The following is a 57,671-nucleotide window of genomic DNA, read 5'->3' on the forward strand; positions in this document are numbered from 1 at the left end:
AAGTCGAACTGGAAGCAGATTCTGGTCGATAGCGGTTACTACAAGGAAGACCAGATTCAGTAACCTGTGGTTCCAATTTATGGTTCCGGGCGTATCGGAGGATATGCCCGGAACATTTCCGCAAAACCGGTGCCCGCGCGCCATGAAGCGGCGCGTATAGGGGGCATTGTCCCGCCTACGGCCGGCGGGCGCTTTGCGGAAACCGCAATGGGAGTGAGCAATGAATCTAGCCAATCCTGTCTCGCTGGATGAGCACGGGGCGCAGCCGGAAATCGCCGGCAAGCCGCTTCTGGAAATGCGCGGGATCAACAAGTCCTTCGGCGTCGTCAAGGCGCTGAGCGATGTCAATTTCACGGTCATGCCGGGTGAGATTCACGCCTTTGTCGGCGAGAACGGCGCGGGCAAATCCACGCTGATGAAGGTGCTTTCCGGCGTCTACCCGCATGGAAGCTATGAGGGCGCGATCGTCTTCGACGGCGAGGAAAGGCAGTTTCGCGACATCAACGATTCCGAGGCACTCGGCATCGTCATCATTCATCAGGAGCTGGCGCTCATTCCGCTGATGTCGATTGCCGAGAATATTTTTCTCGTCAATCCGCCATCCAGTTACGGCGTCATCGACCGCAGCACGGTGCACATGCGCACCCGCGAGCTTTTGCAGAAAGTCGGCCTGTCGGAGCAACCCGATACGCTCGTCACCGATATCGGCATCGGCAAGCAGCAGCTGGTCGAAATCGCCAAGGCATTGTCGAAACGCGTGCGGCTTCTGATCCTCGACGAGCCGACCGCGAGCCTCAACGAAAACGATAGCGCAGCGCTTCTGGCGCTCCTGAAAGAGTTTCGCGCGCAGGGCATCACCTCGATCCTCATTTCGCACAAGCTCAATGAAATCCGCGAGGTGGCCGACAAGATCACCGTGCTGCGCGACGGCAAGACGGTGGCGACGCTCGACTGCCATGCAGGCGAGGTCGAGGAAGACGACATCATCCGCAAGATGGTCGACCGCGATCTGGAGAGCCGCTATCCGAAGCGCGATCCCAGGATCGGCGATGTCATCTTCGAGGTCGATAACTGGTCGGTCTACCATCCGCTGCACCCGGAGCGGCATTCGGTCAAGGATGTGTCGTTCAAGGTCAGGGCGGGCGAGATCGTCGGCATTGCCGGGCTGATGGGCGCGGGGCGCACGGAATTCGCCATGAGCCTGTTCGGGCGCTCATGGGGCACGAATATCACCGGCGCGGCGCGCATCAACGGCAAGGCCGTCGATATTTCCACCGTGGCGCGGGCGATCAAGGCCGGGCTTGCCTATGTGACCGAGGACCGCAAGAAGCTCGGCCTGGTTCTCGGCCAGAACATTTCGCGCAATATCTCGCTGGCGCACTTACGCGGCGTGAGCCCGAAAGGCATCATCGACGATATCCGGGAAATGAAGGTCGCGAATTCCTATCGCGAGCAGATGAGCATTCGCTGCCACAATGTCTATCAGGAAACCGGCACGCTTTCCGGCGGCAACCAGCAGAAGGTGGTGCTGTCCAAGTGGCTCTTCACCGGCCCGGACGTGCTGATCCTCGACGAACCCACGCGCGGCATCGATGTCGGCGCGAAATACGACATCTACACAATCATCAATTCACTGGCGGAGAGCGGCAAGGGCGTGGTGGTCATTTCTTCGGAAATGCCGGAGCTCATCGGCATCTGCGACCGCATCGTCGTCATGCATGAAGGCGCCTTCGTCGGCGAAGTGGCGGGCGAGGAAGCAACGCAGGAAAACATCATGCGCGCCATCATGCGGAACAAGGGAAAACGGCAATGAGCGAGAATATTATCGCAAGCGGCGAAACGAAAGATCCGGCTCGCAGCGTGGGGCGCTATCTCAAGAACAATCTGCGCGAATCCGGCATGCTGCTCTCGCTGGTCGCGATCATGATCTTTTTCCAGATCGTGACCGGCGGCGTTCTGATGAAGCCGCTGAACCTCACCAATCTCGTTCTGCAGAACAGCTATATCGTCATCATGGCGCTTGGCATGCTGCTCATCATCGTCACGGGTCATATCGATCTTTCGGTCGGCTCGGTCTGCGGCTTCATCGGCGCGCTTGCCGCCGTCATGATGGTGAAGCTCGGCATCCCTTTTCCCATCGCGGCCATTCTCTGCCTGCTGGCGGGCGGCCTCATCGGCGCGATCCAGGGGTTCTGGGTCGCCTATTTCAATATTCCATCCTTCATCGTCACGCTGGCGGGCATGCTGGTCTTCAAGGGTCTCATGCTTGCCGTGCTTGGCGGGCAGTCGGTCGGGCCGTTTCCGGTCGTGTTCCAGAAACTCTCGTCGGGCTTCATTCCGGAAATCATCGGAACCTTTGACGGGGTCTATCTCACATCGCTCATCATCGGCGTGCTTCTGGCGGCGTTTCTGGTGTGGCAGAACACCAAATCCCGCGCGCGCCACATCGCCCATCACGTGGAGACGGAACCGTTCGGCTTCTTCGTCATCAAGAATATTCTGTTTTTCGCGGCGATTGCCTATCTGTCGCTGTTGATCTCCATGCATCGCGGCTTGCCGAACGTGCTCATCATCATGGCGGTTCTGATTGCGGCCTATGCGTTTCTCACCAATCGCACCGTCCTTGGACGGCAGATCTATGCGGTGGGCGGCAACCGCCACGCCGCCAAGCTTTCGGGCGTGAAGACCGAGCGGCTGACATTTCTGGCTTTCGTCAATATGGGTGTGCTGGCCGCGCTCGCCGGTCTGGTCTTTGCGGCGCGCCTCAACACCGCAACGCCGAAAGCCGGTATCGGCTTCGAGCTTGACGTGATCGCGGCCTGCTTCATCGGCGGCGCATCGGCCTATGGCGGCGTTGGCCGCGTGACGGGCGCGGTGATCGGCGCGCTCATCATGGGCGTGATGAACAACGGCATGTCGATCCTCGGCATCGGCATCGACTATCAGCAGGTCATCAAAGGCATCGTGCTGCTGGGGGCGGTTTGTATCGACGTCTATAACCAGAAACGCTGAGGCGAAGATATTTCGGCTCTGGCGGCCTGCAAAGAGCGCTTTTCTCGCTTCCGGTGCTCACGTACCTTTAGTACGCTGCGCTCCGGTTCTCGAAAGAGCACTCTTTTCGGCACGCCATAACCAAAATCTCCTTCGCCTCAGGAACGAAGGTTGGTCAGATCGCCGTGCGGCGTGCGTGGTCGAGGTAGATTTCACGCAGGCGCCGGGCGATCGGACCGGGCTTTCCATCGCCGATGGTCTTGTCATCGATGACAGTGATCGGCGTGACGAAGGTTCCCGCACTGGTGAGTAAGGCTTCTTTCGCCGCATAGGCCTCATCAATGGTGAAAAGGCGTTCTTCCAGCTTCATGCCGGTTTCGGCAATCAGTTGCAGAAGTGAAAGCCGCGTGCAGCCGGGCAAAATCGAATTGCTGTTGGGCCGGGTGACGACGACATCATCCTTCGTCACGATATAGGCGGTGGAAGACGCGCCTTCGGTCACATAGCCGTCCTCGATCATCCATGCTTCATCGCAACCGGCATTGCGGGCGATTTCCTTGGCGAGCGCCTGCGGCAGCAGGCAGACCGTCTTGATGTCGCGGCGCTTCCAGCGCAGATCGTCCAGCGAAAGCACGCGCGCGCCGGTCTTCAGCACAGGCTTGTCGAGCAGGCTGGCTTCCTGCGTGAACAGGATTACCGAGGGCTTCATGCCCCTGGCGGGCACGAAATCGCGGTCGCGCCCGTCGCCGCGCGTCACCTGCAAGTAAACCAGACCTTCGGTCAGCTTGTTGCGGCGGATCAGTTCGCGCTCGATGGCCACGATCTCCTCTTCGCTCATCGGCATCGGAATGCCGATCTCGCCGGTCGAGCGGCGCAGGCGCGTCATATGCGGTCCGCTGTCGACCAGCTTGCCTTCCAGAACGGCGGTGACTTCGTAAATGCCGTCGCCGAAGAGAAAGCCCCGGTCGAAAATGGAGATGCGGGCATCGCGTGCGGTCACATATTCGCCGTTGACATAGACGATGCGGTTTTCAAGTTCTGCTGCTGAAGCGGCCATGATGGGATGTGTCCTGAAACAAAAAGACTGCGAACAAGTCGCAGTCTTTCATAGTCCACCCGATCTCCTCAAGAAACCGTTATTTTCAGGCCGCCTGCCGGGCGGCTGCAATGGCCTCGCTGCGGATTTCTTCCGTCAGCTTGAGACGCAGCTCGGAAAATTCCGGGCTTGCCTTGACCTGATAGGAGCGCGGATGCGCGATATCGACCGGCGTGATCGATTTGATCTTGCCGGGGCGGGCGGTCATTGTCACCACGCGGGTCGCCATGAAAATGGCTTCCTCTATGTCGTGGGTGACGAAGATCACGGTCTTCTGCTCGCGCTCCCAGATGCCGAGCAGAAGCTCCTGCATCAGCCCGCGCGTCTGGTTGTCGAGCGCGCCGAATGGCTCGTCCAGAAGCAGGATTTTCGGATCGTTGGCCAGCGCGCGGGCTATCGCCGTGCGCTGCTGCATGCCGCCCGAAAGCTGTTTGGGCCAGTGGTTTTCAAACCCGCGCAGGCCGACCTTGTCGATATAGCTGTCGACGATTTCGCGCGCTTCTCTTTCCGGCATGCCCTTTTCACGCAGGCCGAAGCCGACATTCTGGCGGATGGTGAGCCATGGAAACAGCGTGTAGGACTGGAACACCATGCCGCGGTCGGCGCCCGGTCCTGTCACGGGTTTTCCCTCCAGCGTCACGGTTCCGGTGGTCGGCCTGTCAAGACCGGCGATGATGCGCAACAACGTCGATTTCCCGCAGCCGGAAGGGCCGAGGATCGTGACGAAATCGTTCTTCGGGATGGTGAGATCGGTCGGCTGCAAGGCAAGCGTCGGCTTGCCGCCATGGACACCGGGAAATGTGCGGCTCACGCCCTGTATCAGAAGTTCCTGTTCGGCTTTCGTAACCATTATGCGAACCTCCAGGCAAAGAGCCAGCGGTTGAAATATTTGAAGGCGAGATCGGAAATGAGGCCGATGACGCCGATCACGATGATGCCGAAAATGATCTGGCCCGTGGCCATCAGCGCCTGACTGTTGATAATCATATAACCGATGCCGGACGATGCGCCGATGAGTTCGGCCACGATCACATAGGTCCATGCCCAGCCGAGCACGAGGCGCAGCGTTTCGGCAATGTCGGGTGCGCTGGCAGGCATGAGCACGCGGCGGATGATGCCGCTGTTCGATGCGCCGAGCGTGTAGGCGGCTTCAACGAGATCGCGGCGCGTATTGGCCACGGTGACGGCGATCATCAGGATGATCTGGAACACCGCGCCGATGAAGATGACGAGCAGCTTCTGCGTCTCGCCGATGCCGGACCACAGGATGAGGAGCGGCACGAAGGCGGAGGCGGGCAGATAGCGGGCGAAGGAAACGAAGGGCTCCAGCAGCGCCTCGATGGGCTTGTAGGCGCCCATGGCGATCCCGAGCGGGATGGCAACGACGCTTGCCAGCACGAAACCGCCCAGCACGCGCCACACCGTCATGCCGATATCGGTCATAAAGCCCTGATGGGCGATGAGGTCCCAGCCGTCCTTCACCATGGTGATCGGATCGGCAAGGAAGGTGGGGGAAACGAAACCGCCCAGAGTGGCGATGCCCCAGAACACGAAGAAGAGAATGAAGAACAAGATGCCCAGTAAAATCCGGGTCTGGTTGCCGATTGGCTGCATGGGCTGCATGGGGCGCTATCCGTTTGGTCGCAGGCTCTCATCCGGGAGGCGGGACAGAGCGGGGGAGATATCCGGGCGTTGCCGCCCGGACATTGCTGCTGCAATTACTTGATGAAGCTCGTATCCACAATATCGTCGAGATTGGGCTTCGACTTGATAACGCCCGCCTGCAGCAGAAGATCGGCGGCTTCGGTCGAGAATTCCTTGAATTCCTTCTCGAAGAACTTCTGGTTCGCCGCCTTGTCCTGCCAGCGCAGATAGTCGGCCGACTTGCCGAAATCCTCACCCGATTGCTTCACGTCCTTGCCCATGATCTCATAGGCCTTGGCCTTGTCGCTGGCGATCATTTCCAGCGCCTCGAAATAGCTGTCGGCAAGCGCCTTGGCGGCTTGCGGGTTCTTTTCAAGGAAATCGGGCGTGCAGCCCACCGTGTCCATGATCGCCGGATAATCCAGCGTGGTGGCGAGAATCTTGCCCTTGTCGGGTGCGGCGCGCACGGTGGACAAATATGGCTCGTAGGTCATGGCGGCATCGTTCTGGCCGGCCACGAAAGCCTGCGCCGCCGGTCCCGGCTCCATGTTGACGACCTTCACGTCCTTCATGGTCATGCCATTCTTGGCAAGCATGAAGGCGAGAAGGAAATAGGGCGAGGTGCCGGGCGCGGATGCGGCAACCGTCTTGCCCTTCAGGTCGGCGAAGCTATTGACGTCCGAGCGCACGGCGATGCCGTCAGCGCCATAGGACTTGTCCATCTGGAAAATCTGCCTGGATTTCACGCCCGCCGCATTCCACACGATCCATGTTTCGACAGTCGTTGCCGCGCATTGAATGTCACCGGAAGCCAGCGCCAGATGGCGGCTTGCCTGCGGTATCTTGTTCAACGTGACGTCGAGGCCGTTCTTCTTGAAAATTCCGGCTTCCTTGGCCAGCGTCAGCGGGCCGAAGCCGGTCCAGCCGGACAGGCCGATGGAAACGGCAGTTTCCGCATGCGCGGCAGGCATGAACGTGAAAGCTGCTAGTGCCGCCCCGACAAATAATGATTTCTTCATGTGCAGTACCCCTTTTATAGTGAGACTTGCCTGTCTCTTAACTCCTGCCAAATTAACAGGACCGTATCGTCTGTCCAGAGCGTTCATGGTAGATATTTGAACCCTCCCATCGCTTCAGGACAGTCATAAATTACTGATCAGGCTGGATTAATCGCGATCAGGTAAATGGTTCCCTTTCCCTTGAGTTCGAGAGGCCGGGTGTCGCAGCCGGTCATGACCGCACAGTCATGTGTCTCAACTTGCGCCGTTTTTCCAGCGGATATCAGATCGATCTGACCTTCGGCACAGAAAAGATGCACGGGATTGCCGGATATCAGCGTCAGCGTGGTGCCGTTGACGGGCAGGCGCTGGACCATATGGGTAAAACGGCCGCGTCTCGTCATGACATTGAGGTCGGTGATGGCTTTGTCGATCAGCCGTGCGCTGACACGGGCATCGGCGGCAAAGGCAAGCGGCGCGCTTTCGCGGGTGAGTGGGGTTGCCTGCCCCTCGATATCGAGTACGATGCCCTCGCCCTCCAGCACCGACAAGGTGCGGTCTATGCCGGGAAAGACGGAAAACGGGCCATCGCCTGCGACCGTCGCCATGGACAGGCGCCAGTCGAAATCCTCGACTGACGCGGCTTGCGGGTGAATGGCGATTTCAACCGTGATGCCGCCGCCGTTTTTCCACGGCATGCGGCGATGATTTTCAGCCTTGAGGATCGTGAGAACCATTCGACCTCAATTTCCAAGGATGGCCGGAAGGCGCAGGCCCTGCTGCCTGGCCCAGTCGAGCGCCTCTTCATAGCCCGCATCGGCATGGCGCATGACGCCGGTTGCCGGGTCGTTCCACAAGACGCGCTCAAGCCTGCGATCCGCATCCTCGGTGCCGTCGCAGCAGATCACCATGCCCGCATGCTGCGAGAAGCCCATGCCGACCCCGCCGCCGTGATGCAGCGAAACCCATGTTGCCCCGGAAGCGGTGTTGAGAAGCGCGTTCAAGAGCGGCCAGTCGGATACGGCGTCCGAGCCGTCCTTCATGGCTTCGGTTTCGCGGTTCGGCGAGGCGACCGAGCCGCTGTCGAGATGGTCGCGGCCGATGACGATTGGCGCTTTCAGCTCGCCATTGCGCACCATTTCGTTGAAGGCAAGGCCGAGGCGATGGCGGTCGCCCAGGCCCACCCAGCAGATGCGCGCAGGCAGGCCCTGAAAGGCGATGCGGTCGCGCGCCATGTCGAGCCAGTTGTGCAGGTGCTTGTTGTCGGGCAGCAGTTCCTTCACCTTGGCATCGGTTTTGTAGATATCCTCCGGGTCTCCGGAAAGGGCGGCCCAGCGGAACGGGCCGACGCCGCGGCAAAACAGCGGACGGATATAGGCAGGCACAAAGCCGGGGAAGGCAAAGGCGTTTTCAAGGCCTTCTTCCAGCGCCATCTGGCGGATATTGTTACCGTAATCGAGGGTCGGAATGCCCATGTTCCAGAAATCGACCATGGCCTGCACATGGAGCTTCATCGAAGCGCGGGCGGCCTTTTCGACGGCTTTCGGGTCGCTCTCCTGCTTGGCGCGCCATTCGGCGACGCTCCAGCCAATCGGCAGATAGCCATGCACCGGATCATGCGCCGAGGTCTGGTCGGTGACGATATCCGGCTTCACGCCGCGCCGGACGAGTTCCGGGAAGATTTCCGCCGCATTGCCGATGAGCGCGATGGATTTTGCCTCGCCTGCCTTGGTCCAGGCGTCGATCTTGGCCAGCGCGTCATCAAGGCTGCGGGTCTTCTCATCGACATAGCGGGTGCGCAGGCGGAAGTCGGCGCGGGTTTCGTCGCACTCTACCGCAAGGCAGCAGGCGCCGGCCATGACGGCTGCGAGTGGCTGTGCGCCACCCATGCCGCCAAGACCGCCGGTCAAGATCCACTTGCCCTTGAGATTGCCGCCATAATGCTGGCGACCGGCCTCGACAAAGGTTTCATAGGTGCCCTGAACGATGCCCTGCGCGCCGATATAAATCCACGAACCGGCGGTCATCTGGCCATACATGGCAAGACCCTTCTTATCCAGTTCGTTGAAGTGATCCCAGTTGGCCCAATGCGGCACGAGGTTGGAATTGGCAATCAGGACGCGGGGCGCATCCTTGTGGGTGCGGAAGACACCGACCGGCTTGCCCGACTGCACCAGCAGGGTTTCGTCGTCATTCAGCGTCTTGAGGGTGGCGACGATGCGGTCGAAATCGTCCCATGTGCGGGCAGCGCGGCCGATGCCGCCATAGACCACCAGCTCATGCGGACGCTCGGCCACATCGGGATCGAGATTGTTCATCAGCATGCGCAGCGGCGCCTCGGTCAGCCAGCTTTTGGCGTTCAGTTCGTCTCCGCGCGGCGCCCGGACTTCGCGCTCGTTATGGCGTGGGTTGGACATGGTTTCCTCCTCAGGATTTCAGGTCGGCGGCAATCGCTTCCAGCCGCTGCAACAGGGTCTTGAGATGAACGCGAAGCTTGCTCGCCCTCGCTTCGTCATAGGCAAAGGGCACGGCTTCGGTCGCAAGATGGGTCGATTGGGCAAGCTCCATCTGGATGGCGTGAACGCCGGTTTCCGGCTTGCCGTAATGGCGTGTCGTCCAGCCGCCCTTGAAACGGCCATTGAGGATCGAGGTGTAGCCTTCGGCCTTTGCCGTGACGTCCACGGCGGCGGCTTCGATCCTTGGATCGCAGGTCCTGCCCATATCCGTGCCGATGTTGAAATCGGGCAATTTGCCTTCGAACAGGAACGGAATATGCGAGCGGATCGAATGGCAGTCATAAAGAATGGCGACGCCATGGATTGCCCTCACGCGCTCGATCTCGGCGGCGAGCGCATCGTGATAGGGCTTGTGGAAGCGAGCGATGCGGTCGGCAATATCGGCTTCGGTCGGCGCTTCCCCATCCTTCCAGATCGACAGGCCGTCGAAGTCTGTCTCCGGGATCAGCGTCGTGGTGTTCTGGCCGGGATAGAGGCTCACACCTGCCGGATCGCGATTGGCATCGATGCAATAGCGGTGGAAGGTGGCGCGCACAAAAGTCGCGCCTTCGATCAGGCCGTCATAGAGCGTGTGAATATGCCAGTCGGTGTCGGCAAGGATTTTGCCGTTGTCGTTGAGCCGCGACCAGATGTCGTCCGGCACGTCCGTGCCCGTATGCGGCAGGCCGAGAATGACGGGCGACGTGCCCTGACGGATTTCGAAAGGCGCCATGTCACGCCTCCAGACCGGGCAGGATGCCCGCCGAAACGACGCCTGAAAGCGTGCCATCGGCGACCAGTTCGGCTGCGGCCTTGAGGTCGTCGGCCATGTAGCGGTCTTCTTCCAGTGTCGGCACATGATTGCGCAGCGCGGCAATCACCCTGGCAAGTTCGGCGCTGGTGGCGAGCGGTTCGCGCAGTTCCACGCCGAGCGCGCCGGTCAGCGCCTCGATGCCGATGATGGCGTTGAGATTGGCCGTCATCTGGAGAAGGCGGCGCGCGCCATGGCAGGCCATGGACACATGGTCTTCCTGATTGGCGGAGGTCGGTGTGGAATCGACCGAAGCTGGATGCGCCATCTGCTTGTTTTCGCTCATCAACGCGGCGGAGGTGACTTCCGCGATCATCAGGCCGGAATTGAGCCCCGGCTTGCGGGCAAGAAAGGCGGGCAGGCCGAAGGAGAGCGCAGGGTCAACCAGAAGCGCGATGCGGCGCTGGGCGATGGCGCCGATTTCGCAGACGGCCAGCGCGATCTGGTCGGCGGCGAAGGCCACAGGTTCGGCATGGAAATTGCCGCCCGAAACGGCGCGTCCGTCCGAGAGAACGAGCGGATTGTCGGTGACCGCATTGGCTTCGATTTCCAATGTGCGGGCGGCCTGGCGCAGAATGTCGAGGCAAGCACCGTCAACCTGCGGCTGGCAGCGGATGCAATAGGGGTCCTGCACGCGCTGGTCGCCCTCAAGATGGCTCTGGCGGATGACGGACCCTTCGAGGAGGGCGCGCAATGCCCGGCCAGCATCGATCTGGCCCTTATGGCCGCGGAGTGTGTGGATTTCCTCATGGAACGGTGCATCCGATCCCATGGCGGCATCGGTGGACAATGCGCCGGTGATGAGCGCCGTCTGCGCGGCGCGGTGCGCGCGGAAAAGACCGGCCAGCGCAAGCGCCGTCGATGTCTGCGTGCCGTTGATCAGCGCCAGCCCTTCCTTGGCGGCAAGCACGACCGGCTTCAGGCCGGCCTTTGCCAGTGCCTTTGCGCCCGACAGACGCTCGCCCTGATAAAAGGCTTCGCCTTCGCCGATCATGGCGGCAGTCATGTGGGCGAGCGGCGCAAGATCGCCGGACGCGCCGACAGAGCCCTTTTCCGGGATCATCGGGATTACGCCTTTTGCCAGCATGTCTTCGATGAGCGTCACGATTTCAAGCCGCACGCCGGACGCGCCGCGCCCGAGCGAAATCAGCTTCAGCGCCATGATGAGGCGCACGATGTTTTCCGGCAGTGGCTCACCGACGCCGCAGCAATGCGACAGGATCAGATTGCGCTGGAGCGTGGCGACATCGCCCGGCGCAATGCGGATCGAGGCGAGTTTTCCAAAGCCCGTATTGATGCCGTAAACCGGCTCGTCGCCCGCCGCGATTTCCGCAATGCGCGCGGCCGCCTTTTCGACGCCGGCATGAAAGGCGGGGTCGATGCGGACGGGGAGGCCATCGCGGTAGATGGTTTCCAGCGTTTCAAGCGGGACAGAACCGGGCTTGAGGATGATGGTCATGACAGGCTCCATAAGAGCGCATCCCGAAAAGTGTGAAGCGGTTTTCGGGATGCGCGGTTCGAAACAACAATTAGATGCGGCCCTTGAACACCCGCTTCCACAGCGGGTTGAAGCCGATGCGGTAGACGAGTTCAGCCGGGCGCTCGACATTCCATATGGCGAGATCGGCATCCTTGCCGACTGCAAGCGTGCCGGTCTGGTCGAGAATGCCGAGCGCGCGTGCGGCCTCGCGGGTGACGCCGGCGATGCATTCATCGACCGTCATGCGGAAGAGCGTTGCACCCATATTCATGGTCAGCAGCAGCGAGGTCAGCGGCGATGTGCCGGGATTGTTGTCGGTCGCAAGCGCCATCTTCGTGCCTGCGGCGCGGAAGGCTTCGACCGGCGGCTTTTGTGTTTCGCGGATGAAATAATAGGCACCGGGCAGCAGCACGGCCACTGTTCCGGCGCTCGCCATGGCGGCGGCACCATCCGCATCGGTATATTCCAGATGATCGGCGGAAAGCGCCCCATAGGAGGCGGCAAGGGCTGCGCCATGCAGGTTGGATAACTGGTCGGCATGAAGCTTGACCGGAATGTCATGCGCCCTGGCCGCATCGAAGACGCGGGCGATTTCATCCGGCAGGAAGGCGATGCCTTCGCAAAACCCGTCCACCGCATCGGCCAGCCCCTCAGCGGCGATAGCCGGAAGCATGTCGTTGATGACGCGGTCGATATAGGCGGCTTTGTCGCCATTCATTTCGGGGGGCAGGGCATGTGCGCCGAGGAAGCTGGTGCGGATCGCGACGTCGCGTTCCTGGCCAAGACGGCGGGCGGCTTTGAGCGACTTGATTTCGCTCTCGCGGTCAAGACCGTAGCCGGATTTGACCTCGACGGTGGTGACGCCTTCGGCAATCAGCGCATCGAGACGCGGCAGGGTTTCGCGCACCAGATCGTCCTCGCTCGCCGCGCGCAGGTTTTTCACCGAGGAAACAATGCCGCCGCCGGCATGGGCGACTTCCTCATAGGACGCGCCGTTGAGCCGCAGCTCGAACTCATGCGCGCGATTGCCCGCATGGACAAGGTGGGTGTGGCAATCGATCAATCCCGGCGTGATGAGCCGGTTGCCGCAATCTATCCTCTCGAAGGAAAGATATTCGCCCGGAAGCCCGTTTTCAGGGCCGATATAGACGATCCTGCCATCCTCGACGGCCAGCGCCGCCTCTTCGATCAACCCTAGATTTGCGGCATTTTCTTCCAGCGTCGCAATGCGCGCATGGGTGAAAACGGTGCTTGAATTGTTGAGCATGAGCGTTTTCTCGCTTCCCCTGTTTTCCGATAATGTATATACATATTAGAGAGGCAGCCAAGAGAAAAATGCGCGGGAACATTCGAGGAGATGAATTTCATGTCAGCAGCCACGCCTGAATTGCGATTTATCCATGCCGGCCAGGCGCTTCTCGGCAATGGCTGGGCCGAGAATGTCCGCATTGGCATTGCCGGGGGAAAGATCGCCTCGATGGAGGTGGGCAAGGCTGCCGGGGCAGGGGATGAACGTCACGCGGCGATTGTCGCAGGCGTGCCCAATCTGCACAGCCACGCCTTCCAGTACGGGATGGCGGGGCTTGCCGAAAAGCGGGGGCCGTCCGCCGATTCATTCTGGAGCTGGCGCGAGATCATGTACAAATTCGCGCTCGCCATGACGCCGGAACAGGCCGAAGCCGTGGCGCTGCGGCTCTATGTCGATATGCTGGAAGCAGGCTTTACCCGCGTTGGCGAGTTTCATTATCTGCATCATGATCGCGACGGCATGCCCTATGCCAATCTCGCGGAAATGGCGGATCGTATCGCTGCCGCTGCCCGAATGGCTGGCATCGGCCTGACGCTGCTTCCGGTCTTTTATGCGCATTCCGGTTTTGGCGGGGCCGCGCCCAATGAAGGCCAGCGGCGGTTCGTCAATGATCCCGAACGTTTCGCGCGGCTGATCGAAGGTTGCAGCCGAGCACTGGCGGGCTTCGAGGGCGCTGTTCTGGGTGTCGCGCCGCACAGCCTGCGCGCCGTGACGCCGGATGAACTCGATATTGTCACGCAGCTTCTGCCCGGTGCGCCGGTTCATATGCATGTGGCCGAACAGGTGAAGGAGGTGGAAGACTGCCTCGCCTGGTCCGGCAAGCGCCCGGTCGAATGGCTTCTCGACCGTCAGGATTTGTCGTCGCGCTGGTGCCTGATCCATGCAACCCACATGACCGACGATGAGACGAAACGCATGGCCGCAGCCGGTGCGATTGCCGGTCTTTGCCCGGTGACGGAAGCCAATCTCGGCGACGGCACTTTCAACGCAACCGTGTTTGCCGCCGCTGGCGGCACGTTCGGCATCGGGTCGGATTCGAATGTGCTGATCGGCATTGGCGATGAATTGCGCCAGCTTGAATATTCGCAGCGTCTTCATCGTCGCGCCCGCAATGTGCTGGCCGAAAATGAGGGATCGACGGGCCGCGCCCTGTTCGAGGGTGCGGTTGCGGGCGGCAATGTCGCGATGGGACGGCCGGAGGATGGCCTGAAAACGGGGGCGTCCGCCGATTTTGTCTCGCTGGATGTCGAGCGCCTGCCTCTGGCGAAAGGCGATGCGGTGCTGGACGGCTGGATTTTCGCCGGTCGCGCCCGTGTGAATGACGTGTGGGTGCGGGGTGTCAAACAGGTGGAAGGCGGACGTCACCGCTTGCGCGACGAAGCGGAGCGTGCTTTCCAGAAGGCCCTGGGCGAATTACTCGCCTGAAAGGAGACAGCATGGCTGGCGAAGATTCGATCGCAAAGGATGTGCCGGTGCTTTCGCTGCATCAGCGTATTCTGGACGATATTGAATCGCGCATCCTGTCGGGAGAATGGGCGCCCGGCCATCGCATCCCGTTCGAACATGAATTGACGGAGCAATATGGCTGTTCACGCATGACCGTGAACAAGGCTCTGACCCAGCTTGCCAAGGCGGGGCTGATCGAGCGCAAGCGCCGGTCCGGAAGCTTCGTGTCGTTTCCGCAATCGCAGTCGGCCATCCTCGAAATCCACGATATAGGCGATGAAGTGGCGGCGCTTGGCGTTGCCTATCGCTTCGAGCTGACGAGCCGGCGCGAGCGATTGAGCGGCCCCGCCGATGCGAGACATATCGACATGCCGCGCCACACGCCGCTGGTCGAGCTTGTCTGCCGTCACCATGCGGGCAAGCGCGTCTTTGCGCTGGAAGAGCGCATCATCAGTCTCGATGCTGTTCCGGCAGCGGCGCAAACGGATTTTTCTAAAAATTCGCCGGGGCCGTGGCTGGTTGCCTGCGTGCCGTGGAGCAGCGCAAAGCACGCCATACGTGCGATTGCCGCGACGCCGGAAGCGGCCAAAATGCTCGACATCGCACCCGGTTCGCCTTGTCTCGTGATCGAACGCCAGACGTGGAATGCCGACCAGCCGGTAACGCATGTGCGTTTTACCTATCCCGGCGACAGCCATGCGCTGGTGGCAAATTTCACGCCGTCGCAACAAGGATAAATGGATTGGAAAAAAGCCGCCGCAGGGGAACAGCGGCGGCCAAGTTGCGGCTCAATCCGGGTGGCGATCAGGCCGGGTGGCGATCAGGCCGCTTGTTTGATGGCGTCGCCGAGAATGGAGACGATCGTGTCGATCTGCTCCTTTTCCACGATCAGCGGCGGTGACAGTGCAATCACATCGCCGGTCACGCGGATAAGCAGGCCCTTCTTGAAGCACTCGACGAAAATGTCGTAGGCGCGGGCGCCCGGCGCATCCTTGCGCGATGCAAGTTCGACCGCGCCGACGAGGCCGAGATTGCGGATATCGATGACATTCGGCGCGTCTTTCAGCGAATGAAGCGCTTCCTGCCAGTGATCGGCAAGGCCCGCGCCGCGGGTCAAAAGCCCTTCCTCGGCATAGACTTCCAGCGTTGCAAGGCCGGCGGCGGCGGCAACCGGATGGCCGGAATAGGTGTAGCCATGGAACAGTTCAATGGCGTTTTCCGGGCCGGTCATCAGGCCGTCATAGACCTTGCGGGCGGCAAAGACGGCGCCCATCGGGATCGCGCCGTTGGTCAGGCCCTTGGCGGTGGTCACGAGGTCGGGGACGACGCCGAAATAATCAACCGCAAACGGCGTGCCGAGACGGCCGAAACCGGTGATGACTTCGTCGAAGATCAGGAGGATGCCGTATTTGTCTGCCGTGGCGCGGATGCGCTCCAGATAGCCCTTCGGCGGCAGGATGACGCCAGCCGAGCCGGACATGGGCTCCACGATGACGGCGGCGATCTTTTCAGCGCCGTGCAGCTGCACGAGACGTTCCAGATCGTCGGCCAGTTCGATGCCGTTGGCGGGCAGCCCCCTGGAGAAGGCGTTCTTTTCGATGTCGAGCGTGTGGCGCAGGTGATCGGCCGGAATCTGCGGGAAGACGCGGCGGTTATTGACGAGGCCGCCGACGGAAATGCCGCCGAAGCCGACGCCGTGATAGCCCTTCTCGCGGCCCAGAACCATGGTGCGGGTGCCCTGGCCGATGGCGCGCTGATAGGCGATGGCGATCTTCAGCGCCGTATCGACCGATTCCGACCCGGAATTGGTGAAGAATACGCGGTCGAGCTTCGCATCCGGTCCGCCTGGCGCAATGGCGGCGAGCTTTTCGGCGAAGTCGAAGGCAACATTGTGGCCCATCTGGAAGGTCGGCGCGAAATCCATGGTCGAAATCTGGCGCTCGACCGCTTCGGTGATGCGCTTGCGGCCATGGCCGGCGTTGCAGCACCACAGACCAGCCGTGCCATCGAGAACCTGATTGCCGTCGACATCGGTGTAATACATGCCCGAAGCGCTTGCGAGCAGGCGGGGAGCCGCCTTGAACTGCCGGTTTGCCGTGAACGGCATCCAGAAGTTCTCAAGGCTTGGCGTGTTGGTTTTGGTGAGCATCGTTACCTCCTGTTTGCAGGCAGCAGGCCACGCTTTGCGAAAGGCAACAAGTCCTTTTCTTCAGCATATCAAGTTATTGTTTTTATGTGCAAGAAATATCAAGTTTGTGCTATATCGAACATCATAAACATGAGGGGGAAGCTGCGATGAGCATCGATATCGGCGGGAGGCTGCGTTATGTGCGCATGCGGCAGAATCTGTCGCAGCGCGAGCTTGCCAAAAGGGCCGGCGTGACCAACTCCACCATCTCGCTGATCGAGGCCAATCAGTCCAATCCCTCGGTCGGCGCATTGAAGCGCATTCTCGACGGAATTCCCATCGGCATGGCGGAGTTCTTCGCGCTCGAACCGGATGCGCCGCACAAGGTATTCTATCAGGCGGATGAACTGGTGGAAATCGGCAAAGGCCCGATTTCCTATCGCCAGGTGGGCGACCACCTGTTTTCGCGCTCGCTGCAAATCCTGAAAGAACGCTATGAGCCCGGTTCCGACACGGGCAAGGTGCTGCTGATGCATGAGGGCGAGGAGGGCGGCATCGTCATTTCGGGCCGTATCGAAGTGACGGTCGGAGCCGAGCGCCGCATTCTGGGACCGGGCGATGCCTATTATTTTTCGTCGAAGCTGCCGCACCGGTTCCGCTGCGTCGGGCCGATGCCATGCGAAGTCGTCAGCGCGTGCACGCCGCCGAGCTTTTGAATCGCCTTGGGGAAGGCGATTCAATTGCGTGCAGATATTCTCAGCTGTAGCGCGAAATGCCGAGATCGTCGGCGCGGATATCCGTCTTGTTGCCGGAAATGAGGTCGGCGAGAAGCTTGCCCGAACCGCACGACATGGTCCAGCCAAGCGTTCCGTGACCGGCATTGATGAACACGTTGTCATGGCGCGTTGCACCGATGATCGGCGTGGAATCCGGCGTCATCGGGCGCAGGCCCGACCAGAAGGTCGCGGCTTTCAGGTCGCCGCCAGGGAAGAGATCCGTGACCGACAGGTCGAGCGTGGCGCGGCGCGCGGCTGGCAGGTCCTTGGTGAAGCCCGACACTTCCGCCATGCCGCCGACGCGGATGCGGTCGCCAAGACGGGTGATGGCGATCTTGTAGCTTTCATCGAGAACGGTTGAAACCGGCGCGCGGCTTTCATCGACGATCGGCGCGGTGATGGAATAGCCCTTTACCGGGTAGATCGGTGCGTTGAGGCCGAGCGATTTGACGAGCGCGGGCGTGTAGCTGCCGAGCGCAACCACATAGCGGTCTGCCGTCAGAACGCCCTGCGACGTCTCGACGCCCGAAACCTTGCCGCCGGACATCAGAAGCGACTTGATGTTGACGCCAAAGCGGAATTTCACGCCGAGCCCTTCGGCAATCTTCGCCAGTGCATTGGTGAACTTGAAGCAGTCGCCGGTTTCGTCGTTCGGCAGGCGCAGGCCGCCGACGAACTTGTCCTTGGCATGGGCAAGCGCCGGTTCCACGTTCACGCAGCCGTCGCGGTCGAGCACCTCGAACGGCACGCCATCCTGGCGCAGCACTTCGATATCCTTGCCGATACCGTCGAGCTGGTACTGTTCGCGGAAAAGCTGGAGCGTGCCCTGCATGCGCTGGTCATATTCGATGCCGGTTTCCTTGCGCAGGTCGATCAGGCAATCGCGCGCATATTCGGCCACACGCACCATGCGGGTCTTGTTGACCTTGTAGCGGCTGTCGGTGCAGTTGGCGAGCATCTGCATGAGCCAGCTATACTGGGCCGGGTCGCAGGTCGGGCGCAGGATGAGCGGCGCGTGCTTCTGGAACAGCCATTTCGCGGCCTTCAACGGAATGCCGGGCGCTGCCCACGGCGATGCATAGCCCGGCGAGACCTGTCCCGCATTGGCGAAGCTTGTTTCCAGCGCCGGACCTTCCTCACGGTCGACAACCGTTACCTCGTGACCGAGCTTGGCGAGGTAATATGCGGTCGTAACGCCGATGACGCCGCTGCCGAGGATGGTGATCTGCATGTTCGCCTCTTGTCTTACGCTTCTATGTCGCCCGCGCCGCTCTCCACGTAGACACGTGCATAACGGTTGCCGAGCGCAGTCAGGATTTCATAGGGAATAGTGTCGCAGTCGCGCGCTACGTCTTCAAGACGCTGGTGCGGGCCGATCAGTTCCACAAGGCTGCCGAGTTTCAGCGCGCCTTCCGGCAATGCGCTGACGTCGAGTGTAATGGAGTCCATCGAGACGCGCCCGATTATGGGCAGGCGCGTATCGCCGAAGAAGGCCGCGCCCCGGTTGCCGAGGGAGCGGAACCAGCCATCGGCATAGCCGACGGCAATCGTCGCAACCCGCATCGGGCCTTCGGCGATATAGGCGCCGCCGTAGCCGACCGCCGCGCCCTTGTCGATGTCGCGCACCTGGATGACCCGCGCCGAAAGGGTGAGGACGGGAACGACCGCATTGTCAGGGCCAACGCCATAAAGCGCGACACCGGGGCGGGCGAGGTCGAAATGATAGGTCTTGTCGAGGAAGGCGCCGCCGGAATTGGCAAAGGCAACAGGCAGTTTCGGCAGCCGCGCGAGCAGGGCCGTCATCGTGGCAAGCTGGCGGGCATTGGCCGCATTTTCCGGCTCGTCGCCGCTGGCCAGATGGCTGATGACGAACCTGATGTCGATGGCATCCAGAAGGCTGGGGTTCTCAAGCAGGCGCTCGAACTCCTTCGGCGGCAGGCCGAGGCGCGACATGCCCGTGTCGAGCTGGAGCAGGGCAGGCAGCTTCTTGCCCAGTCCGGCGGCGAGTGCCGCCCAGTTTTCAATCTGTTCCAGCGAATTGAGCACCGGCAGGATGTTTTCGCGGGCGCAGGCTGCTTCGGTTCCGGGCTGAAGGCCGTTCAGGACGTAAAGCGCCGCATCGGGCTGGAGAAACGGTTTCAGCGCAATGGCTTCGCCAAGATGGGCCACGAAGAAATCACGGCAACCGGCATCGTAGAATGCAGGCGCGACACGGCTGGCGCCGAGCCCGTAGGCATCCGCCTTCACAACGGCGGCAGCACGGGTGGGGGCGATGTGGCGGGCAATGGCCGAATAATTGTGACGCAGGGCCGAAAGGTCGATGGTCAGGATGCCACCGGCAGCAAGGTCGCACTCGTCCTGGGAAAAATGCATCGACATATCAACCATTGACACGGTTCTTTCCAAACTGCTCATGACGCGACGGGAATGCCTGGAAGGTCATATCGATACAGATCGTCCGCCGTCCGGGCTTACCCGCATCATAGTCGAAGACTATTCGAATGTTTTTGCTATTTATCGCATATTATGCGAATTTTCGCACATCTTGCGCATATATTAGCTTTCAGGTTAAAGATTATTCATGCCAACGCTCGACAGTATCGACCGCAATATCATCCGCTGCCTGCGCCGGGACGGGCGCATGACCAACAGCCATCTCGCCAGCGAGGTGGGGCTTTCGCAGTCGGCCTGCCTGCGGCGGGTGCAGATATTGGAGGAAAGCGGCGTTATCCGTGGCTATACGGCCATTGTCGGCTCGTCCGATGGCGATGAGCGGCTGGTCGCCATTGTGCGCATCACGCTCGACCGGCAGACCGAGGAGTTTCTGAACCGTTTCGAGGAAGCGGTGCGGCGCCATCCGGAAATTCAGGAATGCTATCTCATGACGGGTGACGCGGATTACATCCTGCGTGCCGAAGCCGAAAATGCGGCGGCCTATGAAATCATTCACAAGGAAATCCTGTCGCGCCTGCCGGGCGTGGCGCGCATTCATTCCAGCTTCGCCATCCGAACGGTGCTGCTGTCAAAAGCGCCGGCATCCCGTAGCTGAACGAACAAAGCCCGGCAATAATGACCGGGCTTGTTTTGTCCGAATGATCGGCGTGTTTAACGGAATTCGTAGCGGAGACCGGCGCGGATCGTGTGCATGTTGAAGCCGTTGTCCCTGGCCTGCGTTCCGGTGGCGCCCGGTCCTTCGGCACTGCCGTAGGGGTTCGTATTGCGGTCGTCCGCATCGAAGCCATAGGCCTTGCCGCCGTTGATGCGCATATAACGATAACCGACATCGAGCTTGAGCTGCTCGGTCAGGTCATAGCTGACACCGGCCATGAGAGCCATTGCAAAGCGCCAGCTGTCCAGCCCGCCCTTTTCGCTGGAATAGGTGCAGCCTGCGCAGACTTCATGGGATTTCCAGTCGTCATATTTGACATAGGCGGCACCAAGACCGGCGCCGAGATAGGGCGTGACCGGGCCGACACGCGGCAGGTCGACATAGGCATTGGCCATGGCCGTCCAGATATTGGCCGTGGACGAATCCTCATAGTTGCAATTGTCCTCGACCGGGTTGAAACCCTTCGCGGATTTCACATAGCTCGGGCAGGGGGTGCGGCCATTGATGCCCGCGCGGAAGAAATCGAGCGTGGCGTCGGCGCGGAACATGTCGGTGAAGCGATAGCCGACACCCACGCCATAAGTCGCGCCCGCCTTGAGGTTGAAATCATCATAGCGCAGCGTGTCGTCAATGCCGCGATAGGGCGGATTCTCCTGGTTCCAGAAGCTCCAGTCGCCATCCGTGCTCGACTTGAAATTATAGCCGAGGTCGCCACGAATATACCAGCCGGAGGCATTGACCGGCTCCGGCATGGGTTCGATGACAGGGTCTGCAATGATGTCGGCGGCGTTAGCTGCGCCTGAACCCGCCATCAGGCTGATCGCCACGATGGCAATGGCGGAAGTGCACTTCATCGGTTCCCACTCCAAATCCGAACAGAAAAACGGCTGACAAGCCATCTTGCCGGATATGGTAAAGAGATATGTTTAACACTTGGTTATTTTTAAGTAACCTTGCGGTGCATTATCTGTCGCCGCACGCGTATAAGGCGGTATTATTCAAGTAATTGCTAAAGTAAAGGAGCCGACACGCAGCCGGCTCCGAATGTCGTCAAAAGTCTATGGAATGGATGATCGATTTGTCGATATCGTTGATATCGCGCTTGCCGCAAAGCGCCATCGTGATATCCAGTTCCTTGCGGATGATTTCAAGCGCCAGCGTCACGCCGTCCTTGCCCATCGCGCCGAGGCCATAGAGGAAGGGGCGGCCGATGAACACGCCCTGCGCACCGAGCGCACGCGCTTTGAGCACATCCTGACCGGAGCGAATGCCGCCGTCGACATGCACTTCGATCTTGTCGCCGACCGCATCGACGATCGGCTGAAGCATGGAAATGGAGGACGGTGCGCCATCGAGCTGACGCCCGCCATGGTTCGACACGATGATCGCATCGGCACCCGACTTGGCCGCCATCTTCGCGTCCTCGACATCGAGAATGCCCTTGAGGATGAGCTTGCCGCCCCATTGTTCCTTGATCCAGGCGACGTCGCTCCAGTTGAGCTGCGGGTCGAACTGTTCCGCCGTCCAGGACGAGAGCGAGGAAAGGTCGGTGACGTTCTTGGCGTGACCGGCGATGTTGCGGAATGTGCGGCGCTGCGTGCCCATCATGCCGAGGCACCAGCCGGGGCGCGTCGCCATCTGCCAGATATGTTTCGGGGTGAATTTCGGCGGGGCGGAAAGGCCGTTGCGGATATCCTTGTGGCGCTGGCCGAGAATCTGGAGATCGAGCGTCAGCACGAGGGCCGAACAGCCTGCGGCTCTGGCGCGGCCGATCAGGTTCTTCACGAAATCGCGGTCCTTCATCACGTAAAGCTGGAACCAGAACGGTTTCTTCGTGACGGAAGCGACATCTTCGATGGAACAGATGCTCATGGTCGAAAGGGTGAAGGGCACGCCGAAGGCTTCGGCTGCCTGTGCCGCCAGCATTTCGCCGTCGGCATGCTGCATGCCCGTCAGGCCGGTCGGGGCGAGCGCCACGGGCATCGCCACTTTTTCGCCGATCATCGTTGTTTCCAGCGACCGGTTCGTCATGTCCACGAGAACGCGCTGGCGCAATTTGATCTTCTTGAAATCGTCTTCATTGGCGCGATAGGTCGACTCGGTCCAGGCGCCGGAATCCGCATAATCAAAGAACATCTTGGGGACGCGGCGCTGGGCAAGCCGCTTCAGATCGGCGATTTCAACGATGTTGGTCATCCATTCCACCCCTTGTGGTAATTTTTCTTGACCAATCGCATGACGGATCGCGCGGCTGAAATCAAGTACGAACAGATATCGAATAACAATTGCCTCGCGGTTAATTGAAGGACCAGACAATTCCTCTTATGCTATTGGCACCCGCCCAAGGCATAGTTTGCCGACGAGAAGGTGGGTAGGCTGTAGTGACGAATTAACTTATGGTTTGGCGCGAGGGTATTTTGTTGCTGAACAGGAGAAACGACCGCCGTGGAGTTGATCTCCACAAGGGCGTTTCGACGCATTCAGAAGCAAAATACACCGCGTCCCTTCGGGATATGGCAAAAAAACTCCATCTTGGCGTCGCAAAACCTCGCCAAGGGATTGGGGGGAGGAACCACCCCACCTTCGGTTTCGCTCCTAAAGCTGAAGATTTTTTGCCTATACCAAACCATGAAGTTAATACGTCACTACAGCCTAGCAACTGGTTAGAGGGTAACGGATGAGCAAGGCCACCAGAACCGGTTTCATCGGCAAGCGATCGTCTGCGGCAGGCGGATGGGGCGCATTGAAAAGCTGCGGCAGGCAATTGCTGGCCAGCGGCGCTCCGCTTTCCGGTGCGCGCACGCTTCTCAAGGCGAACCAGCCTGACGGGTTCGATTGCCCCGGCTGCGCCTGGGGTGACCCGGAACACGGCTCTTCCTTCGAATTTTGCGAGAACGGCGTGAAGGCTGTGGCCTGGGAGGCGACCGACCGGCGCACGACACCGGCATTTTTCCGCGACCATACGGTTTCCGAGTTGCGCGAATGGACGGATTACGATCTGGAAAATACCGGCCGCCTGACCCATCCGATGCGCTACAATGCCTCGACCGATCAGTATGAAGCCGTCGAATGGGATGAAGCGTTCAAAACCATCGGCGCCATTCTCAACAGTTTCGACAGCCCCAACCGCGCCGAGTTCTATACGTCGGGCCGCGCCTCGAACGAGGCTGCGTTTCTGTACCAGTTGTTCGTGCGCGCCTATGGGACCAACAATTTCCCCGACTGCTCCAATATGTGCCACGAGGCAAGCGGCGTTGCGCTGAAACAATCGGTCGGCGTCGGCAAGGGAACGGTGCTGCTGGAAGATTTCGAAATGGCCGATGCCATTTTCGTGGTCGGCCAGAATCCGGGCACCAACCACCCGCGCATGCTGGGTGATCTGCGCCGTGCCGCCGAGCGCGGCGCGCGCATCGTCGTTTTCAACCCGATCCGCGAACGCGGGCTGGAGCGGTTTGCCGATCCGCAGAACAAGCTTGAAATGCTGCATGGCGGCAGTGAAGCCATCGCAAGCGATTATTTCCAGCCGCGTCTTGGCGGTGATCTTGCCGCTTTCCGCGGCATGGCCAAGGCGGTTTTTGCGGCGGATGACGCGGCAATCGCAGCTGGCCAGCCGTCGATCCTCGACCGGGATTTCCTGAGCCGCCATACCGCGGAACTGGAGGCCTATCGCGCGGCTGTCGATGCGACCTCATGGGCGCAGATCGAGGACCAGTCGGGGCTTCTGCGGCAGTCTCTCGAACGTGCGGCGCGGATTTATATGCAGTCGGAACGGGTCATCTGCACCTGGGCCATGGGGATCACCCAGCATCGCCATTCCGTTGTCACGATCCGCGAGATCACCAATTTCATGCTGCTGCGCGGCAATATCGGCAGGCCGGGCGCGGGGCTCTGTCCGGTGCGCGGCCATTCCAACGTGCAGGGCGACCGCACCGTCGGCATCAATGAACGGCCCCCGGCTGCATTCCTCGATGCGCTGGAAAGGGAATTCGGTTTCGAGGTCCCGCGGGAGCCGGGACACAATGTCCTTGGCGCCATTGGCGCCATGCTCGACGGGTCGGCCCAGGCTTTCATCGGTCTTGGCGGCAACTTCGCGCGTGCGACCCCGGATAGCCCGCTTATCGCAAAAGCGCTTTCCGGCCAGCGCCTGACGGTTCATATCGCAACCAAGCTCAACCATTCGCATCTGGTGCCGGGGCAGGATTCCTTTATCCTGCCATGCCTTGGGCGCACGGAAATCGACCTCAACTCCAAAGCGATGGCGCAGATCGTGACGGTCGAGGATTCCATGAGCATGGTGCATGGTTCGGGCGGCATCAACACGCCGGCTTCGCCGCATCTGCGTTCGGAAGTGGCGATCGTTGCCGGCATGGCGCAGGCGACGCTTGGGCCGCAGCCGGTCGACTGGCTGGCGCTTGCCGACGATTATGATCTGATCCGCGACCGCATCGCCCGTGTATTGCCGGATTTCGACGACTTCAATGTCCGCGTGCGGGTTCCGCGCGGTTTCCACCTGCGCAACGCTGCCCGCGAGCGCGAATGGAACACGACAACGGGCAAGGCGACCTTCTGGTCCGGGCCTTTGCCGGACGCGGTGGAGCATCAGCAGGCGCGCGGCAAGCCGGGACGCTATGTGTTGCAGACCTTCCGCAGCCACGACCAGTACAACACCACCATTTACGGGATGGATGATCGCTATCGCGGCGTTTACGGCGAGCGCCATGTCGTCTTCATGAATGCGGCCGACATGGCTGATCTTGGCGTCGAGGCCGGGGACAGGGCCGATATTGTCGGTGAGTTTGACGATGGCGTGGAGCGGATTGCGCGGGATTTTCGCTTTGTGCCCTATGACATCCCCCGCGGCTGCATCGCAGGCTACTATCCGGAGATGAACGTGCTGGTGCCGCTCGCCAGTTCCGGCGATGAAAGCTACACGCCGACATCGAAATCGGTGATCGTTTCGTTTCGCCCGCTGAAGGTGGAAGCGGCATGATGGAGGAGGCGGAATATATGGCGTTTGTCGAAGCGCTCATGACCGCGTCCAGCAGCCTTTCCGGGCTCGGTGCCGGAATTGTCGCAGCGCTTGCCCTCGACATTGCGGCGGACAGCCGAACCTTCGCACGGCTGCTGGGTGTCGCCCATGCGCTGGTGCTGCGGGAGGTTTCAGGGCTTGGGCAGGATGGCGGGTATCTCCGGGTCCGGCAGCGCGATCCGCGCACGCAGCGCATCCGTTATGAATTGAGCACTGCCGGTCACAGGCTTGTCGAGGAGGCGACGGGTTAGGGGGCTGTTGCGGCGACCGATATTCCTGAAATATTTCTGAAATTCAATATAGTTATATATTTCTATTTTCTAATATTCCGATCGGGCGCAAGGTCCGGTCATGTATCTTGAAAAAGCATTCCTGAAAAGATTTCAACAGCGATAACTATGATTCATCATCTTTCACAACGCCGCTTTTCTCTGCATGGCTTTAGTTGCATTCTCCACGGAACCAAATCAGCGAGAATCGTGTAAATGGCAGTAAAATCATTCTTTTACGGCTTACGGGCTGGATGGGGGCATGGTGTGGCCCGAAAGGCTCTCCCTTTCAAGGCGCCCTCCATGCTCCTAGTCTGCCTCGGGCTGCTTGCGCCTGGCATTCCGCTTCAGGCGCGCGCAGACCAGCTCAATGTCGTGCCGGTGGCTGCGGTCAAGGCTGTCATCAGTGATTATCAGCCGAAACTCACCTTGTCCGGGGCGATCGCGGCGCGCTCTCTCGTCAATGTATCGTTCCGCCTGAACGGTCAGGTTGTCGAGCGTATGGGCGAAATCGGCCAGCACGTGGAAAAAGGCCAGCCTCTCGCCCGCATCGACGATGTCGAACAGCAGGCCAATCTGCGTGTGGCGCAAGCCTCCAAGGATGCGGCCGAGGCGCAGCTTGTTCAGGCGAAGGCCAATTTCGAGCGGCAGAAGGCGCTTCTGGCGCAGGGCTTCACGACGCGCAGCACCTACGACCAGGCGAACCAGAACCTGCAGACGGCGCAAAGCGCCCTTGCCAGCGCCGAAAGCCAGCTCAACGATGCCCGCGACCAGCTGTCCTACACGCAATTGCAGGCGCCGGTTTCCGGCGTGATCACGGCGCGCAATGTCGAGGCCGGTCAGGTCGTGCAGGCCGCGCAGACGGCATTCTCGATTGCCGAGGATGGGCCACGGGACGCGGTTTTCGATGTGCAGGAAACGCTGGTCAATCATGCCAAGATCGGAATGGGCGTAACGATTGCTTTGCTGTCCGATCCTTCGGTCAGCGCGGAAGGCAAGATCCGCGAAATTTCGCCGGTGGTCGATGCGCAGACCGGCACCGTGCGGGTCAAGGTTGGGATAGCGCAAACCCCGCCCGCAATGGCGCTTGGAGCCACGGTGACGGGCACGGTTCATATGGACGCCGTGAAAGTTGTCGTCCTGCCGTGGAGCGCAATGACCTCGGATGCCGGGCGCACGGCGGTCTGGCGGCTTTCGAAGGATTCCAGGGTGGCGACGCTCGTTCCGATAAAGGTCCTTGCCTATGAAAAGGGGCGCTTGCTCGTGGAAGGCGGCTTGCAGGAAGGCGAGCTGATCGTCACGAAGGGCGCGCAGATGTTGCGTTCCGGCGAACCGGCGGATGTCGTGCAGGAACAGGAAGGGCTCGTTGCACAATGAAAACGGCAATCCAGTTTCCCAACATCCGGGCCATGACCAAGCTTGGCATTGTCGCCGCCGTGCTGGCGCTTGCTGCCTGCGGAAAAGGCGAGGAGAACAAGGCCGAAGCCGAGCCCGTTCGCCCGGTCCTCTTCATGGTGGTCGAACCCAAACCCGTCACGCAGACAGGCTTTGCAGGTACGATCGAGCCGCGCTACTCCACCGATCTGGCTTTCCGTGTCCTCGGTCGTATCGTCAACCGGCCCGTGCAGGTGGGCGATCTCGTGAAGAAGGACGAGATGGTTGCGATGCTCGATCCTTCCAATCTGGACCTTGCCGTTCAGTCCGCGAGGGCGGATCTGGCCAGCGCAGAAGCCCAATATGCCAATGCTTCGGCAAGCGAAGAGCGCCAGCGCATCCTGCTCAAGGGCAACAATGTCTCCCAGGCCGATTACGATGCCGCCAAACAGGCGCGCGACAGTGCCGAGGCGGGGCTTGAAAAGGCGCAGGCCGGCCTGAAAATGGCGCAGGACCAGCGCAGCTATGCCGTGCTGCGCCCGGATTACGATGGGGTTATTTCCGCAATGAATGCCGAAGTCGGGCAGGTGGTTGCCGCCGGACAGACCGTGATGACGGTCGCACGCCCGGATATTCGCGAAGCCGTCCTCGATATTCCCGACAGCATGACGCAATATTTCGAGCTGGGCACGCCCTTCAACGTGCAGCTTCAGGCCGACCCCGCCGTCACCGGGAAGGGAACCGTGCGCGAGGTCGCGCCGCAGGCCGACGCGCAGACACGCACGCGGCGCGTGCGCATCGCCCTCGACAATCCGCCCGAAGGCTTTCGTCTGGGGGCCACGATCCGGGCCGCCATGGCCGCGGCTGAACAGAATCTCGTGACATTGCCGATCGAGGCGCTTCGCGAGGATAAAGGCAAGACCGGCATATGGGTCATCGACCCGCACAAGCAGACGGTTTCCCTTCATGACGTGCAGGTTATCGAACGGCGCGGCGCAAGCTTTGTCGCCGGGGGCGTCGATATCGGCAGTTATGTGGCGATTGCCGGTGTGAACGAGTTGAAGGAAGGACAGAAAGTCCGCCTGGACGCGAAAGGAACGGGCCTGTGAAAAAGGGATTCAATCTGTCTGACTGGGCTCTGAATCACCGGTCCCTGGTCTGGTATTTCATGCTCGTCTTTCTGGTGGCGGGCCTGATCTCCTATATCGATCTCGGTCGCGAGGAAGACCCGGAATTCACCGTCAAGACAATGGTCGTGCAGGCCAACTGGCCGGGTGCTTCCGTTGAGGAAACGCTGAACCAGGTGACAGACCGGCTGGAAAAGAAGCTCGAGGAACTGGATACGCTCGACTATACGCGCAGCATAACCACGGCTGGCAAGTCGGTCGTGTTCGTATTCCTGAAGGATACGACGCGGGCCGAACAGGTCAAAAAGTCGTGGACGGAAGTGCGCCATTTTCTGAACGATATTCAGAATACGCTGCCGCAGGGCGTTTACGGCCCCTATTTCAACGACCAGTTCGGCGATGTTTACGGCAATGTCTATGCCTTCACGTCGGATGGTCTTTCCATGCGGCAGTTGCGCGATTATGCCGAGAGCACGCGCACGAAAATCCTGACATTGCCCAATGCGGGCAAGGTCGAGCTGATCGGGGCGCAGGACGAGGCGATCTATCTGGAATTCTCCACGCGCCAGGTCGCGGCGCTCGGGCTGGACCAGCAGGCGATCCTGCAAGCCTTGCAGGACCAGAACGCGATTACGCCTTCGGGCGTGGTGGAGGCCGGGCCGGAGCGCATCAGCGTGCGTGTCAGCGGGCAGTTCACGTCGGAAGCGGACCTGCGTGCCGTCAATCTGCGCGTCAATGACCGCTTCTTCCGCCTGTCCGATGTCGCGACGATCACGCGCGGCTATGTCGATCCGCCCACATCCATTTTCCGGGTGAACGGTCATGATGCCATCGGCCTTGGCATCGGCATGAAACCGAACGGCAATCTGCTCGAGTTCGGCGCGGCGCTCGACAAGATGATGAACCAGGTGACGGCGGAACTGCCGGTCGGCGTCAATGTCTTCAAGGTTGCCGACCAGCCGCAGGTCGTCACGGAAGCTGTGTCGGGCTTTACCGAAGCGCTGTTCGAAGCCGTCATCATCGTTCTGGCCGTGAGCTTCGTCAGCCTCGGCGTGCGCGCGGGCTTTGTGGTTTCGCTTTCGATCCCGCTGGTGCTGGCCATCACCTTCCTGGCAATGTCGCTGATGGATATTTCATTGCAGCGCGTGTCGCTGGGGGCGCTCATCATCGCGCTGGGGCTGCTGGTCGACGATGCGATGATCGCGGTCGAAATGATGGTGGCGCGGCTGGAGATGGGCGATCCCATCAACAAGGCTGCGACCTATGTGTATTCGCATACGGCCTTTCCAATGCTGACGGGCACGCTCGTCACCATTGCCGGCTTTATCCCGATCGGGCTCAACAACAGCCAGGCGGGGGAATACACCTATACGCTTTTCGTGGTGATTGCGGTTTCGCTGCTTGTTTCGTGGATCGTGGCGGTTTTGTTCGCGCCCCTGCTGGGCGTCACCTTCCTGCCCCACAAGATGAAGGCGCATGAGGAAAAACACGGCCGCCTCTTCAACATGTTCTCGCAGGTCCTGCTCGCATCCATGCGGCACAAATGGATCACGATCATCACGACCATTGCGCTTTTCCTTGCTTCCGTGTTCGGCATGGGCTTCATCGAACGGCAGTTCTTCCCGGAATCCGACCGGCCGGAACTGGTGCTCGACTGGACGCTGCCGCAAAACAGCTCCATCGCCGACACCAAGGCCCAGATGGAGAAATTCGAAGCGACGATGCTGGAAGGCAATCCGGATATCGACCATTGGAGCACCTATATCGGGCAGGGCGCCATCCGCTTCATTCTCTCCTTCGACGTGCAGCCCGCAAATCCGTATTTCGGGCAGATGGTCGTCGTTGCGAAGGACCTTGAAGCGCGCGACAGGCTCAAGCAGAAATTCAACGAAGTGCTGCGCAAGGATTATGTCGGCACCGATGTCTATGTGAAATATCTGGAGCTTGGCCCCCCGGTCGGACGCCCGGTGCAATATCGCATATCGGGACCGGATATCCAGAAGCTGCGCGGCGTCGCGCAGGATTTTGCGGGTATCCTCAGCGCCGACAAGCGCCTTGGTGTGGTGAGCTACAACTGGAACGAACCGGGCCGCGTCATCCGTGTCGATGTCATGCAGGACAAGGCGAGGAAGCTCGGCATCTCCTCCAAGGATATCGCAACGACCCTCAACGGCATCGTCGGCGGGATCACGATCACGCAGGTGCGGGATTCGATCTATCTGATCGATGTCATTGCGCGGGCGCAGAAACAGGAACGCGATTCCATCGATACGCTGCAAAGCTTGCAGATCGCCACCGGCAACGGGACATCGGTGCCATTGGCGGCGATTGCCAATTTCCGGTATGAACTGGAACAGCCGGTCATCTATCGCCGTTCGCGTATCCCCACGATCACCGTGGCCGCGGGCATCATCGACAAGACGATGCCGGACACGATCGTCAAGGATCTGGCGCCTGCCATCAAGACATTCGCCGACAAGCTGCCATCGGGATATTATATCCAGACGGCGGGCACGGTGGAGGAAAGCGGCAAGAGCCAGGGGCCGATCGCTGCCGTCGTTCCGCTGATGCTGTTCGTCATGGCGACGGTGCTGATGGTCCAGCTTCAGAGTTTCCAGCGCCTGTTCCTTGTGGTGGCGGTGGCGCCGCTCGGCCTGATCGGCGTCGTGGCGGCCCTGTTGCCGAGCGGCAAGCCGCTCGGTTTCGTGGCGATCCTCGGCGTGCTGGCGCTGGTTGGCATTCTCATCCGCAACTCGGTCATCCTGATTGTGCAGATCGAGGAGGATATCACCGAGGGTATGCATCCATGGGATGCCGTGATGAAGGCTAGCCAGCACCGGATGCGGCCCATCGCGCTGACGGCTGCGGCGGCCAGCCTGGCGCTGATCCCCATTGCGCGCGAAGTGTTCTGGGGGCCGATGGCCTATGCCATGATGGGCGGCATCATCGCCGGTACGGCAATCACGCTCCTGTTCCTGCCGGCGCTTTATGTCGCCTGGTTCCGGATCAAGGAGCCGGAACGCAGCGGCGACGAGCCGCCAGCCGAGGCGCATCCTGCCGCGCAACCGCACTGACCGAAAAAGGCCCGCCCATCAGCGGGCCTTTTTCATGAGATTGTCACTTGCTATTGGTTCTATATAGGTTCTATTATGTAAAGCATGAATAGAACCACATTGATCACGGCCATCGAAGAGCGCGGTCTGCATGACCCGCAGCTCACAGGGCCGCTTTACCGGAACCTTGCGCGCATTCTCGGTGAACTGATTGAGGAAGGGCGGCTTGCGCCCGCCGTGGGGCTGCCGCCGGAGCGCGATCTGGCGGAACAGCTGGGCATAGGCCGGATCACGGTTCGCAATGCCTATAAGGAACTCCTGACGCAGGGCGCGGTGGAGGCGCGGCGCGGCAGCGGCACCTTTGTCGCGGAACGCCCGGCCCGCATCAGCCAGCATCTGTGGCGCCTGACGTCCTTTTCCGAGGATATGCTGTCGCGCGGCAAGGAGCCCGGCGCGCGCGTTGTCACGAACAGGATCGACAAGCCGTCGCCGGACGAGGCTTTCCGCCTTGGGGTCGGCGTGGATACGACGATTGTGCGGCTCGACCGTTTGCGGCTTGCCGATGGCGTGCCGATGGCCTTTGAGCGCGCCGTGGTGCCGCGCCATTATCTGGATCAGGACCGCGTGGACGAAACCTCGCTTTACGGCGCGTTGGCGCGGCGCGGCCACAAGCCGGTTCGCGCCTTGCAGCGCCTGACGGCGGTGACGCTCGATCCCGGCACGGCGCGGCTGCTTGGCGTGCACCGGGGCGCGCCCGCACTTCTGATCGAACGTGTCTCGCATCTCGAGGATGACCGGATCGTCGAATATACCCGTTCGCATTATCGCGCGGATGCCTATGACTTCGTCGCCGAACTGAAAATTGGAGAATGACTATGAACAGCCCTTCCTCCCTGATGTTGCAGGAAACAGAACAGTCACCTGCCGTCGTTGCCGGTCTGCTTGAGAAGGAGGCAGGCACATTCTCGGAAATCGCGCGTATCTTCCAGAAAAGCGAACCTGCCGTCATCACGACCGCCGCGCGCGGCTCATCCGATCACGCGGCGACTTTCTTCAAATATCTGATGGAAATCACGATGGGCATTCCGGTGGCCTCCATCGGGCCTTCGGTGGCCTCGGTCTATGGTTCCAGGCTGAAGCTGAAGGATGGACTGCACTTCACCGTGTCGCAATCCGGCGCCAGCCCGGACATTGTCGCGGCGCAGGCAGCCGCCAAAAAAGGCGGTGCAACGACAATCGCCGTTGTGAACGTTGTCGACAGCCCGCTGGGCAATGCCGCCGATGTGGTGCTGGCGCTCAATGCCGGTGAAGAAAAAAGCGTTGCCGCAACCAAATCGTTCATTGCCGCCGTCGCGGCGCTGTCGGGCGTGGTCGCTTCTGCCAGTGGCGATGCAAGCCTGCAAGCGGGGCTGCAGCGCCTGCCGGAGGCACTTGCCGCAACGCGGCCCGATGGTCGTGAAGCCGTTGAAAGCCTTCTTTTCAATGCGCGCTCGCTTTATACGGGCGGGCGCGGCACGGCCTTTGCGATTGCGCTTGAGGCCGCTCTGAAAGCCAAGGAAACCGCCAATATCCATGCCGAGGCTTTCTCGCTCGCCGAACTCATGCACGGTCCGATGCGTCTGGTGGAAGAGGGGTTCCCGATCATTTCCTTCCTGCCGCAAGACGAAGCCTTCGACACCAACATGCAGGCCCTGAAGCGGCTGCATTCATTCGGGGCGAGCATCGTGTCGCTGTCCGATGCGCAGACGCCGGGCTACCGCCTGCCGTCGGCAAGCACGGGCAATGCGCATCTCGACCCGCTGGTTTCTCTCATCAACTATTACCGCGTCATTGAAGCGGTCACGCGCCGCAAGGGCTTTGACCCCGACAAGCCGCGCAATCTCAACAAGGTCACGGTGACGGTATGACAAAAAAATCGGCAATTGCAGGCGCACGCATCTTTGACGGCGAGCGCTTTCACGACCAGAGCGCGCTGGTGTTCAGCCATGGCAAGGTTGAGGCCATCGTGCCGGAAGCCTCGCTGGGCGAGGCCCATAATGTCGAGCGCCTGAACGGCGGCGTCCTGGCGCCCGGCTTCATCGATGCGCAGGTCAATGGCGGCGGCGGGCGCATGCTCAACGATGAGCCGACGCCCGAAACCATGTTCGTGATTGCGGGCGGGCACCGGAAATATGGCACGACCAGCCTGTTGCCGACCCTCATCACCGATACGATGCCGGTGCGCGACCGCGCCATCGAAGCGGCGATCGAAGCGGTGAAGGCAGACAAGGGCGTCGCCGGCCTGCACCTGGAAGGCCCGCATCTGGCGCCTGCACGCAAAGGCGCGCATCTGGCGGAGCTGATGCGCCCGGTCGATGATGCCGATATCGCACTTTATACCCATACGGCGAAGCAGATCGGCACCCTGCTGGTGACGCTTGCCGCCGAACAGGTGACGCCGGATCAGGTGCGCCGACTGAGCGATGCCGGTGTGATCGTCAGCATCGGTCACAGCGACACGACCGCCGAGGAAGCGTTCAAGCGCTTCGATGCCGGTGCGCGCAGCGTGACCCATCTTTTCAACGCGATGAGCCAGATCGGCCACCGTGCGCCGGGGCTTGCGGGCGCGGCGCTCGACCATCCCGACATCTGGTGCGGCATCGTTGCCGATGGCCATCATGTCGATCCGATGGCGCTGCGGCTTGCCCAGCGGGCCAAGCGCGGCGATGCGCATCTGTTCTTCGTGACGGATGCGATGGCGCTGGTCGGTTCCAACGCGGAAAGCTTCGAGATCAATGGCCGGGCGGTTCGTCGTGTGTCGGGCGGCATCTGTTCGAAACTCGTTCTGGCGGATGGCACCATTGCCGGTTCCGATCTCGACATGGCATCGGCGGTGCGTTTCGGCGTGGCCGAACTGGAACTGACGCTGGCCGAGGCGTTGCGCATGGCGAGCCATTATCCGGCGCGTTATCTGCGTCTCGACGATCGCGGTGCGTTGCGCACCGGCATGCGCATGGATGCCGTGCACCTTGACGATGGCCTGTTTGCGAAAGCCACGTGGCTTTCGGGTGAAAAGCAGAGCGCGGGATAAGGCCGATGACCGATATTACCAACCGTTATTTCGATGACGTCATTGCGCGGCTCAACGGTCTGCGCGACCGTCTTGCCGAGCCCATGGCCAAGGCTGCCGCATGCATTGCGACGGCGGCCAGGGCGGGTCGCCGGGTCTATGTGTTCGGCACCGGCCATTCGCATATGATGGCCGAGGAACTTCATTATCGCGCGGGCGGACTGGCGATCACGGTGCCGATCCTTTGCGGGTCGATCATGCTGCAGGACGGGGCCGTCGCAAGCTCGCATTTCGAGCGGATCGAGGGGGCCGTGCTGCCGATCCTCGACCGATACGGGATTGGCGAGGGCGATGTGCTGATCGTTGTGTCCAATTCCGGCGTCAATGCCGCGCCGATTGAAGCGGCGCGCTATGCGCGGGAAAAGGGGGCGGCGGTCATCGCCCTGACATCCGTTGCCTATTCCAATGCAATCGCCAAGGGACGCACGCAGTTGCTTTCCCTGGCTGATATTGTGCTGGACAATGACGCACCTGCGGGCGATGCGGTGCTGGATGTGGAAGGCAGCGCCTTGAAGGTGGGGCCGGTTTCCACCGCCCTTGGCGTCACGATCCTCAATGCGATTTTCGCCGATGTGGCGGCAAGGCTGGTGGGCGAGGGCGATGCGCCGATTTATCTGAGCGCCAACATGCCGGGCTCAGGCGATGTCAACCGTTCGCTGGTGGAGCGTTATCGCGATCGCAATCCGCATCTTTGAACCTGCTGCCCCCCTTTCCGGGGGGCAACGCGAAATTGGACAATCTTTCTTTCAAAGTCGCTTGATAGCGCAATCCGGTCAGTGCATTACGCATTCTGGCATGGCGGGGGCCGCATCGTGAACTAGTTTCAAGGCGCGTGCCTGGCTTGCGCCTTCGAAAATTTGAGGAAGTCCGATGCATAATTTTGTCCTGACCGTCACCTGCAAGTCCACCCGTGGTATCGTTGCCGCGATTTCGGGTTATCTTGCGGGCAAGGGTTGCAACATCATCGATAGCGCCCAGTTCGACGATCTGGATACCGGACGCTTCTTCATGCGCGTCAGCTTCATCTCCGAGGACGGTGTGGCGCTCGATGTTCTGCGTGACGGCTTTGCGCCGGTGGCAGCGCCGTTCGAGATGAATTTCGAATTCCATGACAATGCCCACCGCACCAAGACGCTGCTGATGGTCTCGCGTTTCGGCCATTGCCTGAACGACCTGCTTTATCGCTGGAAGATCGGCGCCCTGCCGATCGATATTGTCGGCGTGGTGTCGAACCATTTCGATTATCAGAAGGTCGTCGTCAATCACGACATTCCCTTCCACCATATCGCCGTCACCAAGGCCAACAAGCCGGAAGCCGAGCAGCGCCTCATGGATATAGTGGAAGATACCGGCACCGAGCTGGTGGTGCTTGCGCGTTACATGCAGGTTCTGTCCGATCAGCTCTGCCAGAAAATGTCGGGCAAGATCATCAACATCCATCACTCCTTCCTGCCGTCCTTCAAGGGGGCAAACCCTTACAAGCAGGCCTATGAGCGCGGCGTGAAACTGATCGGCGCCACGGCGCATTATGTGACCGCTGATCTTGATGAAGGCCCGATCATCGAGCAGGATGTGGCGCGCATCACCCATGCGCAGAGTGCTGCGGATTATGTGTCGATCGGGCGCGATGTCGAAGCGCAGGTTCTGGCGCGCGCAGTCCATGCGCATATCCATCACCGCTCTTTCCTCAACGGCAATCGTACCGTCGTGTTCCCGGCTAGCCCCGGATCCTTCGCCTCCGAACGCATGGGCTGATTGACCGGTCGATATTGACGCACTGACGGTCTGCAAATGGCGCTTCTCTGCGCTTCCGGTGCTCATGTACCTTAAAGTACACTCCGCTCCGGTTCTCGAGAAAGCACCATTTTCGCCGCGTCACTGCAACAATCTCAACCGGTCAATACGTTGCGACTCATAAAAAAACCCCACCGAAGCGGGGTTTTCTTTTGATCTATAATGAGATCGATCAGTCGATATCGAAGGAAACGCCCTGTGCCAGCGGCAGCGCCTTCGAGTAGTTGATGGTGTTGGTTGCGCGGCGCATATAGGCCTTCCACGCATCCGAACCCGATTCACGGCCGCCGCCGGTTTCCTTTTCGCCGCCGAATGCGCCGCCGATCTCAGCGCCCGAAGTGCCGATGTTGACATTGGCGATGCCGCAATCCGACCCTTCCGCCGAGAGGAAACGTTCCGCTTCCTGCAAGTTCAGCGTGAAGATCGAGGACGACAGGCCGGCGCCAACCGCATTGTGCTGCGCCAGAACATCGTCAAAGTCGGAATATTTCATCACATAAAGGATCGGTGCGAAGGTTTCTTCGAGAACCGGGCCTTGCTGTTTCGGCATTTCGACAATGGCCGGGCGCACATAGTAAGCGTTTTCATGGCCGGTATCGACGCGTTCGCCGCCCTGCACCTTGCCGCCATGGGCGGCTGCTTCCTTCAGCGCCTTCTGCATATTGTCGAAAGCCTGCCTGTCGATCAGCGGGCCGACCAGAGCGCTGGTTTCAAGCGGCGAGCCGACCGAAACGCTGGCATAGGCCTTCTGGAGACGCGGGACGAGCGCGTCATAGACGCTTTCGTGCACGAAAAGGCGACGCAGCGTGGTGCAGCGCTGGCCGGCGGTGCCCATGGCGCCGAAAGCGATGGCGCGCAGCGCCATGTCGAGATCGGCCGACGGGCAGACGATGCCGGCATTGTTGCCGCCGAGTTCGAGGATCGCGCGCGCAAAACGCCTGGCAAGGCGCGGACCGACTTCGCGGCCCATGCGGGTCGAGCCGGTTGCGGAAACAACGGGCACCTTCGGGCTGTCGACGAGGACTTCACCGATTTCACGGTCGCCGAGCAGGAGCAGCGAAATGCCTTCCGGCGCATCGCCGAAACGCTTCAGCGCGCGCTTGAAGATCGCATCGCAGGCAAGGGCGGTGAGGAGCGTCTTTTCAGACGGCTTCCAGACAACCGCGTTGCCGCAGACGATTGCGAGCGCCGCGTTCCACGACCAGACGGCGACGGGGAAGTTGAAGGCGGAGATAACGCCGACAACGCCCAGCGGATGCCAGGTTTCCATCATGCGATGGCCGGCGCGTTCGGTGGCGATGGTGAGGCCGTAAAGCTGGCGCGACAGGCCGACCGCGAAATCGCAGATGTCGATCATTTCCTGCACTTCGCCCAGACCTTCCGACGGGATCTTGCCCGCTTCGAGCGAGACGAGACGGCCGAGATCTTCCTTGGAAGCGCGCAGTTCTTCGCCAAGCAGGCGGATCAGTTCACCACGCTTCGGCGCCGGGACGTTGCGCCATGCGCGGAAGGCTTCATCGGCCTTGTCGATGATCCGGGCCGCATCTTCCTTGCTGTGGGTCTTGACCGCAGCAATCTGCTCACCGGAAACGGGGCTGAAACCGGCAAGATCGCCGCCCGTATAGGCGGATGCATCGACGCCGAGTTTGGAAAGCAGATCGGCGGCTTCCTTCTTCACGTCGATTTTTCTGACAGCGGTGTTCATGGCTTTCCTCTCTGTATGGGTTGTTTGCGCATAATCCGGTTCGAAAAGTCCGTAACTTTTCGGCGTCATGCGTTTATTCTGCCGCTTCGAGGCCCTTCAGGCCCGCTTGTACGGCTTCGATGGATTCGCGTTCGATGCGGGCATAGTGCTCGAATTCATTGAGCACTTTCGCGCCCAGATCATCCTCGAAACGTTTCTGGTTGGGGCTTTCGACAAATTCCTGTGTTTCGTCGTCGCCCAGATTGGACTGGAATATACCGGCAGCGCTGACCGGCAGGAAGTCCTCATAGGTGATCGCGTCGAACTGCACCGCACCGGCTTCGACCAGAACCTCGATATCGGTGCCCGGCTTGAAAGCTTCAAGCTTTGCCGCGTCCTTGACCGAATAGGCGAAGTAGCCGAGGCCTTCTTCGCGGATGCCTGCCCAAGTGTCGGGAAAGGCGGCGAAACTGTCGCCCAGAGCCTTCACATAGTCGCCCGCATTGGAGCCGTCCGGTGCGGGACGCGCGATGGCGCGGGTGTCGTTCAGGAACTTGTCGTAAAGCGCGCGGCCCTTTGGCGTCAGCGCCACGCCGCGCTGCTCGATCTCGCCGAAACGGGCAGTGTGCGAGCCGGGCGTCCATTCGCCATTGCTGCCGATGAAGGAGACTTCCTCTTCCAGCGCCTTGAACGAGGTCTGGCGCAGAAGGATCGGGCAATTGCGGGTGGGCGGGCCTTCGACCACGGCCTTCGGGTTGATGCCGCGTTGCGGCATCTGTTCCTGCACGGCGTCGATGTCGAGTGTGCGCGGTGTCAGATGGTTGATATGCGGCCCCTTGAAGGAAACGACATCAGCGATCAGGCGGTGGGTATCATGCAGGCGATGATAAAGCCCGGCGCTGACATTGGCCCGGTCATGCCAGCGGAAGGTTTCCAGCACTTCGGCAACAAAGGCTTTTGCGTCTTTCTCGTTGAGGCCGCCCTCCGCTTCCGCCTTCTCCACAAGAGCAACGGCGCCTGCCGTGAAGATACTGCGTTTCGCCAGGACTTCTTCCGCTTCAGCGCGCAGCTTTTCATCGGCAATGAGGTCGAGACGCAGCAGCGAGGTGAAAACACGGAACGGATTGTGTTTCAGGGCCGCGTCATCGATCGGGCGGAAGGCGGTGGAATGAACCGGAACACCGGCGGCGCTCAGATCGTAATAGCCGACCGGGAACATGCCCATGACCGCGAAGACGCGGCGCATCATGGAAAGCTCGGCGGCGGTGCCGAGACGGATCGCGCCGTGGCGTTCTTCGGAAATACGCTCGAGCGCGTCTGTTTCAGTCAGGCGTTCGTGCAGATGGCTGTCATTTGCCAGCACTTTGGCGTTCACGTCGGCGACGAGTTCCATGAGGGTGCCATAGGCAGGCACTTCTTCCCTGTACATGGCCGACATGGCTGCCGAAAAAGCGGAGCGAATGGCATCCGGCGAAACGAATTTCTGGTCTTGCATTGCGAAAATTTCCGTCGAATGGGGCATCTTCGGGTGATGCATGTCTGGTTTGGGAGGAACATGCATGGATGATGATGAAAATGTATCATATCAGCGGTTTTGCGGTTATGATCGCGACGAAAGCAACTATGTTAATGCGAGAATGGAATGAAGCTGAGCAGGAGACTGATCCCGGACATCGCCACGCTGCAGGCCTTCGAATGTGCCGCCCGCCACGGAAGTTTCACCCAGGCCGCACATGAGCTCAATCTCACCCAGAGCGCGGTGAGCCGCCAGATCAAGGACCTGGAAAGCCAGCTTGGCGTATTGCTGTTCGAGCGCATCCGCCAGCGCATCCTTCTGTCCGACGCCGGACGGAAATTCCTGCCGGAAGTGCGGCGCCTTCTGAACCAGACCGAGGACACGATGCTGCGCGCCATGGCCTCGGCGCAGTCTACCTCATCATTCAGCATTGCCACACTGCCAACCTTCGGCACCCGCTGGCTGATGCCGCGCATTCCTGATTTCATCGAGAAACATCCGGGTATCGCGCTCAACGTCGCATCGCGTTCCGGCGTCTTCGACTTCGAGGAACAGCCTTTCGATCTGGCGATCCATTACGGACAGCCGGTCTGGGCCCATGCCACCTGCACGTTTTTGTGCAGCGAGGTGATCGTTCCCGTTGCCAGCCCCAGCCTGTTGAAGGCGCGTCATCCGTCCGCGCCGGAAGAGCTGGAAAACGAGCCCCTGCTGCATCTTGCGACGCGACCCAAAATGTGGGCGCAATGGTTTGAAAGTTGCGGTGTCGAGGGCCAGTCGGCCTATCGCGGCCATCGCTTCGACCAGTTCTCGATGGTGATCGGTGCGGCATTGGCGGGTATGGGGTTTGCGCTGTTGCCGCTTTATCTGATCGAGCAGGAATTGCTGAGCGGTGATTTGGTGCTGCTTTTCGAAAAGCCGATGCGCACCGAGAATGAATATTATCTCGTCGTGCCGGAAGGAAAACTGGAAAATCCGCTGACGCAGGTGTTCTGCCAGTGGATCGCCGGGCAGGTCGGGAATACCGACTATTCGTCGCTGGTTCATTCCAAACCGGAATGAATTGTTGCGCAAATAACGCTGTCCAACCGGCTTTCGCGGCGTGCAATAGAAACAGTCGGGCAGGGTGCCCGTGTTTCACTATTTAAATGGTTGATCTCGATGCTGAACGATCCGCGCTCCCATGGTCTTTGGGAAAAGACCGCCCCTGCCGCTCCCGGAACGACTGCGCTGCAAGGTGATCTGACTGCGGATGTGGTGATCGTGGGCGGCGGTTTTACCGGCCTTTCGACGGCGCTGCATCTGGCCGAGAAGGGCACGCGGGCCATCGTTCTCGAAGGGATCGAGGTCGGCTATGGCGGTTCGGGCCGCAATGTCGGTCTGGTGAATGCAGGCATGTGGGTCATGCCGGACGATCTGCCGGGCGTGCTCGGCCATAAATATGGCGACCGGCTGCTCGATGTTCTGGGCAATGCGCCCAAGCTCGTCTTCGAGATCATCGAAAGACACAAGATCGCCTGCGAGGTTGAAAAACAGGGCACGCTGCACTGTGCCGTCGGCCAAAAGGGTCTGAAGGAACTCGAAGACCGCTATGAGCAATGGGCGCGCCGCGGCGCGAATGTGAAGCTGCTCGACGCGCACGAAACCGAAGCCAAGGTTGGCACGAAAGCCTATGCCGGTTCGCTGCTCGATCTGCGCGCCGGAACGATCCAGCCGCTTGCCTATGTGCGCGGCCTTGCCCATGCCGCCATTGCCGCCGGCGCGACCGTGTTTACGGGAAGCCCGGTGATCGGTGCGGAGGAAAAGAACGGCAAATGGGTGGTCAGGACCGCGAGCGGTTCCGTGACGGCAAACTGGGTGGTGGTGGCGACCAATGCCTACACCAATGCGCCATGGGCCGAAGTGCGCGCCGAACTGGTGCATCTGCCTTATTTCAACATGGCCACAAAGCCGCTTTCCGACAATCTGAAAAAGAGCATCCTGCCGGAACGCCAGGGTGTGTGGGATACGAAGGAAGTGCTTTCGTCTTTCCGTTTTGACCAGCAGGGCCGCCTCGTCTTTGGAAGTGTCGGCGCGCTGCGCAATACGGGTGCCGCCGTGCACAAGGCATGGGCAAGGAAATCATTGAAGCGTCTCTTCCCGCAGATTGGCGAGGTGGAGTTCGAGGCCGAATGGTATGGCAAGATCGGCATGACGGATGACAGCCTGCCCAAATTCCATCGCCTTGGGCGCAATGTGGTCGGCTTCTCCGGCTATAACGGGCGCGGCATTGCGCCGGGCACGGTGTTCGGAAAACTGCTGTCGCAGCTTGTGTCCGGTGAGATTTCGGAAGACGATCTGCCGCTGCCGGTCAGTGATCCGAAGGAACAGAATTTCCGCGGCCTGCGCGAAGCCTATTACGAGGCTGGAGCACAGGTGGCTCATGTGGCCGAAATTGTTGTCTAAGCTCGATAGCCTGTCATAAAATTGCAGCGCGGCTCCTCTATTGCCATCCGCATCCTCCCCTGATGGGGAGTGCGGGCGGCACGAAGCACAGACAACCGACGTGAAAAAAGCCCTCCGCAGAGGAAAATTCTGCCGGAGGGCTTTTGTTTGTCCGGCATTGGATGCAGGAATGTTTTGACAGGTGCACCATGAATGGAAATGATCGTGCCTATCGCCATCACATCGTCTGCGGGCTATCCCTTCGCACGCGGCGGGACTGTGCCGGTATCGCTGGCCCTGCCGGCGAACATTATACAGAAATTCGAGGAGCCAATCCCATGAACAAGATGCTGAAGCGGGCTGCTGTCGTACCTGCGCTTCTTGCTCTCTCCATCGCCGTGGCGCAGGCCGATACGCTGACGCTCTATACCTCGCAGCCGGAAGCGGATGCGACCCGGACCGTCGAAGCCTTCCGCAAGGCCAATCCCGATACGGATGTGCAGATTTTCCGTTCCGGCACGAGCGAACTCCTCACCAAGCTTGCCGCCGAGTTTGCAGCCGGCGCGCCCCAGCCGGATGTGCTTCTCATCGCCGACGCCGTGACCATGGAAGGGCTGAAGAAGGACAAGCGCCTGCTTGCCTATCCCGAAGCCAGGCTCGACGGTTTTGCGGCAGACAGCTATGATGCCGACAAGACCTATTTCGGCTCCAAGCTCATCACCACCGGCATCGCCTATAATACGGGTGCAGCGCAGAAGCCGGAACATTGGGCCGATCTCGCCAAGGCCGAGTATAAGGGCCAGGTCGTCATGCCGAACCCGCTTTATTCCGGCGCTGCCGCCTATCTCCTGAGCGGCTTTGCGCTTAACAAGGACCTTGGCTGGGACTATTTCAGGAAGCTCAAGGAAAATGAGCTTTCGAGTGTGAAGGGCAATGGCGCGGTGCTGAAATCGGTTGCCAGCGGCGAAAAGCCATACGGCATTCTGGTGGACTTCATGGCGCTCAACGCCAAGGCCAAGGGATCGCCGGTCGAATTCGTGTTCCCGGCGGAAGGCGTGCCTGCCGTGACGGAACCGGTCGCGATCATGGCCACATCCAGGAATGTCGACGGCGCCAAAAAATTCGTCGATTTCATCCTGTCCGACGATGGCCAGAAGCTGGCGCTGGAGCAGGGCTATCTGCCCGCCAAGGAAGGTGTCGGTCGCCCGGCATGGCTGCCGGAAGGCACCAGGATCAACATCATGTCGATCGACACCCAGAAGGTTCTCGACCAGACCGACGCCGACAAGAAGCAGTTCTCCGAGTTGTTTGGCGGATAGGCATTTCGATGCGGATCATGAAAGACCTTCAGGGTCGCGATGCGGCCCTGATTGCTGGCGTCACCCTGATCGTTGCGGTGCTTTCACTCGTGCCGATGGTGCGGCTTCTGGTGGAGCTTGTTGCGCCGCAGGGACATTTCTCGACATCGGCGCTGGTGGAGACGCTGGGCAGCCGGTCGACCTGGGTTGCGACATGGCATTCCGTGCAGATCGGCCTTGGCGGCACGCTGCTGGCGCTTGCCTTCGGCATTGTGGCGGCACTCCTCGTTGGCTTGACCAATATGCGCGGACGCAATGTCTTCGTGCTTTTCTATGTCACGCCGCTTCTGATCGCGCCGCAGGTGACGGCGCTGGCATGGCTGCAACTCTTTGGACCAGCGAGCCAGTTTCTCAAACTTATCGGCATGGCTCCGCCGCTTGGCAGCCGCAATCCGCTCTATTCCGTCTGGGGCATCATCCTGCTTCTGGGCGTGCAATATGGGCCGCTGGTCTTTTTGATCGTGCGCGCCGGTCTGCGCAAGCTCCCGCGCGAGCTGGTGGAGGCGGGCTTGAGCGCCGGCGCCAGTAAATGGACGGTGCTGCGCACCATCATCCTGCCGCTGATGACGCCATCGATCATCGGTGCTGCCGCGCTTGCCTTTGTGTCCTGCGTCGGCAATTTCGGCATTCCTGCCTTTCTCGGTATTCCGTCGAATTACCTCGTTTTGCCGACGCTGATCTATCAGCGCCTTGCTGGCGGCGGTCCAGCCGTCCTGTCCAGCGTCGCCGTGCTGTCGGTGCTGATCGGCCTGATCGCCATGGCAGGCATCGCCGCGCAGGACCATGCATCGCGCAGGCGTGATTTTCGTATTGTTTCGACATCGCTGCCTGCCGCTCCATTCAAGCTGGGGCGCTGGCGCGTGCCGGTGGAAGCGGCTGCGTGGCTGCTAATCGTGATCGTGCTGTTTTTGCCGCTTATCGGACTTATGCTTTCCGCGCTCGTTCCGGCCTATGGCGTGCCGCTGACATTTGCCACGGCAACCATCGAGAATTTCCGCTTTGTGCTGCTTGAACATGCCGGGGCGGCGCGCGCCTTCGGCAACAGCATCATGCTGTCGTTGGCCGCCGCACTCTTTGCCGTGCTGGTTGCCGTTCCACTCGCCTATATGCTGGCATGGCGCAAGCGGCGCTGGACGCCTGTGCTCAATTTCGCCGCCGAAATGCCTTATGCGCTGCCGGGCGTGGTGCTGGCCATTGCCTGTCTCCTGATGTTCCTGAAACCGCTGCCGGTGGTCGATGTCAGCCTCTACAACACGCTCTGGATCATTCTCTTTGCCTATCTGGCGCGCTTCTTCGTGCTGGCGCTGAGGCCGACCGTTGCCGGCCTGCACCAGATCGACCGTGCGATGGAGGAAGCGGCAAGGGTTGCGGGCGCGGGGCTTTTCTATCGCCTGCGCACCATTATATTTCCTCTGGTCGCACCGGCGACGCTTGCAGGTGGCGTGCTGATCTTCATGACTGCCTTCTGCGAGTTGACGGTTTCCGCGCTTCTCTGGGCGTCGGGATCGGAAACGCTGGGTGTGGTGATGTTTTCTTTTGAACAGGCGGGCGATTCCGCCTATGCGGCTGCCATATCCATTCTGGCCGTTGCGGTGACATTCATGCTGATGCTTGCAACCAATCTGTTTGCCCGGCGTCTTCCAAACGGAGTGCTGCCATGGCGCGACTGAAAATCGCTTCTGTTTCCAAGGCCTTCAACGGGTTTCAGGTCTTGTCGGAGGTTTCGCTGGATGTGAAGGACGGTGAATTCGTCGCCATTCTCGGGCCGTCCGGCTGCGGCAAGACCACGCTTTTGCGCATGATCGCGGGCTTCGAGGATGTCGATGGCGGCGAAATCCATATTGGCGATGCGTGTGTCTCCCAGCTTGACGGCAATGTGCCGCCCGAAAAACGGCAGGTCGGCATTGTTTTCCAGAATTATGCGCTCTGGCCGCATATGACGGTGGCGGAAAATGTCGGCTACAGTCTGCGCGTGGCCAAGGTTGCCAAAGCCGAGCGCGAGCGCCGCGTCAGGGAAGCGCTGGCGCTGGTCGATCTGCAAGGGTTCGAGGATCGCCGTCCGGCCAATCTTTCCGGCGGTCAGCGGCAGCGCGTGGCGCTGGCCCGTTGCCTGGTCGCCGCACCGTCGCTGGTGCTGTTCGACGAACCGCTGGCCAATCTCGATGTGCATCTGCGTGCCTCGATGGAAGACGAGTTTGCGGCGTTTCACAAACGCACGGGCACGACGATCATCTATATCACCCACGATCAGGCGGAAGCCATGGCGCTTGCGGACCGCATCGCGGTGCTGGACCATGGCAGGCTTCAGCAGTTCGATACGCCGCGCAAGCTTTATGAGGAGCCCGCGAGCGCGATGGTCGCCTCCTTCATCGCGCATGGCATGGTGCTGCCCGCCGAGGTGGTTTCGTTTGCGGAGCGTGGATATTGCGAGGCGCTGGTGCTGGGAAACCGGGCACAGGTGCGCTGTTCGGGCATCGAAATGCCGCGTGCCAACGCAAAACTCTGCCTGCGGGCAGGTGATCTGCAACTGACCGAGACCGGCGGCATTCCGGTTCGGGTGAAGCGTTCGGTCTATCGGGGCGGCGGGTCAAGGATCGAGGCCGCGCCAGTCGCCAGGCCGGACATTCACCTGCATTTTGAGGTGCGCGACCCGGTGCAGTTGAACGAAGGCGATACGGTGCGCGTCGCGATCCGCAGCGGCTGGATCATTCCCACCGATGAAATGCCGGTGAGAAAAGTCTCAACCGGCTTTCCAATCGGCAACAAGATTTAGCTTATTTTTTCTTCATCGCTTCCAGAAGGGCTGCACCGAAAGCGCCGGTTGAAGGCTGCTCCTGCTTGCGCTGCGGGGCGAAGTTCTTGGCAGGCCTTGCATCGCGCGGTGCGTTATTGCGGGGAGCAGGGGCTTCGCCGCCATCCTTGCGCATCGTGAGGCCGATGCGCTTGCGGGGCACATCCACCTCCGTCACACGAACCTTCACCACGTCGCCTGCCTTCACCACTTCATGCGGGTCTTTCACAAAGCGGTCGGCAAGCTGCGAAACGTGGACAAGCCCGTCCTGATGCACGCCGATATCGACAAAGGCGCCAAAGGCGGCCACGTTGGTCACGGTGCCTTCCAGCATCATGCCGGGTTTCAGGTCCTTGATGTCGTCAATGCCGTCGGCAAAGGTCGCGGTCCTGAATTCCGGGCGCGGGTCGCGTCCCGGCTTGTCGAGTTCGGCAATGATGTCGCGCACGGTCGGCAGGCCGAAACGTTCGTCCACGAAAACACGCGGGTCGAGGCTTTTGAGCGCCGCGCTGTCGCCCATGAGGCTGCGCACGTCGCGCCCGCAGGCAGCAACGATCTTCTTCGCCACACCATAGGCTTCCGGGTGAACGGCGGAAGCGTCCAGCGGCTCGGTGCCGTTTGCAATACGCAGGAAGCCTGCGCATTGTTCGAAAGCGCGGTTGCCGAGGCGCGCGACTTTCAAAAGCTCCTTGCGGTTTTTGAAGGCCCCGGCCTCATCGCGATGCGCAACGATTGCCTCGGCGAGCGATTTTCCAAGGCCCGAAACACGGGCCAGCAGCGAGGCGGAAGCCGTGTTGAGGTCAACGCCGACGGCGTTCACCGCGTCCTCGACCACCGCATCGAGCGAACGCGCCAGCCGGGACTGGTCCACATCATGCTGATACTGGCCGACGCCGATCGATTTTGGTTCGATCTTGACCAGTTCCGCCAGCGGGTCCTGCAAACGGCGGGCGATGGAAACGGCGCCGCGCAGCGACACATCGAGCTGCGGGAATTCGGCGGCTGCGGTTTCGGACGCCGAATAGACCGAGGCGCCTGCTTCCGACACGATAACCTTCAGCGGCTTCGGGGCGGGCATATCCGACAGCATATCCACTACGAGCCGCTCGGTTTCGCGGCTGCCGGTTCCGTTGCCGATGGCGATCAGCTCTATTTTGTGCTTGCGGACGAGGCTTGCAAGTTCGGCCTGCGTGCCGCGCACATCGTTCTTCGGCGGGAAAGGATAAACCGTCGTTGTGTCGAGCAGCTTGCCCGTGCCGTCGACCACCGCGACCTTGACGCCGGTGCGGATGCCGGGATCAAGCCCCATGGTGGCGCGCGAACCGGCGGGGGCCGCCAGCAGCAAATCTTTCAGGTTGCGGGCAAAGACGTTGATCGCTTCTTCCTCGGCCCGTTCACGCAGGTCGCGCATCAGGTCGAGCGACAGGGAAAGAGAGAGTTTGACGCGCCAGGCCCAGCCCGCAACGTCCATCAGCCAGCGATCACCGGGAAGCGTTGCGCCGATATTATAGGCGGCAGCGATCTTGCGCTCGACCGGCTTGATCGGTGACGTGTCGTCGGCGTCGATTTCAATGTCGAGCGAGAGAAAATCCTCATTGCGCCCGCGCAGCATGGCCAGCGCGCGGTGGCCGGCCACGGTCGCCCAGCGCTCGGCATGGTCGAAATAATCGGAGAATTTCGCACCCGCCTCCTGCTTGCCGTCAACGACGCGCGAACGCAGGATGGCCTTGTCCTTGAGGTAATTGCGCAGATTGCCGATCAGCTCGGCGTTTTCCGCAAAGCCTTCGGCGATAATGTCGCGCGCGCCATCCAGCGCAGCCTTCACATCGGCAACATCGGCGGTGATGTATTGCGCCGCGATTTCGGCCGGCACGAGGCTGCGGTCGGCAAGGATTGCCTCGGCAAGCGGCCCCAATCCACGCTCGCGGGCGATTTCCGCCTTGGTGCGGCGCTTCGGCTTGTAGGGCAGATAAAGGTCTTCCAGTTCCGCCTTGGTTTCGACGCCTGCGATCTTGCGTTCGAGTTCCGGCGTCAGTTTTCCCTGACCGCCGATCGATTCCAGGATCGATGCGCGCCGGGCTTCCAGTTCGCGCAGATAGGCGAGACGTTCGGAAAGCTGGCGCAACTGCGTATCATCGAGGCCGCCGGTGACTTCCTTGCGGTAGCGCGCGACGAAAGGCACGGTCGCGCCTTCATCCAGCAGGCCGATGGCCGCCATCGCCTGATCCGGCTTTGCGTTGATCTCCGCCGCGATGATCCCGGCAATACGCTTGGTAATATCCGCCATGTAGTTTCCAATTCTCCACTGTCACGGCGAACATAGTCGGATGCCGGTTCGGCGCAATCAAGGCAGTATCGATGTTCCACAGGAAAGGCGCCAATCCGGCTGTTCACGCCGATGTGAACGGGCCGCATCTTTAATAAATCGGATTCAAGCAATACTTATATCGTGAAATGACGATATACATCGGAAGATAAGCGAGGTGGCTGCGATGTCTGATGTTCAGTCTATACCTCTGGACGAGATACTCAAGGCGCTTGCCAATCCGGTGCGTCTCGACATTCTGAACTGGCTCAAGGAACCGGAGAAGCACTTTTCCGGCCAGCACATGCCTCTGGAGATGGGCGTGTGCGCGGGCCAGTTCGAACGGTGCGGCCTGTCCCAGTCGTCCGTTTCGGCCCATTTGTCCGTGCTGACAAAGGCGGGGCTGATCATGCCCCACCGCGTCGGCCAGTGGACCTTCTACAAGCGCGATGAGGAGGCGATAGCAGCCTTCATCAAAGCCTTGTCCGATCTTTAATCCATCCTGCAACCGATCTTTCCCACTTGAAGGAAATGTATCCATGGCCTCATTGTTCGACCCCGTTACCATCGGTGATCTGAAGCTTGCAAACCGCATCGTCATGGCGCCGCTGACGCGCAACCGTTCGCCGCGCGCCGTGCCGAACGATCTCAATGTCACCTATTACGAGCAGCGCGCCAGCGCCGGTCTCATCATCACCGAGGCAACGCCGATCAGCCATCAGGGGCAGGGCTATGCCGATGTTCCCGGCCTTTATTCAGCCGAACAACTGGCAGGCTGGAAGCGCGTGACCGATGCCGTTCATGGTGCTGGCGGCAAGATCGTCGCGCAGATGTGGCATGTGGGGCGCATTTCGCATACCAGCCTGCAACCCGATGGCGGAAAGCCGGTCGCTCCGTCCGCGATCACGGCTAAATCGAAGACCTATCTGGTCCATCCGGACGGGACGGGAGAATTTGCGCCGACCTCCGAACCGCGCGCGCTGGAAAAGAGCGAGCTTCCGGGGATCGTTGCTGACTATGCCAGGGCTGCAAAGGATGCAGTTGAGGCCGCGGGATTTGACGGCGTGGAGATTCACGCGGCCAATGGCTATCTGATCGACCAGTTCCTGCGCTCGGGCAGCAATCACCGCACCGATGAATATGGCGGCTCGATTGAAAATCGCGCCCGCTTCCTGTTCGAAGTCGTCAATGCCGTAACCAAGGCCGTCGGGGCTGGAAAGGTCGGCATCCGCCTGTCTCCGGTCACGCCTGCCAACGATGCTTCCGATCCGGATCCGCAGCCGCTCTTCGACTATGTGATCGAGAAACTGGCGGCTTATGGTCTGGCCTATATCCACATCATCGAAGGTGCGACCGGCGGCCCGCGTGATTTCCAGCAGGGACCGCAGCCTTTTGACTATGCGCGTCTCAAGCAGGTCTATCGTGATGCGGGCGGCAAGGCTGCATGGATGGTCAATAACGGGTATGACCGTGCGCTGGCCGAAGAGGAAGTCGAAAGCGGCCGCGCGGATGTGGTGGCTTTCGGCAAGCCGTTCATCGCCAATCCCGATCTGGTGCGCCGCCTGAAGGACAATGCGCCGCTGAACGAACTCGACCAGCAGCATATGTATGGCGGCGGCGCGAAGGGCTATACGGACTATCCCGTGCTTGCCTGACCATGAAATACAAAACCCGGCGCCAATGCCGGGTTTTGTAATCAGAGCCTTGCCCGCGTCGAGCGCGGCGTTGCCAGCAGGAGGTTGGTCTCGCTGGCCTTGATGCCCGGCACCAGCCGGATGCGGCGCAGCACCGCATCAAAATCGGTCAGCGTGGCGGCGCCCAGTTCCACCACCAGGTCGAAGCGGCCATTGGTGGTGTGGACGGCTGAAATTTCCGAAAAGCCGCCCAGCGCCTTGACCACGCGGTCCGCCACGTGGCCTTCGATCTCGATCATCATGATGCCGCGCACCGGCAGATCGACGGCATCGGAGCGGAGAATAACCGTATAGCCGATGATGTCGCCGGACTGTTCAAGCCGCTCCATGCGTGAGCGCACAGTCGCGCGTGAAACGCCAAGATCGATTGCGATATCCGAGATGCTGCGCCGCCCGTTATGGCGCAAGAGCGTAATCAGCTTTTCGTCCAGATCGTCCATGCTTTCTCCATTTTGAAAAGCCAATCCGACATTCTGATAAACCAAACCGATAAAATTGCCAATCCGGTTGGTTCACATCGCCAAGCGTAAATGGTGAATCTTGTTGCAGATGTTTAGAAGGAATCCAATTTATGCATTGCAAGATTCTGGGTCTGCCCGTTCAGGAAGGCACCGGCCGCGTGGGCTGCAATATGGGCCCCGATTCCTATCGGGCCGCCGGCATTGCCTCGGCCATCGAGGAACTTGGCCACCAGTTTACCGATCTGGGCAATCTGGCGCCTGCCGCACAGCGTCCGCAGGAGCACCCAAATCCGGCAATCAAGGCGCTTCCCCACGCGGTCGCCTGGATCGAGGCCATCAGCGAAGCCGCCTATCGCGAAAGCGCGGATGGATTTCCGATCTTTCTTGGTGGCGATCACCTTCTGGCAGCGGGCACGGTTCCGGGGATTGCGCGCCGCGCGGCTGAAAAGGGGCGCAAGCAATTCGTGCTCTGGCTCGATGCGCATACGGATTTCCACACATTGGAAACGACGACGAGCGGCAATCTGCATGGCACGCCCGTTGCCTATTATACCGGCCAGAAGGGCTTTGAGGGCTATTTCCCGAAGCTTGCCGCGCCGGTTGATCCCGCCAATGTCTGCATGCTGGGCATTCGCAGCGTCGATCCGGCGGAACGGGAGGCGATCAAGAAAACGGAAGTTGCCGTCTATGACATGCGCCTGATTGATGAGCATGGCGTTGCCGCCTTGCTGCGCCGTTTCCTTGAACGGGTAAAGGCGGAAAACGGACTTCTGCATGTGAGCCTCGACGTCGATTTTCTCGATCCATCCATTGCGCCTGCCGTGGGCACCACGGTGCCGGGCGGCGCGACCTTCCGTGAAGCGCATCTCATCATGGAGATGCTGCATGACAGCGGGTTGGTGACGAGCCTCGACCTGGTGGAACTCAACCCTTTTCTTGATGAGCGCGGACGCACCGCCACCGTGATGGTGGATCTGATGGCGAGCCTTCTTGGCCGCAGCGTCATGGATCGTCCGACCGTCAGCTACTGATGCAGCCCGTCCGGCTGCCCAATGCTCAAGGAGCAATAATGACCCAACCGAACCTCAATATCGTTCCTTTCGTCAGTGTCGATCACATGATGAAACTGGTGCTTTCCGTCGGCGTCGAGACTTTCCTCAAGGAGCTTGCCGACTATGTCGAGGAAGATTTCCGCCGCTGGGAATCGTTCGACAAGACGCCGCGCGTGGCATCGCACTCGAAGGAAGGCGTGATTGAGCTGATGCCGACGAGCGACGGCACGCTTTATGGCTTCAAATATGTGAACGGCCATCCGAAGAATACGCGCGAGGGGCTTCAGACCGTTACGGCTTTCGGCGTGCTTGCCGATGTCGGCAGCGGCTATCCGATGCTGTTGACGGAGATGACCATTTTGACGGCGCTGCGCACCGCCGCCACGTCGGCAGTTGCCGCAAAACATCTGGCCCCGAAAAATGCCCGCACAATGGCCATCATCGGCAATGGCGCGCAGAGCGAGTTTCAGGCGCTGGCGTTCAAGGCGATCCTGGGGGTGGACAAGCTGCGTCTTTACGATCTTGACCCGGAAGCGACCGCCAAGTGTATCCGCAATCTGCAAGGCGCCGGTTTCGACATCGTTGCCTGCAAAAGCGTGGAGGAAGCGGTCGAGGGGGCGGATATCATCACCACCGTCACCGCCGACAAGGCCAATGCGACGATCCTGACCGACAATATGGTGGGTTCCGGCGTGCACATCAACGCGGTCGGCGGCGACTGCCCCGGCAAGACGGAGCTGCATGGCGATATCCTGCGCCGTTCGGATATTTTCGTCGAATATCCGCCGCAGACCCGCATCGAAGGCGAAATCCAGCAATTGCCGGAAGATTATCCGGTCAACGAGCTTTGGGAAGTCATCACCGGCAAGATCGCCGGACGCAAGGACGCGCGCCAGATAACGCTGTTCGATTCTGTTGGTTTCGCCACGGAAGATTTTTCGGCTCTGCGCTATGTGCGCGACAAGCTGCGGGATACCGGCCTCTACGAACAGCTGGACCTCTTGGCCGACCCGGATGAGCCGCGCGATCTCTACGGCATGCTGCTGCGCCATGAGAAGCTGCTTGAGGGCGAAAAGACCAAGCCTGCGGCCTGATGTTGGGGGCTTTCCGCCCCCGGTGCTATGCACCACCTGTTGCAGCCTTGCCGCGTTTGATGTGCGGCGGGGCCATGCCTTGGCAAACACGGCGATAAATCCTTGGTGCCGTGCGCGATTTCAATTATTGCAGGATGTTGTTTCTGCAATGGGGGACGGGGCATGGGCGACAGGGCGGACGACGAAATATCCTTCGTGCAAGGGTCAGATATTGTGCGGTCGGCCGCAAGCCCGGTCGTCTTCTGCGATACGCTGGGCCTTTATCAGGCGCCCGTTGGTCTATCTCTCGATAGCGTGGTCGTCTTTGCCAGCCCCTGGGGGCTGGAAGAACTCTGCACGACGCGCAAGTTCTGGCGCATCATTGCTGACAAGCTTTCGGCGCAAGGCATAGGTTCTTTCCGCTTCGACTGGCCGGGCACGGGCGACGGGCGCGACGATATCGATTTTTCCAAAGGGCTGGACCTCTGGCGCGATACGCTTGCCGAAGCTGCCCGGAAAGCGCGCGCCCTGTCGGGGGCAAGCCGTGTCATCATCATCGGACAGAGCCTTGGCGCGGCGGTTGCCGCCGAAACGGCGGCGCGGATCGATGGCATTGCGGCCTTGGCGCTGCTGGCGCCGGTTATTTCCGGACGGTTTTACACGCGCGAACTGGCTGTCTGGTCAAGCATGGTCGATGCTGATCTGGGGCTGACGGATGAGCAGCGGATCAGGAACGGCGTTTCCATCGCGTCCTTGACAATGCAGCCGGAAGTGGCCGGCGATGTGAAGAAGATCAATCTTCTATCCTTGCAAGCGATACCTGCACTCCAATGTCTTCTGCTGGCGCGGACGGATCGCCCGAACGATGCCGAACTGGCCGCGCATCTGGAAAAGCTCGGCGCGGATGTGACGGTTGAGGCTTTTGCCGATTACGACAAGCTGATTTCGAACCCGGTCATCTCACGCCTGCCGCTGGAGGTCGCGGACCGGCTTGTCGACTGGGTGGCCGGTCTTGCTGGCTCCAAGCCCGCACAAAACAGGCCGGATGAAAATGTCCTTGGCGGCACATTGGCGGGCGACGGTTTTGTCGAGACGCCGGTGTCCTTCGGTTCCGGCGACCGCCTTTCCGGCGTTCTCTGCGCGCCAGTGGGCGCGCGGCAGGGCAGGACGGTTATGTTCCTGTCCTCATCCTATGACCGGCGCATCGGATGGGGGCGCACCACCGTCGCCATGGCACGCAGGCTCGCGCGGGAAGGGATCGCGTCCCTGCGTTTCGATATTGCCAATGCTGGCGACAGCCCGCCCAATCCGGGCATGCCGGAACAGGTGCTGTACACCCATGGGCCAGAGGCCGATGTCGCCGAGGCCCTTGATTATCTCGATGCTGTCGGCTGGGGCCGCCCCGTTGTGGCCGGGCGGTGCAGCGGCGCGTTTCTGGGGTTCCACTGCGCCGTCAAGGACGAGCGCATTTCCGGCGCCGTTCTGGTCAACCCCGTCACGTTCTACTGGGCGCCGGGGCGCTCGGTGGAGGACGCGGTTCGTGAAGGCAATCGCACGCTGGAGGATTATGGCAGTCGCGCGCTCCGCGCCGAAACATTCGTGCGCCTGTTTCGTGGTGAACTGGATATCCGCGCCATCCTGCGCAACCTTGCGCGCGGGGTTGTCGGGCGTTTTCGCGGGCTGGCACGCAAGCTTCTGCGCAGCCGGACAATGGAGGGGCGGGCGGTCTATTCGGCTTTTGACGAATTGAAGCAGCGCGGGGTGCCGCTGGCGCTGGTCTATGCCGAAAAGGATACCGGACGCGAATATTTCAATTTCTATTTCGATCAGGCTGGCAGCGGCGTGCAAGGCTTCGACAATGTGTCGGTAGCCATTGTTCCCGATGCTGATCATAATCTGACGCCGGAACATTCACGCGAAATCTATATCGATGCCATCCGCTCGCTCGCCTTGCGGAATTAGAACCAGACGATCCGTGACGATCCGGCGATGCGGATTTCGCCTGTTGGCTTCTGCGGCGTTTCATGACGTGGGATGAGGGCCACGCGTTTGGTTGCGTTGGGCGCAAGGTGAAACCAATTCTCCGCTGCGCGCCAGTCACCCGCATCGATGCTGACGGATTGGGCCAGAACCGGCGCTGTGAGATCAAGGAAGCAGTTGCCGTTTTCTTCGACAAGTACGGCTTCGACAGCGGCGTCATGAAAGGCCTTTGTCCGTCCGAGCGGAAAGTGAAATGCCTCGGCAACCGTAATATCGTTACGCTTCAATCGCGCGACCGTGACGTCATGTGCCGGCGGGCCGAAACGATAGGCGTAAGTGACATCGAAGAAGGCACCGAACAGATCCGTTGTCGGGATAGTGATCGCTGAACGTCCGGCCATCGAAAGATCGCGGCGACCGGAAACGACGGGCTGCGAACCGGCGCGCAGGCAGGCCAGTTCAAGCGAAAGATCAACGGGTTCCGCCTGCTCGTTCAAAATATGAATCGCAAGGCCGTTGACGCCTTCGTCGGTCAAGGCGACCTGCTGCGGTCGGAAGGCGCGCTTGAGGCCGTGCCATGAGGGCTTGGGTTCGCCGGTCGCATCGATCATGCCCCAACCGGCACCGGGCAGAAGGTCCTGAAACATCCAGAGAAGCGCGCCGAAACAGGTGCTTCCCGGCCGTCTCCATTCGGCAAAGGTCGCTTCCATCACTTCCGCAGTGACGGCGCGCGAAAGGTGGAGATAGTGTTCCATATCCTCGCGCCGCAGACGCGCCGGATCGTAACCGTATAACATCTCCAGATAGGCGTCGCGTACATCCTCGAAATCCCAGGATACACCGCGATCACGCGGCACGCGCGCCTTCCAGCGTGGATCATGAACCGGCGGCACATAGAGACGGGTTTTCAGCGTGCGCGCTTCGGGCACGTTGGAGAAGGCCAGACATTCGGTCGCAAAGCGCACCTCTGCCCGCCGCGCATCGTCCAGCGGACGGCAATAGGCGCTGACGCCGTAATAATGGCTCACCCCTTCATTGCTGATGAAGGGCAGGGCGCCATCGCAGGGCGAATTCGGCACATAGGGGATATTCGGGCAAAGCGCGTTTGCGATGCCGGGCAGGATTTCCTCGGTCAGCGGACCTTTCCAGGTCGCTTCCGGCAGGCCCATCATCGCGCCCTGCTGGTAGATTTCGCTGCCGCCGCAAAGAACCGTCAGCGACGGCGCATGTCCGATAGCGGTGAGAAGCTGATGCGCTTCGGCCTGTACATTCCCGACAAATGCCTCGTCCTTCACCGGATAATCGAAATTGGCGAACATGAAGTCCTGCCACACCATGATGCCCAGCTCGTCGCAAAGCGCGTAGAAATCCGGTGTCTCATAGGCCGTGATGCCACTCAACCGCAGCATGTTCATGCCCGCTTCCTGCGCGAGTTTCAGCCATGGTTCGTAATCGTCGCGCGCGCCGGGAAGGCGGATGATATCTGCGGAACTCCATACCGCGCCGCGACAGAAAATCGTCTCGCCATTGAGCTTGAGCGCAAATCCCTTGCCATCCGCTCCGTGATCGACCGCGATGCGCCGGAAGCCGGTACGCCCGATCAACTGCATTTGGCCATCAAGCGAAAGCTCGACATTGTGAAGCGTCGGATTGCCGTGCGTGTGCGGCCACCATGGTTCGACATGGGCAAGCATCAGCCTTGCCGTCCACCGGTCGCCGCCCTGGCTCTCGCAGGCGATTTTCTGTCCCGCGCAATGGAGGGTGAGTGTCGCGGCCTTGCCGCCATAGGTGAAACCGACGTGGAGCTCGCCATTGCCGGTTTCGGCCAGCCTCGCCTTGATGGCGATGTCCGATATGGTTTCGATATCTGGACGGCTGATGGTGACGGGACGCCATGGACCCACGGCATGAATTTGCGGGCACCAGCCCGGCATATAGCCAAGCGCGGTCGTGCGGATGAGGCGCAAACCTTGCGTATCCATCAGTTGCGTGCGCCAGCGGGCACGCGGGCCTTTCCGAGCGAGACGCGGTGCCAGCGCACGAAAACAGAGCGCAAGCTCGTCCTTGCCGGTCAGGGTGACGGGCAGGTCATGGCCAAGAAACATGTTCTCGGTTTGCAGCAGCAATTCGCCATTGAAAAAGACGTCGCATATCGTGGCAAGCCCGCCAAAATGGAGCGTGGCGGGGCCGGGCATCTCCTCAAGATCGAGGAAATACCAGGCGTCCTGATTGTCGAGCGGCACGGGATTTTTTCGGTCGAAGCGCCCGGCTTTTTCCAGCGCTTCCGCCACTGTTCCGGGCACGGGAGCATCATCGATGCTGTCAGCGGACTTGGCGTCATGCGGTGTTTGCGCCGCATCCGGGCCGGTGATGACAAGCCGCCACCCGGCCTGAAGCAGGCGGCGGGTCGGATTCAGCTCAAGCTGCATCGCGACCCATTTCCGTTGCAAGCGCAGCCATCAGCCGATCCCACGCATCCGCTGCCGGTTGAAGCGTCCCGGCCAACGCATCGAACCGCTTGCGCATCACGGCCCGGGCAAGCTGGAACTGAACAGCCTTTGCCGTTTCCGCGATCTGCAAGGCATCTGCCGAGGCTGTTGCAAAGCGCGTGCCTTGCCCGAGCCAGTCGAGATGACTTGCCGCAAGTTCGAAATTCGCGCCGAGCTGACGCAGCGTATTGAAGGCATATTTGTGGAAGAAGCCGAACGGACGTTCCGCAACGGCTTCCACCTGAGCCGGGAATACGCTGGCAAAGGCGCGGATCGGGTTTTCCTTCGGCCTGCGGGCAAAATGGCGCGGCAGAAGAATTTCGGCGACACGCCGCTGATGCGCTTCATCCGGCACAATCTTCGGAAACTTGGCAAATTCCGTATAGGGCAGGAAGGGGAGGTCAGCCTCGGTCAGATGACGCTGGAAGACCCCGTCGAAATCCTCGCCCTCCAGATGATAGAAACCGCCATTATGGAAATAATCGAGCCGGCGGTTTTCGACATCCATGCGGTTGATGGCGATGGTCGTCTTGCCATGTTCCGTGCGGTAGCTGACGCCATGCGTATCCGGCATGAAGTAGCTGTCCATCTCGACCATGCATAGGCGCCCCCGCGCTATCTGCTCGGCGACATGGCTTTCCACACGGTCGAAAATCGCAAGTTCGGTCGCCCGCACGCCATAAAGGGCTTCGAGGTCTTCCAGCGGCACCTTGAAGAAGGTGAACTGGTCGCCCTCGAAATCCTGTGTCAGCGTGAAGCCCAGCATGGCTTGCGGGGCGACACCCAAGGCCGCCAGCACCTCGATCCAG

The 57,671-nt window shown here is 60.6% G+C and carries 47 protein-coding genes and 1 pseudogene (2 of these 48 only partly in view); 27 read left to right on the plus strand and 21 right to left on the minus strand.

Annotated features, from left to right (window positions below; all coding sequences use genetic code 11):
* From chvE to mmsB, 3 genes are all read left to right on the plus strand, one after another.
* Positions 1–63, plus strand: partial view of a multiple monosaccharide ABC transporter substrate-binding protein gene (gene chvE / locus AVM02_RS19065; RefSeq protein ID WP_411508474.1) — the end only. 1,002 nt of this gene lie to the left of the window's left edge; only the last 63 of its 1,065 coding nucleotides appear in the window; its start codon lies off the left edge, out of view; it ends in the stop codon at positions 61–63.
* Between the two features lie 157 nt (positions 64–220).
* A complete protein-coding gene (mmsA, locus tag AVM02_RS19070; protein WP_411508475.1) occupies positions 221–1,813 on the plus strand; it encodes a multiple monosaccharide ABC transporter ATP-binding protein in 1,593 nt (530 codons plus the stop codon).
* The gene (gene mmsB / locus AVM02_RS19075) at positions 1,810–3,012 is read left to right on the plus strand and encodes a multiple monosaccharide ABC transporter permease (RefSeq protein WP_411508476.1); all 1,203 of its coding nucleotides are present in this window, start codon (positions 1,810–1,812) and stop codon (positions 3,010–3,012) included. Before mmsA ends, mmsB begins: the two co-directional genes overlap by 4 nt.
* A gap of 154 nt (positions 3,013–3,166) precedes the next feature.
* On the opposite strand, the gene AVM02_RS19080 is transcribed toward mmsB, so the two are convergent.
* The 9 genes from AVM02_RS19080 to hutI form a co-directional block, all read right to left on the minus strand.
* Complete coding sequence (locus tag AVM02_RS19080) at positions 3,167–4,048, minus strand: D-amino-acid transaminase (RefSeq protein WP_411508477.1); 882 nt, start codon at positions 4,046–4,048, stop codon at positions 3,167–3,169.
* A gap of 85 nt (positions 4,049–4,133) precedes the next feature.
* The gene (locus AVM02_RS19085; protein WP_411508478.1) at positions 4,134–4,937 is read right to left on the minus strand and encodes an ABC transporter ATP-binding protein; all 804 of its coding nucleotides are present in this window, start codon (positions 4,935–4,937) and stop codon (positions 4,134–4,136) included.
* On the minus strand, positions 4,937–5,710 hold the full coding sequence (locus AVM02_RS19090) for an ABC transporter permease (protein WP_411508479.1): 774 nt from the start codon (positions 5,708–5,710) through the stop codon (positions 4,937–4,939). Before AVM02_RS19090 ends, AVM02_RS19085 begins: the two co-directional genes overlap by 1 nt.
* A gap of 95 nt (positions 5,711–5,805) precedes the next feature.
* Positions 5,806–6,750, minus strand: coding sequence for an ABC transporter substrate-binding protein (locus tag AVM02_RS19095; RefSeq protein WP_411508480.1), 945 nt, complete (start codon positions 6,748–6,750; stop codon positions 5,806–5,808).
* Between the two features lie 137 nt (positions 6,751–6,887).
* Complete coding sequence (locus AVM02_RS19100; protein ID WP_411508481.1) at positions 6,888–7,466, minus strand: HutD family protein; 579 nt, start codon at positions 7,464–7,466, stop codon at positions 6,888–6,890.
* A gap of 6 nt (positions 7,467–7,472) precedes the next feature.
* A complete protein-coding gene (gene hutU / locus AVM02_RS19105) occupies positions 7,473–9,146 on the minus strand; it encodes a urocanate hydratase (protein ID WP_411508482.1) in 1,674 nt (557 codons plus the stop codon).
* A gap of 10 nt (positions 9,147–9,156) precedes the next feature.
* Positions 9,157–9,957 (minus strand): N-formylglutamate deformylase, encoded by an 801-nt coding sequence (hutG, locus tag AVM02_RS19110; protein ID WP_411508483.1) that lies wholly within the window; start codon positions 9,955–9,957, stop codon positions 9,157–9,159.
* A gap of 1 nt (position 9,958) precedes the next feature.
* Positions 9,959–11,494 carry a histidine ammonia-lyase gene (gene hutH, locus AVM02_RS19115; RefSeq protein WP_411508484.1) on the minus strand — a complete coding sequence of 512 codons (1,536 nt, stop codon included), beginning with the start codon at positions 11,492–11,494 and terminating at the stop codon, positions 9,959–9,961.
* A gap of 70 nt (positions 11,495–11,564) precedes the next feature.
* Positions 11,565–12,782: an imidazolonepropionase gene (gene hutI / locus AVM02_RS19120; protein WP_411508485.1), complete on the minus strand. Its 1,218-nt coding sequence runs from the start codon at positions 12,780–12,782 to the stop codon at positions 11,565–11,567.
* A 99-nt stretch (positions 12,783–12,881) separates the two neighbouring features.
* On the opposite strand from hutI, the gene AVM02_RS19125 reads away from it, so the two are divergent.
* Both AVM02_RS19125 and hutC read left to right on the plus strand, forming a co-directional pair.
* A complete protein-coding gene (locus tag AVM02_RS19125) occupies positions 12,882–14,249 on the plus strand; it encodes a formimidoylglutamate deiminase (protein WP_411508486.1) in 1,368 nt (455 codons plus the stop codon).
* Positions 14,250–14,260: 11 nt separating this feature from the next.
* Positions 14,261–15,007 carry a histidine utilization repressor gene (gene hutC, locus AVM02_RS19130; protein ID WP_411508487.1) on the plus strand — a complete coding sequence of 249 codons (747 nt, stop codon included), beginning with the start codon at positions 14,261–14,263 and terminating at the stop codon, positions 15,005–15,007.
* Positions 15,008–15,090: 83 nt separating this feature from the next.
* Here the strand turns inward: hutC and AVM02_RS19135 are convergent, their stop codons facing one another.
* Positions 15,091–16,419, minus strand: coding sequence for an aspartate aminotransferase family protein (locus AVM02_RS19135; RefSeq protein WP_411508488.1), 1,329 nt, complete (start codon positions 16,417–16,419; stop codon positions 15,091–15,093).
* A 146-nt stretch (positions 16,420–16,565) separates the two neighbouring features.
* Between AVM02_RS19135 and AVM02_RS19140 the strand changes: the two genes are divergently transcribed.
* Complete coding sequence (locus tag AVM02_RS19140) at positions 16,566–17,114, plus strand: cupin domain-containing protein (RefSeq protein WP_411508489.1); 549 nt, start codon at positions 16,566–16,568, stop codon at positions 17,112–17,114.
* 40 nt (positions 17,115–17,154) lie between these two features.
* On the opposite strand, the gene AVM02_RS19145 is transcribed toward AVM02_RS19140, so the two are convergent.
* The gene (locus AVM02_RS19145) at positions 17,155–18,405 is read right to left on the minus strand and encodes a D-amino acid dehydrogenase (RefSeq protein ID WP_411508490.1); all 1,251 of its coding nucleotides are present in this window, start codon (positions 18,403–18,405) and stop codon (positions 17,155–17,157) included.
* 14 nt (positions 18,406–18,419) lie between these two features.
* Complete coding sequence (gene alr / locus AVM02_RS19150) at positions 18,420–19,562, minus strand: alanine racemase (protein ID WP_411508523.1); 1,143 nt, start codon at positions 19,560–19,562, stop codon at positions 18,420–18,422.
* Between the two features lie 193 nt (positions 19,563–19,755).
* Here alr and AVM02_RS19155 point away from each other — a divergent pair, with 193 nt between their 5' ends.
* The gene (locus AVM02_RS19155; RefSeq protein ID WP_411508491.1) at positions 19,756–20,223 is read left to right on the plus strand and encodes an Lrp/AsnC family transcriptional regulator; all 468 of its coding nucleotides are present in this window, start codon (positions 19,756–19,758) and stop codon (positions 20,221–20,223) included.
* A gap of 56 nt (positions 20,224–20,279) precedes the next feature.
* On the opposite strand, the gene AVM02_RS19160 is transcribed toward AVM02_RS19155, so the two are convergent.
* The 3 genes and pseudogenes from AVM02_RS19160 to AVM02_RS19170 form a co-directional block, all read right to left on the minus strand.
* Positions 20,280–21,137, minus strand: coding sequence for an outer membrane protein (locus AVM02_RS19160; protein ID WP_411508492.1), 858 nt, complete (start codon positions 21,135–21,137; stop codon positions 20,280–20,282).
* 196 nt (positions 21,138–21,333) lie between these two features.
* Positions 21,334–22,479 (minus strand): L-lactate dehydrogenase, encoded by a 1,146-nt coding sequence (locus tag AVM02_RS19165; RefSeq protein ID WP_411508493.1) that lies wholly within the window; start codon positions 22,477–22,479, stop codon positions 21,334–21,336.
* A 176-nt stretch (positions 22,480–22,655) separates the two neighbouring features.
* Positions 22,656–22,763 (minus strand): annotated as a pseudogene (locus AVM02_RS19170) (low molecular weight phosphotyrosine protein phosphatase); the annotation flags it as partial.
* A gap of 197 nt (positions 22,764–22,960) precedes the next feature.
* Here AVM02_RS19170 and AVM02_RS19175 point away from each other — a divergent pair.
* The 10 genes from AVM02_RS19175 to purU all read left to right on the plus strand — a co-directional run bounded on the left by AVM02_RS19175 (position 22,961) and on the right by purU (position 35,999).
* Entirely contained in the window at positions 22,961–25,273 is a 2,313-nt protein-coding gene (locus AVM02_RS19175) for an FdhF/YdeP family oxidoreductase (RefSeq protein WP_411508494.1), read from the plus strand.
* Complete coding sequence (locus AVM02_RS19180; RefSeq protein ID WP_411508524.1) at positions 25,273–25,563, plus strand: hypothetical protein; 291 nt, start codon at positions 25,273–25,275, stop codon at positions 25,561–25,563. Before AVM02_RS19175 ends, AVM02_RS19180 begins: the two co-directional genes overlap by 1 nt.
* Before the next feature lie 234 nt (positions 25,564–25,797).
* Positions 25,798–26,958 (plus strand): efflux RND transporter periplasmic adaptor subunit, encoded by a 1,161-nt coding sequence (locus AVM02_RS19185; RefSeq protein ID WP_411508495.1) that lies wholly within the window; start codon positions 25,798–25,800, stop codon positions 26,956–26,958.
* A gap of 32 nt (positions 26,959–26,990) precedes the next feature.
* Entirely contained in the window at positions 26,991–28,064 is a 1,074-nt protein-coding gene (locus AVM02_RS19190; RefSeq protein WP_411508525.1) for an efflux RND transporter periplasmic adaptor subunit, read from the plus strand.
* The gene (locus AVM02_RS19195; protein ID WP_411508496.1) at positions 28,061–31,156 is read left to right on the plus strand and encodes an efflux RND transporter permease subunit; all 3,096 of its coding nucleotides are present in this window, start codon (positions 28,061–28,063) and stop codon (positions 31,154–31,156) included. Before AVM02_RS19190 ends, AVM02_RS19195 begins: the two co-directional genes overlap by 4 nt.
* A gap of 84 nt (positions 31,157–31,240) precedes the next feature.
* Positions 31,241–32,008, plus strand: coding sequence for a GntR family transcriptional regulator (locus tag AVM02_RS19200; protein ID WP_411508497.1), 768 nt, complete (start codon positions 31,241–31,243; stop codon positions 32,006–32,008).
* Between the two features lie 2 nt (positions 32,009–32,010).
* Positions 32,011–33,042: an SIS domain-containing protein gene (locus AVM02_RS19205; protein WP_411508498.1), complete on the plus strand. Its 1,032-nt coding sequence runs from the start codon at positions 32,011–32,013 to the stop codon at positions 33,040–33,042.
* A complete protein-coding gene (gene nagA / locus AVM02_RS19210; RefSeq protein ID WP_411508499.1) occupies positions 33,039–34,205 on the plus strand; it encodes an N-acetylglucosamine-6-phosphate deacetylase in 1,167 nt (388 codons plus the stop codon). Before AVM02_RS19205 ends, nagA begins: the two co-directional genes overlap by 4 nt.
* A gap of 5 nt (positions 34,206–34,210) precedes the next feature.
* On the plus strand, positions 34,211–34,939 hold the full coding sequence (locus AVM02_RS19215) for an SIS domain-containing protein (RefSeq protein ID WP_411508500.1): 729 nt from the start codon (positions 34,211–34,213) through the stop codon (positions 34,937–34,939).
* A gap of 175 nt (positions 34,940–35,114) precedes the next feature.
* Complete coding sequence (purU, locus tag AVM02_RS19220; protein ID WP_411508501.1) at positions 35,115–35,999, plus strand: formyltetrahydrofolate deformylase; 885 nt, start codon at positions 35,115–35,117, stop codon at positions 35,997–35,999.
* A gap of 211 nt (positions 36,000–36,210) precedes the next feature.
* On the opposite strand, the gene AVM02_RS19225 is transcribed toward purU, so the two are convergent.
* Positions 36,211–37,743: an aldehyde dehydrogenase family protein gene (locus AVM02_RS19225; RefSeq protein ID WP_411508502.1), complete on the minus strand. Its 1,533-nt coding sequence runs from the start codon at positions 37,741–37,743 to the stop codon at positions 36,211–36,213.
* A gap of 73 nt (positions 37,744–37,816) precedes the next feature.
* On the minus strand, positions 37,817–39,217 hold the full coding sequence (locus AVM02_RS19230; RefSeq protein WP_411508503.1) for a VOC family protein: 1,401 nt from the start codon (positions 39,215–39,217) through the stop codon (positions 37,817–37,819).
* 147 nt (positions 39,218–39,364) lie between these two features.
* Between AVM02_RS19230 and AVM02_RS19235 the strand changes: the two genes are divergently transcribed.
* From AVM02_RS19235 to AVM02_RS19255, 5 genes are all read left to right on the plus strand, one after another.
* Positions 39,365–40,297, plus strand: coding sequence for a LysR family transcriptional regulator (locus AVM02_RS19235; protein ID WP_411508504.1), 933 nt, complete (start codon positions 39,365–39,367; stop codon positions 40,295–40,297).
* A gap of 99 nt (positions 40,298–40,396) precedes the next feature.
* Entirely contained in the window at positions 40,397–41,680 is a 1,284-nt protein-coding gene (locus tag AVM02_RS19240; protein WP_411508505.1) for an NAD(P)/FAD-dependent oxidoreductase, read from the plus strand.
* 317 nt (positions 41,681–41,997) lie between these two features.
* Entirely contained in the window at positions 41,998–42,978 is a 981-nt protein-coding gene (locus AVM02_RS19245; protein WP_411508506.1) for an ABC transporter substrate-binding protein, read from the plus strand.
* A gap of 8 nt (positions 42,979–42,986) precedes the next feature.
* On the plus strand, positions 42,987–44,687 hold the full coding sequence (locus tag AVM02_RS19250) for an ABC transporter permease (RefSeq protein ID WP_411508507.1): 1,701 nt from the start codon (positions 42,987–42,989) through the stop codon (positions 44,685–44,687).
* Positions 44,675–45,790 (plus strand): ABC transporter ATP-binding protein, encoded by a 1,116-nt coding sequence (locus AVM02_RS19255; RefSeq protein ID WP_411508508.1) that lies wholly within the window; start codon positions 44,675–44,677, stop codon positions 45,788–45,790. Before AVM02_RS19250 ends, AVM02_RS19255 begins: the two co-directional genes overlap by 13 nt.
* A gap of 1 nt (position 45,791) precedes the next feature.
* On the opposite strand, the gene AVM02_RS19260 is transcribed toward AVM02_RS19255, so the two are convergent.
* On the minus strand, positions 45,792–48,095 hold the full coding sequence (locus AVM02_RS19260) for a Tex family protein (protein ID WP_411508509.1): 2,304 nt from the start codon (positions 48,093–48,095) through the stop codon (positions 45,792–45,794).
* Between the two features lie 205 nt (positions 48,096–48,300).
* Here AVM02_RS19260 and AVM02_RS19265 point away from each other — a divergent pair, with 205 nt between their 5' ends.
* Both AVM02_RS19265 and AVM02_RS19270 read left to right on the plus strand, forming a co-directional pair.
* Entirely contained in the window at positions 48,301–48,609 is a 309-nt protein-coding gene (locus AVM02_RS19265) for an ArsR/SmtB family transcription factor (RefSeq protein WP_411508510.1), read from the plus strand.
* A gap of 43 nt (positions 48,610–48,652) precedes the next feature.
* Complete coding sequence (locus AVM02_RS19270; RefSeq protein WP_411508511.1) at positions 48,653–49,768, plus strand: alkene reductase; 1,116 nt, start codon at positions 48,653–48,655, stop codon at positions 49,766–49,768.
* Between the two features lie 41 nt (positions 49,769–49,809).
* Here the strand turns inward: AVM02_RS19270 and AVM02_RS19275 are convergent, their stop codons facing one another.
* The gene (locus AVM02_RS19275; RefSeq protein ID WP_411508512.1) at positions 49,810–50,247 is read right to left on the minus strand and encodes an Lrp/AsnC family transcriptional regulator; all 438 of its coding nucleotides are present in this window, start codon (positions 50,245–50,247) and stop codon (positions 49,810–49,812) included.
* Between the two features lie 131 nt (positions 50,248–50,378).
* Between AVM02_RS19275 and rocF the strand changes: the two genes are divergently transcribed.
* The 3 genes from rocF to AVM02_RS19290 all read left to right on the plus strand — a co-directional run bounded on the left by rocF (position 50,379) and on the right by AVM02_RS19290 (position 54,355).
* Complete coding sequence (gene rocF, locus AVM02_RS19280) at positions 50,379–51,299, plus strand: arginase (RefSeq protein ID WP_411508513.1); 921 nt, start codon at positions 50,379–50,381, stop codon at positions 51,297–51,299.
* Positions 51,300–51,337: 38 nt separating this feature from the next.
* Positions 51,338–52,414 (plus strand): ornithine cyclodeaminase, encoded by a 1,077-nt coding sequence (locus tag AVM02_RS19285; protein ID WP_411508514.1) that lies wholly within the window; start codon positions 51,338–51,340, stop codon positions 52,412–52,414.
* 162 nt (positions 52,415–52,576) lie between these two features.
* Complete coding sequence (locus tag AVM02_RS19290) at positions 52,577–54,355, plus strand: alpha/beta fold hydrolase (RefSeq protein ID WP_411508515.1); 1,779 nt, start codon at positions 52,577–52,579, stop codon at positions 54,353–54,355.
* Here the strand turns inward: AVM02_RS19290 and AVM02_RS19295 are convergent.
* The gene (locus tag AVM02_RS19295; protein ID WP_411508516.1) at positions 54,352–56,802 is read right to left on the minus strand and encodes a glycoside hydrolase family 2 protein; all 2,451 of its coding nucleotides are present in this window, start codon (positions 56,800–56,802) and stop codon (positions 54,352–54,354) included. The genes AVM02_RS19290 and AVM02_RS19295 overlap by 4 nt on opposite strands.
* Positions 56,792–57,671: the 3' portion of a DUF1839 family protein gene (locus AVM02_RS19300; RefSeq protein WP_411508526.1), read on the minus strand. 101 nt of this gene lie beyond the right edge of the window; only the last 880 of its 981 coding nucleotides appear in the window; its start codon lies beyond the right edge, outside the window; it ends in the stop codon at positions 56,792–56,794. The genes AVM02_RS19295 and AVM02_RS19300 overlap by 11 nt, the downstream gene beginning before the upstream one ends.

The sequence above is a fragment of the Brucella anthropi genome (assembly GCF_046630315.1).
In the GTDB taxonomy this organism is placed as follows: Bacteria; Pseudomonadota; Alphaproteobacteria; order Rhizobiales; family Rhizobiaceae; genus Brucella; species Brucella anthropi_A.

What these genes read in the sequence shown, in the direction of transcription:
- AVM02_RS19205 (WP_411508498.1), top strand. Translation starts at nt 32,011, where the DNA reads ATGAACAGCCCTTCCTCCCTGATGTTGCAGGAAACAGAACAGTCACCT.
- AVM02_RS19245 (WP_411508506.1), top strand. Translation starts at nt 41,998, where the DNA reads ATGAACAAGATGCTGAAGCGGGCTGCTGTCGTACCTGCGCTTCTTGCT.
- AVM02_RS19165 (WP_411508493.1), bottom strand. Translation starts at nt 22,479, where the DNA reads ATGACCAACATCGTTGAAATCGCCGATCTGAAGCGGCTTGCCCAGCGC.
- AVM02_RS19270 (WP_411508511.1), top strand. Translation starts at nt 48,653, where the DNA reads ATGGCCTCATTGTTCGACCCCGTTACCATCGGTGATCTGAAGCTTGCA.
- AVM02_RS19215 (WP_411508500.1), top strand. Translation starts at nt 34,211, where the DNA reads ATGACCGATATTACCAACCGTTATTTCGATGACGTCATTGCGCGGCTC.
- AVM02_RS19145 (WP_411508490.1), bottom strand. Translation starts at nt 18,405, where the DNA reads ATGCAGATCACCATCCTCGGCAGCGGCGTCATCGGCGTTACGACCGCA.
- rocF (WP_411508513.1), top strand. Translation starts at nt 50,379, where the DNA reads ATGCATTGCAAGATTCTGGGTCTGCCCGTTCAGGAAGGCACCGGCCGC.
- AVM02_RS19155 (WP_411508491.1), top strand. Translation starts at nt 19,756, where the DNA reads ATGCCAACGCTCGACAGTATCGACCGCAATATCATCCGCTGCCTGCGC.
- hutH (WP_411508484.1), bottom strand. Translation starts at nt 11,494, where the DNA reads ATGACCATCATCCTCAAGCCCGGTTCTGTCCCGCTTGAAACGCTGGAA.
- AVM02_RS19175 (WP_411508494.1), top strand. Translation starts at nt 22,961, where the DNA reads ATGAGCAAGGCCACCAGAACCGGTTTCATCGGCAAGCGATCGTCTGCG.
- AVM02_RS19160 (WP_411508492.1), bottom strand. Translation starts at nt 21,137, where the DNA reads ATGAAGTGCACTTCCGCCATTGCCATCGTGGCGATCAGCCTGATGGCG.
- AVM02_RS19090 (WP_411508479.1), bottom strand. Translation starts at nt 5,710, where the DNA reads ATGCAGCCCATGCAGCCAATCGGCAACCAGACCCGGATTTTACTGGGC.
- AVM02_RS19095 (WP_411508480.1), bottom strand. Translation starts at nt 6,750, where the DNA reads ATGAAGAAATCATTATTTGTCGGGGCGGCACTAGCAGCTTTCACGTTC.
- mmsB (WP_411508476.1), top strand. Translation starts at nt 1,810, where the DNA reads ATGAGCGAGAATATTATCGCAAGCGGCGAAACGAAAGATCCGGCTCGC.
- AVM02_RS19190 (WP_411508525.1), top strand. Translation starts at nt 26,991, where the DNA reads ATGACCAAGCTTGGCATTGTCGCCGCCGTGCTGGCGCTTGCTGCCTGC.
- AVM02_RS19285 (WP_411508514.1), top strand. Translation starts at nt 51,338, where the DNA reads ATGACCCAACCGAACCTCAATATCGTTCCTTTCGTCAGTGTCGATCAC.
- AVM02_RS19265 (WP_411508510.1), top strand. Translation starts at nt 48,301, where the DNA reads ATGTCTGATGTTCAGTCTATACCTCTGGACGAGATACTCAAGGCGCTT.
- hutU (WP_411508482.1), bottom strand. Translation starts at nt 9,146, where the DNA reads ATGTCCAACCCACGCCATAACGAGCGCGAAGTCCGGGCGCCGCGCGGA.
- purU (WP_411508501.1), top strand. Translation starts at nt 35,115, where the DNA reads ATGCATAATTTTGTCCTGACCGTCACCTGCAAGTCCACCCGTGGTATC.
- AVM02_RS19225 (WP_411508502.1), bottom strand. Translation starts at nt 37,743, where the DNA reads ATGAACACCGCTGTCAGAAAAATCGACGTGAAGAAGGAAGCCGCCGAT.
- AVM02_RS19200 (WP_411508497.1), top strand. Translation starts at nt 31,241, where the DNA reads ATGAATAGAACCACATTGATCACGGCCATCGAAGAGCGCGGTCTGCAT.
- AVM02_RS19135 (WP_411508488.1), bottom strand. Translation starts at nt 16,419, where the DNA reads ATGCTCACCAAAACCAACACGCCAAGCCTTGAGAACTTCTGGATGCCG.
- nagA (WP_411508499.1), top strand. Translation starts at nt 33,039, where the DNA reads ATGACAAAAAAATCGGCAATTGCAGGCGCACGCATCTTTGACGGCGAG.
- AVM02_RS19255 (WP_411508508.1), top strand. Translation starts at nt 44,675, where the DNA reads ATGGCGCGACTGAAAATCGCTTCTGTTTCCAAGGCCTTCAACGGGTTT.
- AVM02_RS19125 (WP_411508486.1), top strand. Translation starts at nt 12,882, where the DNA reads ATGTCAGCAGCCACGCCTGAATTGCGATTTATCCATGCCGGCCAGGCG.
- AVM02_RS19230 (WP_411508503.1), bottom strand. Translation starts at nt 39,217, where the DNA reads ATGCAAGACCAGAAATTCGTTTCGCCGGATGCCATTCGCTCCGCTTTT.
- AVM02_RS19290 (WP_411508515.1), top strand. Translation starts at nt 52,577, where the DNA reads ATGGGCGACAGGGCGGACGACGAAATATCCTTCGTGCAAGGGTCAGAT.
- AVM02_RS19240 (WP_411508505.1), top strand. Translation starts at nt 40,397, where the DNA reads ATGCTGAACGATCCGCGCTCCCATGGTCTTTGGGAAAAGACCGCCCCT.
- hutC (WP_411508487.1), top strand. Translation starts at nt 14,261, where the DNA reads ATGGCTGGCGAAGATTCGATCGCAAAGGATGTGCCGGTGCTTTCGCTG.
- AVM02_RS19140 (WP_411508489.1), top strand. Translation starts at nt 16,566, where the DNA reads ATGAGCATCGATATCGGCGGGAGGCTGCGTTATGTGCGCATGCGGCAG.
- AVM02_RS19080 (WP_411508477.1), bottom strand. Translation starts at nt 4,048, where the DNA reads ATGGCCGCTTCAGCAGCAGAACTTGAAAACCGCATCGTCTATGTCAAC.
- AVM02_RS19100 (WP_411508481.1), bottom strand. Translation starts at nt 7,466, where the DNA reads ATGGTTCTCACGATCCTCAAGGCTGAAAATCATCGCCGCATGCCGTGG.
- AVM02_RS19295 (WP_411508516.1), bottom strand. Translation starts at nt 56,802, where the DNA reads ATGCAGCTTGAGCTGAATCCGACCCGCCGCCTGCTTCAGGCCGGGTGG.
- hutI (WP_411508485.1), bottom strand. Translation starts at nt 12,782, where the DNA reads ATGCTCAACAATTCAAGCACCGTTTTCACCCATGCGCGCATTGCGACG.
- mmsA (WP_411508475.1), top strand. Translation starts at nt 221, where the DNA reads ATGAATCTAGCCAATCCTGTCTCGCTGGATGAGCACGGGGCGCAGCCG.
- AVM02_RS19180 (WP_411508524.1), top strand. Translation starts at nt 25,273, where the DNA reads ATGGAGGAGGCGGAATATATGGCGTTTGTCGAAGCGCTCATGACCGCG.
- AVM02_RS19260 (WP_411508509.1), bottom strand. Translation starts at nt 48,095, where the DNA reads ATGGCGGATATTACCAAGCGTATTGCCGGGATCATCGCGGCGGAGATC.
- AVM02_RS19185 (WP_411508495.1), top strand. Translation starts at nt 25,798, where the DNA reads ATGGCAGTAAAATCATTCTTTTACGGCTTACGGGCTGGATGGGGGCAT.
- AVM02_RS19275 (WP_411508512.1), bottom strand. Translation starts at nt 50,247, where the DNA reads ATGGACGATCTGGACGAAAAGCTGATTACGCTCTTGCGCCATAACGGG.
- AVM02_RS19250 (WP_411508507.1), top strand. Translation starts at nt 42,987, where the DNA reads ATGCGGATCATGAAAGACCTTCAGGGTCGCGATGCGGCCCTGATTGCT.
- hutG (WP_411508483.1), bottom strand. Translation starts at nt 9,957, where the DNA reads ATGGCGCCTTTCGAAATCCGTCAGGGCACGTCGCCCGTCATTCTCGGC.
- AVM02_RS19085 (WP_411508478.1), bottom strand. Translation starts at nt 4,937, where the DNA reads ATGGTTACGAAAGCCGAACAGGAACTTCTGATACAGGGCGTGAGCCGC.
- AVM02_RS19235 (WP_411508504.1), top strand. Translation starts at nt 39,365, where the DNA reads ATGAAGCTGAGCAGGAGACTGATCCCGGACATCGCCACGCTGCAGGCC.
- alr (WP_411508523.1), bottom strand. Translation starts at nt 19,562, where the DNA reads ATGGTTGATATGTCGATGCATTTTTCCCAGGACGAGTGCGACCTTGCT.